The sequence below is a fragment of the Halopelagius fulvigenes genome (genome assembly GCF_055398025.1).
This window is the reverse complement of record NZ_AP043846.1, coordinates 716,808-771,460: the sequence shown is the minus strand read 5'-3', so window position 1 is coordinate 771,460 and position 54,653 is coordinate 716,808. Positions and strand designations below refer to the sequence as shown.

The 54,653-nt window shown below is 66.8% G+C and carries 60 protein-coding genes and 1 tRNA gene (2 of these 61 cut by a window edge); 33 read left to right on the top strand and 28 right to left on the bottom strand.

What is annotated here, in order from left to right:
- The 3 genes from ACZ522_RS08460 to ACZ522_RS08450 form a co-directional block, all read right to left on the bottom strand.
- Positions 1-35, bottom strand: partial view of a precorrin-2 dehydrogenase/sirohydrochlorin ferrochelatase family protein gene (locus ACZ522_RS08460; RefSeq protein WP_379692937.1) — the 5' end (the start) only. Its footprint begins 613 nt before the window's first position; 35 of the gene's 648 nt are visible here — the first part of the coding sequence; its start codon is at positions 33-35; the stop codon falls past the left edge of the window.
- Between the two features lie 25 nt (positions 36-60).
- Positions 61-1,131 (bottom strand): siroheme decarboxylase subunit beta, encoded by a 1,071-nt coding sequence (gene ahbB, locus ACZ522_RS08455; RefSeq protein ID WP_379692939.1) that lies wholly within the window; start codon positions 1,129-1,131, stop codon positions 61-63.
- 102 nt (positions 1,132-1,233) lie between these two features.
- Complete coding sequence (locus tag ACZ522_RS08450) at positions 1,234-1,632, bottom strand: DUF5778 family protein (protein ID WP_379692941.1); 399 nt, start codon at positions 1,630-1,632, stop codon at positions 1,234-1,236.
- Between the two features lie 136 nt (positions 1,633-1,768).
- Here ACZ522_RS08450 and uppS point away from each other — a divergent pair, with 136 nt between their 5' ends.
- Positions 1,769-2,698: a polyprenyl diphosphate synthase gene (gene uppS, locus ACZ522_RS08445; RefSeq protein ID WP_379692943.1), complete on the top strand. Its 930-nt coding sequence runs from the start codon at positions 1,769-1,771 to the stop codon at positions 2,696-2,698.
- Between the two features lie 145 nt (positions 2,699-2,843).
- Here uppS and ACZ522_RS08440 read toward each other — a convergent pair whose 3' ends face one another.
- Complete coding sequence (locus ACZ522_RS08440) at positions 2,844-3,452, bottom strand: undecaprenyl diphosphate synthase family protein (protein WP_379692945.1); 609 nt, start codon at positions 3,450-3,452, stop codon at positions 2,844-2,846.
- Positions 3,453-3,592: 140 nt separating this feature from the next.
- Here ACZ522_RS08440 and ACZ522_RS08435 point away from each other — a divergent pair, with 140 nt between their 5' ends.
- Both ACZ522_RS08435 and ACZ522_RS08430 read left to right on the top strand, forming a co-directional pair.
- Positions 3,593-4,900, top strand: coding sequence for a DUF92 domain-containing protein (locus tag ACZ522_RS08435; RefSeq protein ID WP_379692947.1), 1,308 nt, complete (start codon positions 3,593-3,595; stop codon positions 4,898-4,900).
- The gene (locus ACZ522_RS08430) at positions 4,900-5,358 is read left to right on the top strand and encodes a GNAT family N-acetyltransferase (protein WP_379692949.1); all 459 of its coding nucleotides are present in this window, start codon (positions 4,900-4,902) and stop codon (positions 5,356-5,358) included. The genes ACZ522_RS08435 and ACZ522_RS08430 overlap by 1 nt, the downstream gene beginning before the upstream one ends.
- A gap of 37 nt (positions 5,359-5,395) precedes the next feature.
- Here ACZ522_RS08430 and dnaG read toward each other — a convergent pair whose 3' ends face one another.
- Positions 5,396-7,012 (bottom strand): DNA primase DnaG, encoded by a 1,617-nt coding sequence (dnaG, locus tag ACZ522_RS08425; protein ID WP_379692951.1) that lies wholly within the window; start codon positions 7,010-7,012, stop codon positions 5,396-5,398.
- A gap of 179 nt (positions 7,013-7,191) precedes the next feature.
- Positions 7,192-7,920 carry a sugar phosphate isomerase/epimerase family protein gene (locus ACZ522_RS08420; RefSeq protein ID WP_379692953.1) on the bottom strand — a complete coding sequence of 243 codons (729 nt, stop codon included), beginning with the start codon at positions 7,918-7,920 and terminating at the stop codon, positions 7,192-7,194.
- A gap of 146 nt (positions 7,921-8,066) precedes the next feature.
- Here ACZ522_RS08420 and ACZ522_RS08415 point away from each other — a divergent pair, with 146 nt between their 5' ends.
- The 7 genes from ACZ522_RS08415 to ACZ522_RS08385 all read left to right on the top strand — a co-directional run bounded on the left by ACZ522_RS08415 (position 8,067) and on the right by ACZ522_RS08385 (position 13,465).
- Positions 8,067-8,291, top strand: coding sequence for a DUF3311 domain-containing protein (locus ACZ522_RS08415; protein ID WP_379692955.1), 225 nt, complete (start codon positions 8,067-8,069; stop codon positions 8,289-8,291).
- Position 8,292: 1 nt separating this feature from the next.
- Positions 8,293-9,795, top strand: a complete 1,503-nt coding sequence (locus tag ACZ522_RS08410; protein ID WP_379692958.1) for a sodium:solute symporter family protein — start codon at positions 8,293-8,295, stop codon at positions 9,793-9,795.
- 87 nt (positions 9,796-9,882) lie between these two features.
- Complete coding sequence (locus ACZ522_RS08405; protein ID WP_379692960.1) at positions 9,883-10,452, top strand: cysteine hydrolase family protein; 570 nt, start codon at positions 9,883-9,885, stop codon at positions 10,450-10,452.
- Between the two features lie 47 nt (positions 10,453-10,499).
- Positions 10,500-10,883 carry a hypothetical protein gene (locus tag ACZ522_RS08400; protein WP_379692962.1) on the top strand — a complete coding sequence of 128 codons (384 nt, stop codon included), beginning with the start codon at positions 10,500-10,502 and terminating at the stop codon, positions 10,881-10,883.
- Positions 10,884-11,069: 186 nt separating this feature from the next.
- Positions 11,070-11,690, top strand: a complete 621-nt coding sequence (locus ACZ522_RS08395; RefSeq protein WP_379692964.1) for a hypothetical protein — start codon at positions 11,070-11,072, stop codon at positions 11,688-11,690.
- A 203-nt stretch (positions 11,691-11,893) separates the two neighbouring features.
- The gene (locus ACZ522_RS08390) at positions 11,894-12,448 is read left to right on the top strand and encodes a hypothetical protein (protein WP_379692966.1); all 555 of its coding nucleotides are present in this window, start codon (positions 11,894-11,896) and stop codon (positions 12,446-12,448) included.
- 102 nt (positions 12,449-12,550) lie between these two features.
- Entirely contained in the window at positions 12,551-13,465 is a 915-nt protein-coding gene (locus ACZ522_RS08385; protein ID WP_379692968.1) for an HFX_2341 family transcriptional regulator, read from the top strand.
- 10 nt (positions 13,466-13,475) lie between these two features.
- On the opposite strand, the gene ACZ522_RS08380 is transcribed toward ACZ522_RS08385, so the two are convergent.
- Complete coding sequence (locus ACZ522_RS08380; RefSeq protein ID WP_379692970.1) at positions 13,476-14,582, bottom strand: hypothetical protein; 1,107 nt, start codon at positions 14,580-14,582, stop codon at positions 13,476-13,478.
- 75 nt (positions 14,583-14,657) lie between these two features.
- The gene (locus ACZ522_RS08375) at positions 14,658-15,434 is read right to left on the bottom strand and encodes a DUF1405 domain-containing protein (RefSeq protein WP_379692972.1); all 777 of its coding nucleotides are present in this window, start codon (positions 15,432-15,434) and stop codon (positions 14,658-14,660) included.
- A gap of 146 nt (positions 15,435-15,580) precedes the next feature.
- Between ACZ522_RS08375 and pdxS the strand changes: the two genes are divergently transcribed.
- Positions 15,581-16,489 (top strand): pyridoxal 5'-phosphate synthase lyase subunit PdxS, encoded by a 909-nt coding sequence (pdxS, locus tag ACZ522_RS08370; protein ID WP_379692974.1) that lies wholly within the window; start codon positions 15,581-15,583, stop codon positions 16,487-16,489.
- Positions 16,490-16,708: 219 nt separating this feature from the next.
- Here the strand turns inward: pdxS and ACZ522_RS08365 are convergent, their stop codons facing one another.
- Together ACZ522_RS08365 and ACZ522_RS08360 are read right to left on the bottom strand one after the other, a co-directional pair.
- Positions 16,709-16,909 carry an HVO_0649 family zinc finger protein gene (locus tag ACZ522_RS08365; RefSeq protein ID WP_379692976.1) on the bottom strand — a complete coding sequence of 67 codons (201 nt, stop codon included), beginning with the start codon at positions 16,907-16,909 and terminating at the stop codon, positions 16,709-16,711.
- A 284-nt stretch (positions 16,910-17,193) separates the two neighbouring features.
- Positions 17,194-18,069, bottom strand: a complete 876-nt coding sequence (locus ACZ522_RS08360) for a homoserine kinase (RefSeq protein ID WP_379692978.1) — start codon at positions 18,067-18,069, stop codon at positions 17,194-17,196.
- Positions 18,070-18,212: 143 nt separating this feature from the next.
- Between ACZ522_RS08360 and ACZ522_RS08355 the strand changes: the two genes are divergently transcribed.
- The 4 genes from ACZ522_RS08355 to ACZ522_RS08340 all read left to right on the top strand — a co-directional run bounded on the left by ACZ522_RS08355 (position 18,213) and on the right by ACZ522_RS08340 (position 22,294).
- Positions 18,213-19,610: an NAD(P)/FAD-dependent oxidoreductase gene (locus ACZ522_RS08355; protein WP_379692980.1), complete on the top strand. Its 1,398-nt coding sequence runs from the start codon at positions 18,213-18,215 to the stop codon at positions 19,608-19,610.
- A 100-nt stretch (positions 19,611-19,710) separates the two neighbouring features.
- A complete protein-coding gene (locus tag ACZ522_RS08350; protein ID WP_379692982.1) occupies positions 19,711-20,121 on the top strand; it encodes a hypothetical protein in 411 nt (136 codons plus the stop codon).
- Positions 20,122-20,240: 119 nt separating this feature from the next.
- Entirely contained in the window at positions 20,241-20,819 is a 579-nt protein-coding gene (locus ACZ522_RS08345) for a TetR/AcrR family transcriptional regulator (RefSeq protein WP_379694530.1), read from the top strand.
- 44 nt (positions 20,820-20,863) lie between these two features.
- The gene (locus ACZ522_RS08340) at positions 20,864-22,294 is read left to right on the top strand and encodes an MATE family efflux transporter (protein ID WP_379694533.1); all 1,431 of its coding nucleotides are present in this window, start codon (positions 20,864-20,866) and stop codon (positions 22,292-22,294) included.
- Between the two features lie 16 nt (positions 22,295-22,310).
- Here the strand turns inward: ACZ522_RS08340 and ACZ522_RS08335 are convergent, their stop codons facing one another.
- Positions 22,311-22,904 (bottom strand): DUF6149 family protein, encoded by a 594-nt coding sequence (locus ACZ522_RS08335; protein WP_379692984.1) that lies wholly within the window; start codon positions 22,902-22,904, stop codon positions 22,311-22,313.
- Between the two features lie 219 nt (positions 22,905-23,123).
- On the opposite strand from ACZ522_RS08335, the gene ACZ522_RS08330 reads away from it, so the two are divergent.
- The 4 genes from ACZ522_RS08330 to mptA all read left to right on the top strand — a co-directional run bounded on the left by ACZ522_RS08330 (position 23,124) and on the right by mptA (position 26,310).
- Positions 23,124-24,368 (top strand): NAD(P)/FAD-dependent oxidoreductase, encoded by a 1,245-nt coding sequence (locus ACZ522_RS08330; protein WP_379692986.1) that lies wholly within the window; start codon positions 23,124-23,126, stop codon positions 24,366-24,368.
- A gap of 178 nt (positions 24,369-24,546) precedes the next feature.
- On the top strand, positions 24,547-24,777 hold the full coding sequence (locus tag ACZ522_RS08325) for a DUF7979 domain-containing protein (RefSeq protein WP_379692988.1): 231 nt from the start codon (positions 24,547-24,549) through the stop codon (positions 24,775-24,777).
- A gap of 75 nt (positions 24,778-24,852) precedes the next feature.
- Entirely contained in the window at positions 24,853-25,269 is a 417-nt protein-coding gene (locus tag ACZ522_RS08320) for a DUF7124 domain-containing protein (protein ID WP_379692990.1), read from the top strand.
- A gap of 114 nt (positions 25,270-25,383) precedes the next feature.
- On the top strand, positions 25,384-26,310 hold the full coding sequence (gene mptA, locus ACZ522_RS08315; protein WP_379692992.1) for a GTP cyclohydrolase MptA: 927 nt from the start codon (positions 25,384-25,386) through the stop codon (positions 26,308-26,310).
- 62 nt (positions 26,311-26,372) lie between these two features.
- Here the strand turns inward: mptA and ACZ522_RS08310 are convergent, their stop codons facing one another.
- Entirely contained in the window at positions 26,373-27,197 is an 825-nt protein-coding gene (locus tag ACZ522_RS08310; protein ID WP_379692993.1) for a TrmB family transcriptional regulator, read from the bottom strand.
- Positions 27,198-27,314: 117 nt separating this feature from the next.
- Complete coding sequence (locus ACZ522_RS08305) at positions 27,315-28,955, bottom strand: DUF255 domain-containing protein (protein ID WP_379692995.1); 1,641 nt, start codon at positions 28,953-28,955, stop codon at positions 27,315-27,317.
- 99 nt (positions 28,956-29,054) lie between these two features.
- Between ACZ522_RS08305 and ACZ522_RS08300 the strand changes: the two genes are divergently transcribed.
- Positions 29,055-29,537, top strand: a complete 483-nt coding sequence (locus ACZ522_RS08300; protein WP_379692997.1) for an FxsA family protein — start codon at positions 29,055-29,057, stop codon at positions 29,535-29,537.
- 70 nt (positions 29,538-29,607) lie between these two features.
- Positions 29,608-29,681: transfer RNA gene (locus tag ACZ522_RS08295), tRNA-Ile, on the top strand.
- Between the two features lie 320 nt (positions 29,682-30,001).
- On the opposite strand, the gene ACZ522_RS08290 is transcribed toward ACZ522_RS08295, so the two are convergent.
- Entirely contained in the window at positions 30,002-30,463 is a 462-nt protein-coding gene (locus tag ACZ522_RS08290) for a response regulator (protein WP_379692999.1), read from the bottom strand.
- Positions 30,464-30,971: 508 nt separating this feature from the next.
- On the opposite strand from ACZ522_RS08290, the gene ACZ522_RS08285 reads away from it, so the two are divergent.
- A complete protein-coding gene (locus tag ACZ522_RS08285; protein ID WP_379693001.1) occupies positions 30,972-32,153 on the top strand; it encodes an endonuclease/exonuclease/phosphatase family protein in 1,182 nt (393 codons plus the stop codon).
- 23 nt (positions 32,154-32,176) lie between these two features.
- On the opposite strand, the gene ACZ522_RS08280 is transcribed toward ACZ522_RS08285, so the two are convergent.
- The gene (locus ACZ522_RS08280; RefSeq protein ID WP_379693003.1) at positions 32,177-33,469 is read right to left on the bottom strand and encodes an MFS transporter; all 1,293 of its coding nucleotides are present in this window, start codon (positions 33,467-33,469) and stop codon (positions 32,177-32,179) included.
- Positions 33,470-33,663: 194 nt separating this feature from the next.
- Between ACZ522_RS08280 and ACZ522_RS08275 the strand changes: the two genes are divergently transcribed.
- Complete coding sequence (locus ACZ522_RS08275; RefSeq protein WP_379693005.1) at positions 33,664-33,813, top strand: hypothetical protein; 150 nt, start codon at positions 33,664-33,666, stop codon at positions 33,811-33,813.
- Between the two features lie 85 nt (positions 33,814-33,898).
- Here ACZ522_RS08275 and ACZ522_RS08270 read toward each other — a convergent pair whose 3' ends face one another.
- Entirely contained in the window at positions 33,899-34,492 is a 594-nt protein-coding gene (locus ACZ522_RS08270; protein ID WP_379693007.1) for a flavin reductase family protein, read from the bottom strand.
- A gap of 178 nt (positions 34,493-34,670) precedes the next feature.
- Between ACZ522_RS08270 and ACZ522_RS08265 the strand changes: the two genes are divergently transcribed.
- The 3 genes from ACZ522_RS08265 (at position 34,671) to ACZ522_RS08255 (ending at position 36,870) form a co-directional block, all read left to right on the top strand.
- Complete coding sequence (locus tag ACZ522_RS08265) at positions 34,671-36,209, top strand: lamin tail domain-containing protein (RefSeq protein ID WP_379693009.1); 1,539 nt, start codon at positions 34,671-34,673, stop codon at positions 36,207-36,209.
- Positions 36,206-36,499 carry a DUF3006 domain-containing protein gene (locus ACZ522_RS08260; protein WP_379693011.1) on the top strand — a complete coding sequence of 98 codons (294 nt, stop codon included), beginning with the start codon at positions 36,206-36,208 and terminating at the stop codon, positions 36,497-36,499. Before ACZ522_RS08265 ends, ACZ522_RS08260 begins: the two co-directional genes overlap by 4 nt.
- Before the next feature lie 242 nt (positions 36,500-36,741).
- The gene (locus ACZ522_RS08255; protein WP_379693013.1) at positions 36,742-36,870 is read left to right on the top strand and encodes a hypothetical protein; all 129 of its coding nucleotides are present in this window, start codon (positions 36,742-36,744) and stop codon (positions 36,868-36,870) included.
- 126 nt (positions 36,871-36,996) lie between these two features.
- Here the strand turns inward: ACZ522_RS08255 and ACZ522_RS08250 are convergent, their stop codons facing one another.
- On the bottom strand, positions 36,997-37,548 hold the full coding sequence (locus ACZ522_RS08250; protein ID WP_464391803.1) for a hypothetical protein: 552 nt from the start codon (positions 37,546-37,548) through the stop codon (positions 36,997-36,999).
- 30 nt (positions 37,549-37,578) lie between these two features.
- Positions 37,579-37,764 (bottom strand): hypothetical protein, encoded by a 186-nt coding sequence (locus ACZ522_RS08245; protein ID WP_464391802.1) that lies wholly within the window; start codon positions 37,762-37,764, stop codon positions 37,579-37,581.
- A gap of 291 nt (positions 37,765-38,055) precedes the next feature.
- Here ACZ522_RS08245 and yciH point away from each other — a divergent pair, with 291 nt between their 5' ends.
- Positions 38,056-38,361, top strand: coding sequence for a stress response translation initiation inhibitor YciH (gene yciH / locus ACZ522_RS08240; protein WP_379693017.1), 306 nt, complete (start codon positions 38,056-38,058; stop codon positions 38,359-38,361).
- 105 nt (positions 38,362-38,466) lie between these two features.
- On the opposite strand, the gene ACZ522_RS08235 is transcribed toward yciH, so the two are convergent.
- From ACZ522_RS08235 to ACZ522_RS08225, 3 genes are all read right to left on the bottom strand, one after another.
- Positions 38,467-39,684 (bottom strand): GNAT family N-acetyltransferase, encoded by a 1,218-nt coding sequence (locus ACZ522_RS08235; RefSeq protein WP_379693019.1) that lies wholly within the window; start codon positions 39,682-39,684, stop codon positions 38,467-38,469.
- Positions 39,685-39,718: 34 nt separating this feature from the next.
- Positions 39,719-40,789: a CNNM domain-containing protein gene (locus ACZ522_RS08230; protein ID WP_379693021.1), complete on the bottom strand. Its 1,071-nt coding sequence runs from the start codon at positions 40,787-40,789 to the stop codon at positions 39,719-39,721.
- 64 nt (positions 40,790-40,853) lie between these two features.
- Complete coding sequence (locus ACZ522_RS08225) at positions 40,854-42,203, bottom strand: hemolysin family protein (RefSeq protein WP_379693023.1); 1,350 nt, start codon at positions 42,201-42,203, stop codon at positions 40,854-40,856.
- 367 nt (positions 42,204-42,570) lie between these two features.
- Here ACZ522_RS08225 and ACZ522_RS08220 point away from each other — a divergent pair, with 367 nt between their 5' ends.
- The 3 genes from ACZ522_RS08220 (at position 42,571) to ACZ522_RS08210 (ending at position 43,722) form a co-directional block, all read left to right on the top strand.
- Positions 42,571-42,780 (top strand): hypothetical protein, encoded by a 210-nt coding sequence (locus ACZ522_RS08220; RefSeq protein WP_379694536.1) that lies wholly within the window; start codon positions 42,571-42,573, stop codon positions 42,778-42,780.
- Positions 42,781-42,849: 69 nt separating this feature from the next.
- Entirely contained in the window at positions 42,850-43,101 is a 252-nt protein-coding gene (locus ACZ522_RS08215) for a hypothetical protein (protein ID WP_379693025.1), read from the top strand.
- 87 nt (positions 43,102-43,188) lie between these two features.
- On the top strand, positions 43,189-43,722 hold the full coding sequence (locus ACZ522_RS08210; protein ID WP_379693027.1) for a DUF5815 family protein: 534 nt from the start codon (positions 43,189-43,191) through the stop codon (positions 43,720-43,722).
- 7 nt (positions 43,723-43,729) lie between these two features.
- On the opposite strand, the gene ACZ522_RS08205 is transcribed toward ACZ522_RS08210, so the two are convergent.
- Complete coding sequence (locus tag ACZ522_RS08205) at positions 43,730-44,338, bottom strand: cupin domain-containing protein (protein WP_379693029.1); 609 nt, start codon at positions 44,336-44,338, stop codon at positions 43,730-43,732.
- A gap of 201 nt (positions 44,339-44,539) precedes the next feature.
- Between ACZ522_RS08205 and carB the strand changes: the two genes are divergently transcribed.
- Entirely contained in the window at positions 44,540-47,788 is a 3,249-nt protein-coding gene (gene carB / locus ACZ522_RS08200) for a carbamoyl-phosphate synthase large subunit (RefSeq protein WP_379693031.1), read from the top strand.
- An 84-nt stretch (positions 47,789-47,872) separates the two neighbouring features.
- On the opposite strand, the gene ACZ522_RS08195 is transcribed toward carB, so the two are convergent.
- Positions 47,873-48,697 carry an NAD(+)/NADH kinase gene (locus ACZ522_RS08195; RefSeq protein WP_379693033.1) on the bottom strand — a complete coding sequence of 275 codons (825 nt, stop codon included), beginning with the start codon at positions 48,695-48,697 and terminating at the stop codon, positions 47,873-47,875.
- A gap of 237 nt (positions 48,698-48,934) precedes the next feature.
- On the opposite strand from ACZ522_RS08195, the gene ACZ522_RS08190 reads away from it, so the two are divergent.
- The gene (locus tag ACZ522_RS08190; protein ID WP_379693035.1) at positions 48,935-50,023 is read left to right on the top strand and encodes a KaiC domain-containing protein; all 1,089 of its coding nucleotides are present in this window, start codon (positions 48,935-48,937) and stop codon (positions 50,021-50,023) included.
- Positions 50,024-50,126: 103 nt separating this feature from the next.
- On the opposite strand, the gene ACZ522_RS08185 is transcribed toward ACZ522_RS08190, so the two are convergent.
- The 4 genes from ACZ522_RS08185 to ACZ522_RS08170 form a co-directional block, all read right to left on the bottom strand.
- Positions 50,127-50,480: a hypothetical protein gene (locus ACZ522_RS08185; RefSeq protein ID WP_379693037.1), complete on the bottom strand. Its 354-nt coding sequence runs from the start codon at positions 50,478-50,480 to the stop codon at positions 50,127-50,129.
- A gap of 355 nt (positions 50,481-50,835) precedes the next feature.
- Positions 50,836-51,522, bottom strand: coding sequence for a nitroreductase family protein (locus tag ACZ522_RS08180; protein WP_379693039.1), 687 nt, complete (start codon positions 51,520-51,522; stop codon positions 50,836-50,838).
- A gap of 124 nt (positions 51,523-51,646) precedes the next feature.
- Positions 51,647-52,069, bottom strand: a complete 423-nt coding sequence (locus ACZ522_RS08175) for a universal stress protein (protein ID WP_379693041.1) — start codon at positions 52,067-52,069, stop codon at positions 51,647-51,649.
- Between the two features lie 85 nt (positions 52,070-52,154).
- Entirely contained in the window at positions 52,155-54,038 is a 1,884-nt protein-coding gene (locus ACZ522_RS08170) for an ATP-binding protein (RefSeq protein WP_379693043.1), read from the bottom strand.
- A 148-nt stretch (positions 54,039-54,186) separates the two neighbouring features.
- Between ACZ522_RS08170 and ACZ522_RS08165 the strand changes: the two genes are divergently transcribed.
- On the top strand, positions 54,187-54,528 hold the full coding sequence (locus ACZ522_RS08165) for a DUF7113 family protein (protein WP_379693045.1): 342 nt from the start codon (positions 54,187-54,189) through the stop codon (positions 54,526-54,528).
- A 4-nt stretch (positions 54,529-54,532) separates the two neighbouring features.
- Here the strand turns inward: ACZ522_RS08165 and ACZ522_RS08160 are convergent, their stop codons facing one another.
- Positions 54,533-54,653, bottom strand: partial view of a DNA double-strand break repair nuclease NurA gene (locus ACZ522_RS08160; protein WP_379693047.1) — the 3' end only. It continues 1,136 nt past the right edge of the window; the window shows 121 of its 1,257 coding nt (coding positions 1,137-1,257); its start codon lies off the right edge, out of view; its stop codon occupies positions 54,533-54,535.

Below are 54,653 nucleotides of genomic sequence, written 5' to 3'. Positions count from 1 at the left end.
GTCTCGCCCGCGAAGTCGTGGTACAGCGGTATCACTCGTTTTCTCCCTCCGTGTGCCGTCTCACTCGGTGTTCGCCTCCGCGCGTTCGTCCATCCGGATGCCCGTCTTCTTCAGGATGCGCGTCGAGAACAGGGTGTCCCAGTCGTCGTCGCCCACGTCCCAGTACGTCTCCATCTCCTCGCGCACCCGTTCGATTCGCGCCTCGCTCTCCTCCTCGCTCCGACCGTGGGTCATCGCGAAGAAGTTGTACGGCCAGACGCCCTCGTGGCGGGGCCGCCGGTAGCAGTGGGTCACGAAGTCGAGGCCGGCGACGGCGGGGCCGACCTCTTCGACCACCTCGTCCGGGACGTTCCAGACGGTCATGCCGTTCTCCGTGTAGCCGAGGGCGTAGTGGTTGGGGATGACGCCGACGCGCCGAACTTTCCCCTCCCTCTCGAACCGCTTTATCGTCCGGACGACCCACTCCGTCTCCGCGCCGATGGCCTCGGCCACGTCGGCGTACGGCGTCTCCGTGACGGGGAGGCCGCCCTGAATCTCCAACACCAAGTCGCGTTCCGCGGGCGTCAGCGTCCGCCGCGACTCGGGGTCCACCTCGGGGCCGAGGTGCGAGAGGTCCACGTCGCCGTCGGGGACGGGGCCGTCGAGCATGAACTTCGCCTCCACGCGGAATTCGCGCTTCTTCGGCAGGTTGTACGTCGGTTGCCCCGTCTCCGCCTCTATCTCGGCGAGAACCTCCTCGACGCGCGCCTCGTCGGCGACGCTCACGACGAACCAGACGTTGAGGTGCGGGTGTTCGCGTTCGTAGTTGTGCGCGACTTCGCGGTGGGCGTTGACGTTCTCGACCACCTCGTCGAACCGGTCCTCGGGGGCGTGCATGGCGACGAGCGTCGCCGTCCCGCCTATCTCCTCGGCGTTGACGAGTGCGCCGAACCGGGTGAGGACGCCCGACTCGTCGAGGTGCCGGACGCGTTCGAGAAGTTCTTCGGCGGTCACCTCGACGCCGCGTTCGCGGAGTGCCGCGGCGGCCGGTTCGAACGGGCGTTCGACCACGGGGAACCCCCCTTGGAACGCGTTGACGATGGCTCGGTCGAGTCCCGTCAGGTCCTCGACGTCGGCGTCGGCCCTACTCATTACGTCTGTTTCGGTAGTCCGGATGGATAAGCGTCTCGAAGCAGGTGACGTTTCGGGGGGTCTAACGGCCGGTTCAGCCCGGTCAACCGTGTACGTCCGGTCTCAGGGGACGGGCATCACGCGTTCGACGTGGGCCAGTTCTTCGAGTTCCTCGACGACGGCGTCGTGGTCGGCGGTGGCCTCGTAGTAGAATACGATGTCGAACGTCCCGTTCCGGAGTAACTGCTGGCACTCCCAGACGAACTCCTCGTCGTCCAGCGCCAGGCCTTGGAACTGGTTGGAGGCGAAGTCCGTGTCGTCGTTGCCGGCGTAGATGTACGTCTCTCCCTTCCCGGCGTGCGCCGCGATGACTTCGTTCGCGTCGACGGTCAGTTCCTGCATCTCCAAGTCCTCCTGCCCGCCGAGGTCGGTGTGGACGATGGCGCCCACGAGTTCGATATCGCCCGGTTCGAGGAGCGCCATCGTGCGCTTGTAGAGGTCGTCGTCTACGACGTCGGTCATGGGCGAAACTCGTCGTCCCGGGATAAACGGGTGGCGGTTTCCGCCAACCCCGACGGTCGCCCCGGGACGTGTCCCCGTGCAAACAGTTCACGGCAACGAAAAGACACATACCTCTTGCGGCGGATGTACGTCGTATATGTTGCAGTGGGCTCGTCGGCGGTTCGCCAGCGCGTACGAGCAGATGCTCCGGCGAGAGGTCGGGGACGGTCCCGACCACGTCGCCATCATCCAAGACGGGAACCGACGGTACGCGCGGAAGAGCGGAGACGACGTGTCCGACGGCCACAGGAAGGGCGCGAAGACGACCGAACAGGTCCTCAACTGGTGCGACGAGCTCGGCGTCGAGGAACTCACGCTGTACACCTTCTCGACGGAGAACTTCGACCGCCCCGAGGACCAACTCGAAGCGCTCTTCGACCTCATCGAGTCGAAACTGTACGAGTTCGCGGACGCCGACCGGGTCCACGACGGCGAGGTCCGAATCTCCGCCATCGGTGAGGTGGACCTCCTCCCGGACAGAATGCAGGAGGCCGTCGAGTACGCCGAGAGTCGAACCAACCAGTACGACGGCTTCCGGTTGAACATCGCTCTCGCGTACGGCGGGCGCGCGGAACTCCTTGGGGCGGCCCGCGACGTTGCCCGCGCCGTCGAACGCGGCGACCTCTCGTCCGACGACATCGGCATCGAGGAGATAGACGAACGGTTGTACCGCCAACCCGCCCGCGACGTGGACCTCATCATCCGCACCGGGGGCGACGAGCGCACCTCGAACTTCCTCCCGTGGCATGCCAACGGCAACGAGGCGGCCGTCTACTTCTGTGCGCCCTACTGGCCGGAGTTCTCGAAGGCCGACTTCCTCCGCGGCCTCCGGACGTACGAGTCCCGCGAGATGTCGTGGCAGCGCACCCGGTCGGAACGCGCGGTGGCCCTCGTCCGCGCCGTTGCCGAGACGGAACTCGCCGAGGCGCGCACCGTCGCGGGCCGCCTCCGGGAGCAGTTGTCCTCCGCGGGGGCGCAACAGGTCACCGCGGAGTTGGAGCGTCAGGGCGAGGAAGTCGCGGACTGACGGCGTAACCCGTCGGGAGGCGAGCGAAGCGAACGGACCGACGGAGTTCGACCTAACGGCCGAATTTCTGTTGCTCGCATCCCTCGCAACAGCGTTCGGCCTACCGGCCGAACCGCCGCTGGACTTTGGTCCGGCGTGATTCGGTTTAGCGACCAAATCTCCGCTGTCGGTTCTGGTAATCCAGCACCGCCCGCAGGTAGTCCCGCTTCCTGAAGTCCCGCCAGTTCACGTCGGTGAAGTACAGCTCCGAGTAGACGGACTGCCATATCATGAAGTCCGAGAGCCGTTCCGCGCCGGTCTTCAGCACCAGGTCGGGTTCGTCGGGGAAGACGAGTCGCTCCTCGACGTGTTCCTCGTCCACGTCGTCGGGCGAGAGCCTCCCCGCTTCGACTTCCGCGGCGATGGAGCGGACGGCCTCGGCGAACTCGTGTTTGCCGCCGAGGCCGATGCTCACCTGCACGGGCGTATCGACGCGTTCCGTGTCGCCCGGCCCACGGACGGCGAGCGTTCGCGGACTCTGCACCTCGGTGAGTTCCCGTTCGAGCGTCGGCACGACGGCTTCGTCGAGGACGCTCACCGAGACGGTGACCTGTTCTGCGCCGTACTCGAACGCCCAGTCGAGGAACTCCTCTAACGTGTCGTACGCGCCCTGCTCCAACAGGTCGCGTTCGGTGATGACCACCGCGACGTGCTCCGGGGGGTCGGACTCGTGTCGTCTGTGGCGGAGGGCGAGGTACCGGTCGTACAGTCCCACGCCGCATGCTCCGTGGCGGCGCGAGTAAATCCCACCGATTCGGGCGAACCGTCGCCCCGGCCGCCCGGCCGCGCCGGAACCGTCAGACGGAGACGGGCAATGTCGGGAGCGTTAAGTGCGAGTCTGAGATATCGAACGGTGTGCATTCGACGCTTCGGCGAGCGGGTGGGTTCGCCGTGGTGGGGACGCTGGCTCTGGCGGCGCCGGCGCTGAACGGTGCGGCGTTCGCACCGTTCGCGGCCGTCGCACTGTTCGCCGCGTTCGTCATCACCGACGGTCCGCTGTTCGAGCTGTTCGCCCGACCCGGAGACCGACAGGACGGCCGGCTGAACGGCCTCGCGGGGTTCGCGCTCGCCGCGGCCGGACTGGCTATCTTCGCCACCGTGATGGACCTCCCGGTGGACCTGTTCGTCGCCGCCGTCGTCGTCCTCGCCTACGGCAACCTCGGCGCGGAGCTGGTCGCCGAGACGTCGGACGACCCGTTCCTCGGCACCGCCGGCTTCGTCTTCGGCGGCTTCCTCGCGGGCGTCCTCGCGCAGGCCGCCGTCGCGTCGTACGTCGGCGCGGAGGTTCTCCTCCCGCGCTTCGCCTTCCTCGCGGCGGCCGCCGCCCTCGTCGCGGCGCTGGTCCGCGAAGTCCTCTTCGAGCAGGACGACCCGCTCGTGATGCTCTCTGCGGGACTCCTGCTGTGGCTGTTCGACTTCCTCGCCGACTCCGTCGCGCCGGTCGAAATCACCCTCGCCCTGGTCGTCACCGTCTTCTTCGGCTACGTCTCGTACGCGCTGGGGACGGCGTCCGTCCCGGGGATGCTGACGGGCGTCCTCCTCGGGCTTCTCACCATCGTCTTCGGCGGGTTCGGCTGGTTCGCCGTCCTCATCTCCTTCTTCGCCATCGGCGGCCTCTCGGCGAAGTTCAAGTACGACGCGAAGAAGGACCGCGGCGTCGCCGAGGACAACGACGGGGCGCGCGGCACCGGCAACGTCCTCGGCAACGCCGCCGTCGCCCTCGTCGCCGTCGTCCTGTTCGCCGCGAGTCCGTGGCTTCCCGTCGGCGCGAGCGTCTTCCAGTACGCCTTCGCCGGGTCGCTGGCGGCGGCGATGAGCGACACGCTCTCCTCGGAAATCGGCGGGCTGTACGACAACCCCCGCCTCATCACGACGTTCGAAACCGTCGCGCCCGGCACCGACGGCGGCGTGACGTGGCAGGGCGAACTCGCCGGCGTCGCCGGCGCGGGCATCGTCGCCGCCTTCGCCTACGTCGTCTTCTCGGACGTGGCGCTCGCGGGCGCGTCGGTCGTCCTCCTCGGCGGCGTCGTCGGCATGACCGTCGATAGCCTCCTCGGCGCGACGGTGGAGGGCGACCGCATCGGCAACGAGGCGGTGAACTTCGCGGCCACCGTCGTCGGCGCACTCGTCAGCACCGTCGTCGCCCTCGCCGCACTCGTCTGATGCCCGTCCGACCGGCCCGCCCGTCCGACCGGTCCGCGCTCTCCTCCCTCCAGTCGCACCTCGCGGAACCGTCGCCGTCGCTCCTCGACGCCTCGGTGGCGTCGGGCGACGAGGGCGGTGCGGTCCCGGCGGGCGGCGTCGGAACGCTCCTCGTCTCCGCCGACGGCGACGGAACGGCGGACCGGCCGGCGGGCTACCTTCTCGCGGTCGATTCCGACGGCGAGGGCCACGTCGCGGAGGTGGTCGTCGCCCCCGCCCGCCGCCGCGAGGGGCGCGCGTCTGACCTCCTGACGGCGTACCTCCGACAGCGACCGCCCGGTACGCGGGTCACCGTCACCGTCGCGCCCGACAACGGGGCGGCCCGGTCGCTCTACGAGGCGCACGGGTTCGAAGTCGCCGGGCGGCGTCGGGACTTCTTCGAGTCGGGCGACGCACTCGTCTACGAGCGAACCGTCTGAGAGAACTCATCGGGCGCGGCGAGGGCGGCGGACGCCCTCACTCGGCGGCGGCCAACAGGTCCGACGCGGCGAGGACCCGGACGCCGACCGGTCGCTTCACGAACTCGCCGGTGGACGCGGCGACGGCGTGACTGACGCCGCGTTGCGCGACCACATCGAGGACGCGTTGCGAGAGTTCGTCGTCGAGGACGACCGCGTACGGCGCGGATTCGGCGCTCTCGACCGCGTCGAACGCGTCTCCGGCGGGCGCTTCCGCGACAGTCCGCAACTCGTCGTCGAGGAGGCGGACCGTCCCGGTCGAATCGCCGACGACCGCCCGGACGTGGTCGCGCAGGGACGGCGGGTGCGACTTCTTGGCGTCTTCGACCGCCGCGTCCCCCTCGTCGGCCGGCGAGTCGGGGGACGATTCGGACGCGCCGGCGGCCGCGTCGGCGGTCGTCGCCACGCCGTTCGTCGCGGTTCCGGCCCCCGCGTCGGCGGCCGCATCCGTCGTCACCGCTTCGACGGGCGCGGAGTCCGCAGTCCCGCCCCCGATATCGGCGGGCGGGGCGTCACGCGCGGTGGTCGCCACCACGGCGGCGGACTCGCCCGTCTCCGCGTCGGCGACGTTCACCGCCACGTCCGGCGTCTCGCCGCCGCCCTCCGGGGGCGTCCCGCCCTCCGAGGGGGGTTCGGCGGGCGCGTCGTCGGCGTCGTCGGATGTCGATTCCTCGTCTCGCTCGTCTCCGTCGGACCCCATCTCGGGGGTGGGAGTCGCCGACTCAGTCGTCGGCGACCCCTGCCGAGGGTCCGTCCCCCCACCTCCGGCGTCCGCCGCGGAGTCGGTCGCGGCGTCCCGGAAGTTCCCGTCGTCGGGGAGCATCTCGAACGCGATCTTGTTCCGGAGAACGGACATCAACTCGTGGCGGGGTAAGTCCTCGACGGACGTGCCCTCGGGGGCGAACGCGACGTAGTCCACGTCGCCCACCTGCGACAGTTCCCGCAGGATGAGCTCGCCGCCCCTGTCGCCGTCGAGGAAGGCGGTGACCGTCCGGTCCTGCGTCAGCTCCGCCACGTCGGCGGGGACGTTCGTCCCCTCGACGGCGACGGCGTTCTTGATGCCGTACTTTAGGAGGGTCAAGACGTCCGCGCGGCCCTCGACGACGATTATCGCGTCCGAATCGACGACGCGCGGTCCGGCGGGGAGGCCCTCGTACTCGGTGATGTCCTCGACGCGGACGCTCTCTCTGACCTCCTCCAGAATCTCCGTGGAGGTCATCACGGTGTCGTCGAACGACTCCGCGAGGAGCTCCTTGGCGCGTTCGACGACTTCCCGTCGCTTCGCCTCGCGGACGTCCTCGATGTCCGTGATTCTGGCGTCGGCTTGGCAGGGGCCGACGCGCGTGATGGTTTCGAGCGATGCGGCGAGGATGGCCGTCTCGACCTTGTCGAGACTGGTCGCTATCGTGACTCGCCCGAACGACTGGCCGTTCTCGCTCTCTATCTGTACGTCTATCCGACCGACTTTCGACGACTGCTGCAGGTCGCGGAGGTCGAGTTCGTCTCCCAGCAGACCCTCGGTCTGCCCGAAGATGGCGCCGACGACGTCCGAACGTTCGACGACGCCGTCGGCGGTGATGGCGGCGTGAATGAGATATTTTGCTGTATCGTCCATTGATGAACCCCCCTTTCGAGGTTTGATGATGTGAATGACGTCATGGGAAGCCCGATGACACCCTTATATTTCGTTCGCTGTCGGCAAATAACTATCGTACCGGCGACGCGATTCGAGAGTCGTTGATGCGTCGCCGGCGGTCGGTTCCGACGGCGGGCGCGAAGTCGTCGGTTCGGGCGTTACAGTCCTCGCTCCGCCAACCACGACGCCGCGCGTTCGAGCGATTCCAGGGGGTCGTCGGGGTCGTCGTGTTCGAAGACGACCCACTCGACGGACGCCTCCCGCGCGGCGTCGAGAACGGCGTCGAGGGGGGCGTCGCCCTCTCCGAGGTCAACGGGCCGGCCGCCGCGCGGCGCGTCCGCGTCCGTGACCACGTCCTTCAGGTGGAGCACGTCGATTCGGTCGGCGTGCCGTTCCACGAGCGAAGCGGGGTCCGCGCCGGCGGCGTGGGCCCACCCCGCGTCGAGTTCGAGTGCCACGTCGGCGTCGGCGACGACGCGTTCGAGGGCGTACTCCCCCTCCACCTCGACGAACTCGTGTTCGTGGTTGTGGTAGCCGAGGCCGAGAACGTCCCCGGCGACGGCGTCGAGGCGGGCGGCGGTTTCGTCGGCGGCGTCGGCGTCCGCGAAGTGCTCGGGGTCGAGGTAGGGGACGACGAGCGAATCGGTCCCCAACGCGCCGTACGTCTCGACGGCGGCCGCGGGGTCCGATTCGAGGGCTTCGATGCCGACGTGGGCGGACGGGGCGGCGATACCGGTGTCCGAAAGCGCGTCGGCGACCGCGCTCTCGTCGTCGCCGAGGCCGGCGAACTCCACGCCGTCGAACCCCGCCTCGGCGACGCGGCGAACGGTTTCCGGGAGCGGGGCGTCCAGCGAACGAAGGGTGTACAGTTGGACGGCGGTCTGCATGTCGGTCCAGTCGCCCGACTCGCGTTTATACCCCGTGGGAGTCGGTGTCCCCCCGACTCGCCCTTTCGAAGAATATTTCTCTTCGGTTAGCGCAATCGAATCTCGAACGATAACATTTAGGTCGAGAGGGTAACAAGTCGGTTCCAATGACGGGGTTGAAGACGGATTACCTCTGGTACGGGGTGTTCGCCCTGTTGGTCGTGTTCGCCGTCCCGTGGTTCATGTGGCGCGACGCGACGACGTGGGCCGGACTTCCGCTGTGGTTGTGGTGGCACATCGGCTGGATGCTCGTCGCGTCGGCGGCGTTCTACGCGTTCTCGCTCGGCGCGTGGGACAGGCTGATGGCGACGGAGACGGGGGAGGTGCGCTGAGATGGCGGGGACGGACCTGCCGGTCCAACTCGGCGTCGTCGGCGCCTACCTCGTCGTCTCCGTCGCCGTGGGCGCACTCGCGTACCGCTTGACGAGTCGCGACGCGGAGGACTACTACCTCGCCAGTCGGTCGCTCGGCACCGTCGTCCTCCTGTTCACGACGTTCGCGACGCTGCTGTCGGCGTTCACGTTCTTCGGCGGGCCGAACCTCGCGTACGCCGCCGGGCCGGAGTGGATTCTCGTGATGGGGCTGATGGACGGCGTTCTCTTCGCCATCCTCTGGTACCTCGTCGGCTACCGCCAGTGGCTCATCGGCCGCAACCGGGGGTACGTGACCCTCGGCGAGATGCTCGGGGACCGCTTCGGGTCGAAGCGCCTCCGCGCACTCGTCGCCGGCGTCAGCCTCTTTTGGCTGTTCCCGTACGTGATGCTCCAGCAGATGGGCGCGGGCGAGGCCATCGTCGGCCTGACGAACGGCGCAGTTCCCTACTGGGCGGGCGCGGCGCTCATCACCCTGTTCATGATCGTGTACGTCGTCCTCGCGGGCCTCCGAGGCGTCGCGTGGACGGACACCTTACAGGGCGTCTTCATGCTCTCTATCGTCTGGGCGGCCGTCGTCTGGGTCGTCTCTGCGGCGGGCGGCCTCGGGAGCATCTCGGCGTCGATGGCGTCCGCGAAGCCGGAGTTCCTCGCACTCGGCGGCGGCCTCTACTCGCCGCAGTGGATGATTTCCAGCGCCGTCACCATCGCCTTCGGCGTGACCATGTTCCCGCAGATAAACCAGCGGTTCTTCGTGGCGAAGGACGCCCGCGTGCTGAAGCGGTCGTTCGCGCTCTGGCCGATACTCGTCCTCCTCCTTTTCGTCCCGGCGTTCCTGCTCGGGTCGTGGGCGGCCGGGTTGGGCGTCTCCGTCCCCGAGGGCGCGAACGTCGTCCCCGTCCTCCTGAACGAGTACACGCCCGCGTGGTTCGCAGCCCTCGTCGTCGCCGGCGCGATGGCGGCGATGATGTCGTCGTCGGACTCGATGCTCCTCTCCGGGTCGTCGTACCTCACCCGCGACCTGTACCGCCCGTTCGTCGCCCCGGACGCGACGGACGACAGGGAGGCGTGGGTGGCCCGCGGCGGCGTCGTCGCGTTCGCCCTGCTGACGTTCGTCGCCAGCCTCTTTCGACCGGGGACGCTCGTCGAGGTGGGCGACACGGCGTTCGGCGGGTTCGCCCAACTCGCGTTCCCGGTGATAGTCGCGCTCTACTGGTCGAACACGACGCGAGCGGGGATGTTCGCCGGCGTCCTCGGCGGACAGGCGTTCTACCTCGCGCACGTCTTCCTCCCCGAGGTGACCGTCGCCGGGGCGACGGTGCTGGGCGCGACGTACTTCGCGTGGGACTACGCCCTCTGGGGGATGCTCCTCTCTTTAGTCCTCACCGTCTCCGTCTCCGCGCTGACGACGGCCGCCGTGGACGAGGACGCGGACCGCTTCTCCGTGGGTCTGCGGGCGGACTGAGACCGACCGCGAGCGCTCTCTCCCCTCTCCCGTCGTGGGGTCCCGCCGTTCCCGAACGTTAAACTGCGCCTGCGCCGACCCACCGACATGAACGAGTCCGTCGCGCGGGAGTACGGCGACGCCGTTCTCGTCCTCGTGGACTTCCAATCGGGATTCGACGACCCCCGGTGGGGCGAGAGGAACAACCCCGACGCGGAGAGAAATACCGGGCGACTCCTCGACGCGTGGCGCGCCCGAGACGCGCCGCGCGTCCACGTCCGGCACGACTCGACGGAGGCGGACTCGCCGCTTCGGCGCGACGCCGACGGCTTCGCGTGGAAGTCCGAGACGGCACCCGACCCCGACGAACCGGTGTTCACGAAGCGGGTCAACAGCGCGTTCGTCGGCACCGGCCTCGAATCGTGGCTCCGCGAACGGGGGTTCGACCGCCTCGTCGTCGCCGGACTCACGACCGACCACTGCGTCTCGACGACGACTCGGATGGCCGAGAACCTCGGGTTCTCGCCGCTCGTCGTCTCCGACGCGACGGCGACGTTCGACCGCGCGGGGCCGGACGGCGAACGGTACGACGCGGAGACGACGCACCGAACCGCCCTCGCGCACCTCCGCGGGGAGTTCGCCGCCGTGGCGACGACCGACGAGATACTGGCCGAGTAGCGTCCCGCGTCGGCAGAGTCACCCCGCCGTACTCCCGACCAGCCGACATGAAGCGCCGCCTGTTCCTCGTCCCCGGCGTCGTCGTCCTCCTCGGTCTCGCCCTCTTCACCGTCGTGTTCGGTCCACCCGCCACGCCCTCCGCGGTAGCGTCGATGGCGTGCTTCGCCGTCGCGGGCGTCGTCGTCCTCCTCGCCGGACTCCGCGCGTCGGCCGCGGTTGGGCCCTCGCCCGTCCCGTGGTACGTCTTCGCGGGCGTCGGCGACGTGGCCCTCGCACTCGGACTGCTCGTAAACGGCGCGGCGACGGTCGCACACGGCGAGGACACCCTCGTGACCGCCATCACCGTCGTCGCCAGCGTCCCGGTTCTCCTGTTCATCGGCGTGGACTACCTCCGCGGCGGCGTCCACCTCGACGTCTCCGTCCTCGAGTAGGCGTCGAGCGATTCCGCCACCGCATTGACGGTGCCGACGGCCGAGGTCTGCCGCATGGTCCTCGGAGTCGGTCTCCTCGCGGCGGGGTTGGCCGCGGTGCACGTCGTCGCCGGACGGATTCGCTCGCTTTGAGTCATCCCCCGGAGCCAGTGGCTCTCCCTCGCCGGCGGCGTCTCCATCGCGTACGTGTTCGTCCACCTCCTCCCCGAGATCACGGCGCGACAGGCGGAGATGGCCGGCGGCGAGTCGGCCACCGGCGTAGCCGCGGCCGGCGGGGAACTCTCGCTCTTCATCGTCGCCCTCGCCGGGTTCGCCCTCTTCTACGCCCTCGAACGACTCGCCGCCCGGTCGCGCCGCGAGACGGACGGGGACGAGGTTCTCGGCGACGCGGAGACGCGAACCCCCGCGAGCGTCTTCTGGATACACCTCGGGTCGTTCTCGGCGTACAACGGCCTCGTCGGCTACCTCCTCCTCCACCGCGAGGAGACGGGCCTCCTGAACCTGCTCTTTTACTTCACGGCGATGGCGCTCCACTTCGTCGTGAACGACTACGGCCTGCACGAACACCACCGGGAGGCGTACACGCGCGTCGGGCGGTGGCTTCTCGCGGGGTCCGTCCTACTTGGGTTCCTCGTGGGCTCTCTCGTCGCCGTCCCCGAGGTTCTGCCCAGTCTCCTGCTGGCGTTCCTCGCGGGCGGCGTGATTCTGAACGTGATAAAGGAGGAACTCCCCGAGGAGCGACAGAGCCGCTTTTGGGCGTTCGCGGCGGGGTTGGTCGGCTACACGGCGGTTCTGTTGGCCGTGTGATTTTAGAATGTCTACTCGTGTTAATAGCAGATGAATATCCTGTGCTATCATTTAGATAGTGTATGGAGATCTCAACCGATGCAAATTATAAGTAAAATTAGTTCATGATGTAATTGATGAGAAAAGGATATCTAGCGGGAGTACCGATCTGCTTAGCAATTTTACTACTCTTTAATTTTTGCCTACTTCCGACTTTCTGGCAAATGGCTCCTAACGAGATTTGGACTACCGGTGCAACCCTTGAGGGTCTACTTTTAGATCTAATTGGTGCTTCTCTAGTCCTCTTTCCAGAGCTACCAGTGGTTAAAGGAGCGTTCGTTCCCACGAGACGGATAGACCAAATCAAAGAAGCACGTCATTCACTATTTGAGAATAGAAGGCTCCAGAGGGGTGATGAAGGATTCAGGGAGATCGTTCATATCTGCAGTCAAAGGGCAGATATAGAGGATATACCCGATCTAATAAGGGCAGTTCCATCTAACAGGTTTGGTAGTGGCGTCCAGTTTCTCATGGAAAAGCCGAATTGGTCTCCAGACGGAGACTATGGGAAGGATGATATAATTCCCCTTGACAAATATGATTCTGAAACAATAGAAACTAGACCAATGGTCGATCAGTGGATAACACAGTATCTAGGAGAATTAGAGGGGGAAGCTACACAGGTGGCATTCCTAATCGGCCTATCATTCCTCGTGATGGGGTTTAGTCTTCAACTCCTTGCTACCTCCTGCAGAAATGATATATTCTGTGGCCTGTAGGCTGTTTTACATATAATCATTTTGTCTGAGTGCCCCATTCTGTGATCGTCAACCGTCTCGTAGTCTGGTGGTTTTTATACTCGCCAGGCCCCCCTATCAGGTATGCAGACCCACATCGTCCCGGTCGGGTTTGACTACGACCGGCTCATCGCGCCTCTCATCCGCGACCAGTTGGACGTAGACCGGGTCATCCTGTTGGAGGGCGCGGTGGGGAGCGAGGCGAACGTCGAGTACTCCCGCCGCCTCTCGGGGAAACTGGAGAAGGACTTCAGGAACCTGCTGGGCGCGGAGACGGAACGCGTCGTACTGGACGACGTGTACGACTACGACGCCGCCTTCGAGCAGGCGTACGACCTCATCAACGCCGAGTTAGACGACAGCGACTCCGGCGAGGTGTGGGTGAACGTCAGCGCGATGCCCCGCCCCGTCTCCTTCGCGTTCGCCACCGCCGCCCACTCCATCATGGTCGAACGGCAGGAGGACAGAGACCGCATCCACACCTACTACACCGCCCCCGAGAAGTACTTAGAGAGCGAACTGGCCGAGGAACTCAGGGCGGGCCGCGACCTGCTGGACGACCTGTTGAGCGGCGAGGACGTCGCGGACGAGCGAATCAGAGAGCGGTTCGAGACGGCGTCGGACCTCCTCGAAGAGTTCGACGAACGCGGGACGACCATCGGCGCGAAGCAGATAGAGGGGAACCACATCGTCGAACTGCCGGTCGCCTCCTTCTCGAACGTCAAGCCGTTCGAGGAGGTCATCCTCTTCGCACTCGGCGAACACGGCGAGTTCGCCTCCGTCTCGGAACTCGCGGAACGACTCGCCCGCGACATGAACGAGGAGTACACCGACTCCTTCCGGTCGAAGGTCATCTACAACGTGGACCGCCTCGGACCCGGCGGGAAGGGCTACATCGAACAGGAGGAACGCGGGAAGTCCTACCGGACGAGACTCTCGCGCATCGGCGAACTGTGGGTCCGCGCCCACGCCGACTCCGAGGACGTGCTCGAAGGGTGAGTTCTCCCCCTCAGGACCACTTCAGCCCGATTTCGTTCTCCGGCGCGTCGAGGGGACTCGTGGGCAGTCCGTCGGGTATCTCGGGGTCGTTGTAGCCGCCGGGGGCCACGTCGTTCGGGCCGTCGGGGTAGAAGAGCGACGCCAGAAGTTGGATGTGCTGGCGTCCGACGCCGAGTTCGAACTGGCCGCCGCCGTAGAGCGTTATCTCCTCCTCTCGGGCGTACTCGATGGTCTCGAACAGGGACTTGACCGTTCCGAACCGCGAGGGCTTGACGTTCAGCCACGACGGTTCGAAGGGGAGGTCCTCGATGGATTCGACGCCCGTCACGGGGGCGTCCCACGAGACGCGCCCCTCCTCGCCCTCGAACAGCGACCGGGTGTCGTCGGTGATGCCCGGATCCTCCACGACGGCCTCGGGGAACCCCGAGAGCACGATTCTGTACAGTTGCGGGTCGGGTTCTTGCTGTACGTCGGTGCCGGCGTAGTGGCCCTTCAGGTCGAGAATGCGGACGGCCGCCGTCGTGGCCAACGATTCGACGACGTTCTCGGACCACTCCGTCGTCGGGTCGAGTTTGAACTCCGTACCGGGGTACTCGCTCAGTATCGACTCGACGCGGGTGCGCGACGGCGGGTCGCCGAGGCTCGTGCTGACGACGAACCGAACCGGGTCGGGGTCGACGTCGAGAACGTCCGACAGCGAACGGTCGTTCTGCCGCAGTGCGAGGTCCAACCCCGCCGACTCCACGGCCCACCGGCGGTAGCGTTCGCTCGCCTCCCGTTCGGGACCGCCGGTTGGGAACAGGTCGGCGTCGTCGAGGGAGTCCGAGAACTCCGCGAACGACTCGTACTCGCCGACGATGTCGAAGGGGTCCTCGGGCGCGTCTTCGAGGGCGTCGTGGTCCTCAGTGTCGTAGGTCACGTCCTCGCCGCGGCCCTCCGCGCCGTCACCAGACTGCGTCTGGTGGGCTGACGAACGCCGTTCGTCAACGCCTCCGCGGAGGTGGAACGTGGTCGTCGTCCGGACGAAACCGCTCGACGTGTCACGGTCGCGGCGCGTTCGCGCCACCTCCTCGATTTCGAGGGGGAACTCCGCCACCGCGTCGAACAGGGTGCTCATCGCTCGTCGTTTGGTCCCGCGAGTCAAAAGTCTGTCACCGAAAGGGCTACTAGCGCCGCGTTCGACGCCGCCGGGTCAGTCCCGTTCGCGTTCGCGTTCCCGTTCCAGTTCTAATTCTACCTTCTTCACGCGCGTGCTCAGGGCGAAGAACGTCGCCACGATGGTGAGGACGACCGCGGCGGCGGCGGCGATGTGGAGAACCGTCGTCTCGCCGACGGGGGTGGCGTCGGGGAGGGGAAGCGACGTGTGGTGGGGTTCGCCGACGATGGGGACGAAGTAGTCCACCACGTCGTTGAAGCCGTACCAGACGACGGCGACGCCGACGGCCCGCACCGGGAAGTCGGAAACGCGGTGCAGGACGAACGCCTCGACGACCATCGCGAGGTGGCTGACGAACAGGAAGACGTACATCGGAAGCAGCGTCGTCTGGAGGAACGCGGCCGAGAACGCCCCGAGGACGAACGGCGTCCAAAGGCCGAGCTTCCAGCACCCGAAGAACGCGAGGGCGTTGAGGTACTCGTTCGGCCTGTCGAGCTTCCACGCGGCGAACGCGCCGGCGATGAACAGCGTCGCCATCGGACTGTCGGGGACGAACGGCCACATGACGAGGGGTTCGGCGGCGAACTGCCACGTTATTAGCGGGCCCGAGAGCGGAATCGGGTGGAAGCCGTAGTACCAGAAGCCGAAGGCGGTTCCGAGGAGGTTGACGGCGACGACGACCCACGCGAATCGGAGGCCGACGTTCTCCAACCACCGCGGAAGCGGTGCCAACCACCGCGGGAGTCCGTCAGGTTCGGGGAGTTCGTCGTCGTCACCGGAGACGAGTCTCCAGAGCCCGGAAAACGAAACCATGACTCACGGCACGGCCGGTCCGTTCAAATGGATGCCGGTTCATCCTCACGGTTCGCGTACCCGTCCATCCCGGGGCGTTCGGCCGCCGTTCGGGCGATTTGGCCGGACTGGTTGCCCTTAAGTGCGTTCGCCCGTAAGCACCGAGCATGGCCGAGGAGACTGATTTGGAGGAACTCCGCCGGGGAACTGACCTCGTCAAGCGCGGGTTCGCGCAGATGCAGAAAGGCGGCGTCATCATGGACGTCGTGAACGCCGAACAGGCACGGATAGCCGAGGAGGCCGGCGCGGTGGCCGTCATGGCGCTGGAGGCCGTCCCAGCCGACATCCGCAAGCGCGGCGGCGTATCGCGCATGGCGGACCCGCAGAAGGTCGAGGAGATAATCGACGCCGTCTCCATCCCGGTGATGGGGAAGGCCCGAATCGGCCACTACACCGAAGCGCAGATTCTGGAGGCCGTCGGCGTGGACATGATAGACGAGAGCGAGGTGCTCACGATGGCCGACGACCGTTACCACATCGACAAGCGCGAGTTCACCGCGCCGTTCGTCTGCGGCGCGCGCAACCTCGGCGAGGCCCTCCGCCGCATCAACGAAGGCGCGGCGATGATTCGGACGAAGGGCGAGGCCGGCACGGGCGACGTGAACCAGGCCGTCCACCACCAGCGCAACATCAAGGGCTCCATCCGCAAACTCGAAGGGATGAGCCACCAAGAGCGCGAGAAGTGGGCCCGCGAGAACGAAGCGCCCGCGGAACTCGTCCACGAGACGGCCGAGATGGGCCGCCTCCCGGTCGTCAACTTCGCGGCCGGCGGCATCGCCACGCCCGCCGACGCCGCCCTCATGATGTACCACGACTGCGACGGCATCTTCGTCGGATCGGGCATCTTCGGCGCGGAGGACCCCGAACGGATGGGCGAGGCCATCGTCGAGGCGGTCAACAACTGGGACGACCCCGAGACGCTCGCCTCCATCGCCTCCGGCATCGGCAAGGGCATGAAGGGCGAGGCCAACGCCGACATCCCCGAAGAAGAGCGACTGCAGGGTCGCGGCGTCTGAACGCTCTGCGTACCCTCTCCGTCGATACTCGCCGTCGGTTTTTCACCCCCGTCTCTCGTTCGTTCGCGTCGGTTTCGTCACCGACGGGTATCGACGCTTCGAAACGGTCGACGCGAACGAACCGGGTTCCACGCGGTCGCTGCGAGCAGCGTTCGACTCGTCACCGGTGACCGTTCGCCGATTCAGTCCGGCGAACGGTCGCGCCGCGCGAAAAATCCACTAGCGGCCGAGCGTGTAACTGGACTGGCGGACCTTCCCACACGACGGGCAGATGTGCTGATAGACGATTCGTCTGCCGTCGGTCTCCGAGAGCCACTCCCCCTCGTCGTCGTCGTATCCGCACTCGGGACACACCATATCTCTGTCGTAGCGGTTCTTCAAGCGTTCAAACGGCGTCGAACCGTTGTTACGGGATGCCATACCACACACTTGCATCCGACAACTGAAAAGTGATGGGGTGGGTTTGCGCGAGAACGAATAAGAGGGGCGGGATATTTACGATTCGATAATTACGATGGGTTCCGAACCGACGAAATCGGCGAACGCGTCCGCGGCCAACGGACGCGACACCTCCACCGCTCCTTCCGACTCGGCGTTCGATTCCCATCGACGGCCGTCCGTTTCCGGGGGACCAGATAGCCGGAGACGGGGCGCTGTGGGTCGAGAGACAGAAGGACGAGAGGGCGTGACCGGTGCGACGTGCGTCAGTGGAACGTCGCGCCGGCGCCGACTCTCGTCTGGTAGGCGCGCGCGTCCACGCCCACGTCCTCGAAGGCGTCGAGCATCGCGCTGGCGACGCGGGCGCGGTCGGCGCCGCCGCAGACGGCCAGAAGCGACGGCCCGGCACCCGAGACGGTGACGCCCGTCGCGCCGGCCGCCAAGGCGGCGTCACGAACGTCGTAGTAGCCGTTTATCAGCTCCGCGCGGGCGGGCGTGACGATGCGTTCGTCCATGCCCGCGCCGACGAGTTCGGGGTCGCTCCGGCACATCCCCACCGCCAGCGTCGCCGCCGACCCGACGGTGTGGACCACGTCGTCCATGTCGGCCCGGGAGGGGACGACGCGCCGTGCGTCGCGCGTCGAGACGGCTATCTCGGGCAGGCAGGCGACGAGCGGAATCTCGGCGTCCACCGCCGTCACCCCGCCGTGGCGGGCGACGGTGAACCCGCCCAAGAGCGCGGGCGCGACGTTGTCCGAGTGAGCCTCGCCGGAGACGACGGCTTCGCCCTCGGCGGCGATGGGGACGAGTTCCTGTCGGGAGTAGCCGCGGTCGTACAGTCCGTTGAGGGCGAGTGCCGCCGCCGCGGAACTCGCCGCCGAGGAGCCGAGTCCGGAGGAGGGGCGGACGCCCTTGTCGATGCGGATGTGCGCGGGGGCGTCGAGGGCATCCGCGACGGCCCCGACGACGTTCTTCCGGGGGTCCTCGGGGATGTACTGGCTCCCGACGCCCGTCACCTCTATCGTCGTCTCGTCGGCTTTCTCCACGCGGACCACGTCCGCCGGTCGGTCGAGGGCGACGCCGAACACGTCGAAGCCGCTCCCGAGATTCGCGCTCGTCGCGGGTGCCCTGACCGTGCGCATATGGGAGACGGCTTACCAGAGTGCGGATAAAAATGTAGCGAACGACGGGAGAAACGGTCCGCTCGATGTCACTCGATTTCCGTCCGACGCAGCGAGTGCGGACGAACGGAAGGGACTTTTCCCGCCGCCTCGTAGCCCGGTGCATGATTGGCGTCGTCGGCGGCGGCATCGCGGGACTCGCCGCGGCCTACCGACTGCGGAAGCGAGGCTACGAGGTTCAGGTGTTCGAGGCGTCCGACCAAGTCGGCGGCCTCGCGGCCGTCTACGAGACGCCGGGCGACGACATCGAGAAGTTCTACCACCACCTCTCGAAGTCCGAGGAGACCATCGTCGAACTCGCCGAGGAACTCGGCCTCGGCGACGACTTGGAGTGGCGCATCGGCAAGAACGCCTACTACGTGGACGGCGTCGTCCACCCCCTCGACACCGCGTGGCAGATCGCCGCCTACCCCCACATGAGCCTCTACGACAAGTTCAGGCTGGGGATGCTCACGCAGGGTATCGACGTCCGCGGTGGCGTCCCCGACTTCGACGCGTACGACGACCTGAGCGAGTACGAACACGTCGGCATCGAGGAGTTCGTCGTCGAACACACCACCCGCGGCGTCTACGAGAACTTCGTGGACCCCCTGCTCGACGGGAAGTTCGGCGACAGGAAGCACGACGTGTCGGCCGCGTGGTTCCTCGGCCGCGTCCGCTTCCGCGGCGAACGCGACCTGCTGCGCGGCGAGATTCTCGGCTACTTCGACGGCGGGTTCAGACCCCTCTTGGACGCCCTCGTCGAGGCCGTCGGCCGCGAGAACATCACCACCGACGCGCCGGTGACGGGCCTCTCGATGGGCGACGACGGGGTGGAGTCGTTGACCGTCGGGACGGGCGAGGCGGCGGAGACGCGCGAGGTGGACGACGTCGTCGTCGCCGCGATGCCGAACGTCCTCGAAGGACTCACCGGCTACGAGTGCGACATCGACTTCCAAGGCGCGGTCTGCGGCCTCGTGACCATGGAGGAGTCGCTGATGGACACCTACTGGCTGAACGTGGCCCACGACGCGCCGTTCGGCGCGCTCATCGAACACACGAACTTCGTCCCGAAGGAGCGATACGGCGGGCAACACCTCCTCTACGTCGCCGCCTACGTGCAGGACGAACAGGAGGACATCTGGCGGATGGACGACGAGGAACTCCGGCGGGTGTGGCTGAACGAGATCGCCGACATGTTCCCCGAGTTCGACCCCGCCTCGGTCACGGAGTTCCGCGTCGCCCGCAACCCCCGCGCCGCGCCGGTGTACGAGCGCGGCTACCTCGATCTGGTCGTCCCGTACGACCTGAGCGAGGAGGTCGGCGAGGGCGTCTACTACGCCGGGATGGCGAGCGAGGCGCAGTACCCCGAGCGAAGCCTCAACGGCGGCATCGTCGCGGGCTACGAGTGCGCCGACCGCATCGCCGAGAAACGCGCGCGCGACGGCGAGGGAGGCGGCGGATCGGTCGGCAGACGGAGTTCGGCGAGTTCGGCCGCCGCGGACGGCGGAAGCCGCGAGTAGTCTCGACGGCGTCACCCCGCCGTATCACCTTCGAGACGTGACATTCTGCGAGAACCGCCATAGAGCATACGCCCCTGTGGTCGGTACCTTCTAGGCACATATGAGTGACACCGAGAGTCGCGACAACGACGACGCCCCGGAGATACCCGTCGAGACGGGGAAAGCGACGATCGTCTACGAACACCCCGAGGAGGGGAAAAAGGAGGTAACCGTCTCGAACGAACAGGTCGTCTACGCGCAGGACCACTGGGCGTTCATGTCGGGGACCGACGAGGAGGGCAACGACCTGGTCCGACGCGTCCCCCGCGACCGAGTCCACTACGTCGAGCGGAACGTCCAGAAGTTCGAAGAGGAGGTCCGAACCGTCCGACACCGCGTCGAGTCCCTCGCCAACGAGGTCAGACAGAAGCTGCCGGTGAACGCGAGCGGCGGCGGCGGCGAGTCGGAACAGACGCAGAGCGAACCCCACCGAATCGAAGTCGAGGACGACGACGCGACGACGGAGCGGTAACGACGGGTGCCGCCTCGCGCGGGCGGAACCGAAACTGCTTTTCCCTTCCCTGACTGACTAGTCAGTTAGTGACCGAAGACAGAGACACTCCCGCGCCGCGAGACGTCCACGAGGAGGTTATGGAGGCCACCTACCGGGCGCTCTGCGCCAACGGGTTCGCCTCGCTGACGATGCGGGACATCGCCGACGAGGCCGGAAAGAGCACGTCGCTCCTCCACTACCACTACGACACGAAGCGGAATCTGCTGGTCTCGTTCCTCGCGCACCTGTTGGCCGGGTTCGAAGAGAAGTTCGAGGAGACGGAAGGCGAGAGTCCGGACGACCGGTTGCGGAGCCTCGTCGAACGACTCCTCCCCGACGACGACGGCGAGGAGTACGCGCGGTTCGGGCGCGCCCTGATGGAACTCCGGATGCGCGCCCCCCACGAGGAAGCCTACCGCGAGCAGTTGCAGACGAACATGCGCACCCTCCGCGACCGGTTCGCGGACGTCATCCGCGAGGGCGTCGAGGCGGGCGTCTTCCGCGAGGTGGACCCCGACAGGACCGCGCGCCTGCTTCTGTACTCCCTCGACGGGGCGCGGAGTTTCCACGTGACCCTCGGCGACGACGACGCGCCGGCGGAAACCGCGGCGGCCCTCGATGAGTTCGTCCTCTCGTCGCTTCTGGTCGACGGGGACGCGGAGCGTGACGCCGAGTGAGTCACCGCGACGTGAACCTGACGGACGGCGACCTCGTGAAGCCGATGCTGGTGCTCTCGCTCCCCATCGTGCTCTCGCAGTTGATGCAGGTGGCGTACAACCTCGCGGACACCTTCTGGGTCGGTCGCATCGGCTCCGAGGCGGTGTCCGCGCTCTCGTTCTCGTGGCCCCTCGTCTTCCTCATGATCTCGTTCGGCGGCGGGTTCACCGTCGCCGGGACGGTGCTCGTCGCCCAGAACAAGGGCGCGGGCAACCACGACGAGGTGAACCACGTCGCCGCCCAGACCCTCGGGTTCGTCATCCTGCTGTCGGCGGGGTTCGCCGCCCTCGGCTACCTACTGACGCCGACGCTCCTGCCCCTCATCGGGACGACGCCGGGCACGACGGTACACGAACTCTCCGTGGAGTACACGCGGACCATCTTCCTCGGCGTCGCCTTCATGTTCGGATTCTTCATGTTTCAGGCGCTGCTGCGCGGGTGGGGCGACACCAAGACGCCGATGTACCTGATGGCGTTCGGCGTCGTCGTCAACGTCGTCCTTGACCCGTTCCTCATCCTCGGGTTCGACGCGAACCCCGTGTTCGGCGTCCTCGGACTGGAGTCTCTCGGCGCGTCGCTGTTCGCCGCGACGGGGTTCGCCGGGTTCGGCGTGCAGGGTGCCGCCGTCGCGACGGTGTTCTCCCGCGCGTTGGGCGCGAGCGTCGGCTTCGCCCTCCTGTTCTCCGGGCGCGTCGGCATCGACATCTCGCCCGCTGACCTCCTGCCCGAACGGGAGACGGTCGAGAAGATAGTCCGCATCGGCGCGCCGTCGAGCGTCGAGCAGTCCACCCGCGCCCTCGGCGTCACGGTGCTCACCGCCCTCGTGGCGTACGCCGGCACCGCCGCCGCGGGCGTCGATACGGCGACCGTCGTCGCCGCGTTCGGCATCGGGAACCGCCTCAACTCGCTCGTGTTCCTCCCGGCCATCGGCCTCGCGCAGGGCACCTCGACCGTCGTGGGCCAGAACCTCGGGGCGGGACAGTCCGACCGCGCCGAACGCGCCGTCCACGTCTCCGCCGGCGTCATCGCCGCCGTCCTCGTGTTCGTCTCCGCGGCGGCGTACCTGTTCGCGGAACCCATCGTCGCGGCGTTCATCCCCGGCGAGGAGGCGGTCATCGCCATCGGCGCGGACTACCTCCGCATCATCGGCCCGACGTTCCTCTTCCTCGGGGTGTTCAACGTGGTCAACGGCGGCTTCCGCGGAAGCGGTTCGACCCGCACGGCGATGGCGTTCTCGCTCGTCTCGCTTTGGGTGCTCCGCCTCCCCGTCTCGTACGTGCTCGTCGAGTTCCTCTCGATGGGCCCGACGGGCGTCTGGTACGGCATCGCCGTCTCGAACGTCGCGGCGGCGGTGCTGGCGGCGGCGTGGTTCACGCGCGGCACGTGGAAAAGCAGCGTCGTCGAACGCGGCGCGCACGCCCCGGCCGACGACTGAACCGAGAAGCGGGGCGTCAGGCCGTCTCTTCGTCCCCGTCGCGCACGCCGGGCGCGGCGCTCACGTCCACGTCCTCGGGTTCCTCCCGCCCGCCGACGTGCACCTCGCCGGACTCGTCTTCGACGTACACGTCGTCGGCGAATCCGCCCTCGGCGTGGGGGTGTTCGGGGTTTTCGAGCCTCTCGGGCGTCGAGGGCGCGTCGGGAATCTCCCGGGTGCGGAAGTCGCCGAGGGGGTCCGCGATGTCGATATCGTACCGCTCGAAGAAGTCGCGGTAGCGTTCGTAGTGGTCCTCCAGTTCGTCCGCGGGGAACTCCATCATCTCGGTCCAGCCGTGGTTGTAGAAGTCGAAGTTCGACTGGATGTGGGTTATCTCGCGGGCCTCCGCCTCGGTGTACCCCTCTTCGAGGGCGCGGACGTACGTGTCGAACGTGCAGTCGAAGAACGCCTCCATCCGCGGTTCGCGTTCCTCGCGGTGTTCCGGGTCCGCCTTCTCGCCGAAGATTCTGACGTGCATGTTCACGAGTTTCTCCGTCGCGATGTCGCCGACGACGGGCATCGTCAGCGCCTTCTTCGCGGCGAAGTGGCGGACGTTCTGGCGTATCTTCATCGTTGTCGGGGGTTAGGACCGGGAACTCTTCAAGCCAACGTGTGCGCACTCGTCCGCGCGACGTATCGAGACGCGGAGTCGGACCCCGCCGCGCGGCCGGCAGGGAACCGACGAGCGGTCGCCGGCCGGCCTCTCGGGCGACGAGCGCCGCCCGTTCGGTAGTGCACGGATATGAACGGATAGCAACCCACATTAACCCCGGCCTCAAATCATCCGAATATGACCCAGTCGTACGTGATTATTGGCGACGGGATTGCGGGGAGTTCCGCCGCAGAGACCCTCCGGGAGGAGGAACCCGACGCCGACATCATCGTCATCACGGACGAGGGCGAGGCCCTGTACAATCGGATTCTCATCAAAGAGTTCGCGAAGGGCAAGTTGCCCGAGGCACCGATCTCCATCCACGAAGAGGAGTGGTACGAAGAGCGCGACATCGACCTCCGACTCAACACGCTCGTGGTGGACGTCGACCCCGACGCCCACACCGTCACGACCCACGAGGGCGAGGAGATTTCGTACGACAAGCTCCTCTACTCGACGGGCGGGACGCCGACGCAGCTTCCGGTCGATAACTCCGACGCCGAGGGTATTCACCACTTCTGGACGTTCCAAGACGCCCGGAGTATCCGCGAGCACATCCAACGTGCGGACAACTCCGTCGTCGTCGGCGCGGGTCTGCTCGGCATCGACCTCGCGGCCATCACCGCCGCGAACGACGTCGAGGGCAAGTACCTGATGCGCGGGAACGCGTGGTGGCGCTACGCCCTCTCGGAGGGGGGCGCGGAGATAATCCACGACGCCCTCCGCGAGCGAAACGTCGAACCCGTCTTCGAGTCCGGCGTGGACCACTTCGAAGTCGACGACGACGGCCACGTCACCGCCGCCGTCGACCCCAACGGCGACCGCTACGACGCCGACTTCGTCGGCATCGCCATCGGCCTCGACTTCAACACCGAGATTCTGCAGGAGACCGACGTGGAGTGCGACAACGGCGTCGTCGTCGACGAGTACATGCAGACGAGCGACGAGGACATCTACGCCGCGGGCGACATCACGCAGTTCCACGACGTCATCCTCGGCGACCGCGCGCAGAACGGCGCGTGGGGCTCCGCGAAGGAGCAGGGCACCATCGCCGCCAAGAACATGGTGAACCCGCAGTCCGAGGAGTTCCGCTGGGTCTCCTCGTACTCCATCACCCACTTCGACTTCCCGTTCCTCTCGTTCGGTCACCCGACCATCGGCGACGACGAGGCCGAGGCGAAGTACTCCGACGACGAGTGGCGGCGTCTCGCCTTCAAGGACGGCAAAATCGTCGGCGGCGTCCTCATCGGCGACCTCTCGCCGCAGAGCAAGTACAAGAAGCTCATGCGCGAGGAACGCGTCGTCGCCGACCAGAAGGACGTCCTCATGCAACAGCAGTTCGATCTCGACGAACTCGAACTCGAAGAGGCCCCGGCGGAGTAACTCCGCCCTCGCCCGTCGACTCTCTACCGCTCTCTCTTAGCGGCCTCGCTCTCGTCCTCCTTCTCCCTTCCTCGCTCCCGTTCACCCTCGCTCCTTCCCCATCCCGTCGCCGAATCTCTCGCTTCGACCGTCCGCACTTCCGCAACATTTATCTCCGATGCATGTTCATTGATACCATATGTCACAGACGGCGCGAGACGGAGCGTCCGACGGCAGCGCAGACCGTTCGGACGTGGTCGCTATCGCTCCCGAGAGCATCGAGGCGGACGCGCGGGTGCGGGACTTCGACCAACTGTCGGAGTCCGCGCAGCGAGCGTTCGTCTCCGGGGACGCCGCCGACGTCGCGGCGGCGTCGGACCTCGAACGCGGCGACGTGGTCCGGTACACCGAGTACTACCGCGTGGTGTGAGCGCGCCGTTCGCTCCGACCGGCGGACGTCGGAGCAACCGAAGGCGTTTTGCGACAGACGCGAGGAGGAGTACGTATGGATGGTGGCGGCAGCACGGACATGACGCTCGCGTTCGAGTTGGAGGCGTTGAAATCGCTCGCGGACCCGAACGCCGTCTTCAACGACGCCCGTCAGTGGACCGAGTACGTCGGCGTCGTCAGCGAGAAACCCACGTACGTGGTGACCAACTTCACGCGAAAGCACCGCATCCGGCAGGACTTCTTCTCCGGGCCCCGCGGGGTCGAGGAGAGTCTGGAGAACGTCAAACAGCAGTTCGACACCGACCGGCACGTCTTCGTCGGCACCTCCGAGGAGGACGAAGCCGTCGCCGAGGACGCCGGGTGGGAGTACCTCCCGCTTTCGCAGGCCGCGGAGGCCGCGGAGTGGGCCCTCGCGAGCGAGTCGCCCGAACCGGACCCCTTCGAGTCCGACGGGCGCGACGACTGGCCCTGAGTCGGCCCGCCCGTCACCGATACCGGCGATATCGGCGACCTCACCGCCGTTCTTTCGGTACTCTCCGTCCCTGAAGCGAAAGCACTAATCGCGGCGCGTCCTTCCGTCCACTCAATGAGTCACCAGTTGCCTGACGTGCAGGCAAGCCGCCCCGACGTGACCGTGGGGCTGAGTCAGGTCGGCGTCACGGGGGTAGACAAACTCGTCAAAATCGCCCGCGACGACAAGCGTCCGCTCGTTCTGATGGCCGAGTTCGAGGTGTTCGTGGACCTCCCGAGCGGTCGGAAGGGAATCGACATGAGCCGGAACATGCAGGTCATAGACGAGACGCTCGAAGCCGCCGTCTCCGAACCCGCCTACCGCGTCGAGGACATGTGCGGCGACGCCGCGGAGCGACTGCTCGCGAAGCACGAGTACACCTCCACCGCCGAAGTCCGCATGACAGCCGAACTCGTCCTCCGGGAGGACACCCCCGCGAGCGGACTCGCCACGCAGGGGACGGCGACCATCATCGCCAGCGCCGTCGCCACCGACGACGGCACCCGCGAGGAGATCGGCGCGGAAGTGACCGGGATGACGGTCTGTCCCTGTTCGCAGGGCATGTCCGCCTCCCGCGCGCGCGACGTGTTGCAGGACTTGGCGGTCGACGACGACACCATAGAGGAGTTCCTCGAACGGGTGCCCCAACCGGGTCACTCCCAACGCGGGCACGCGACGCTCACCGTCGAGACGGAGGGGTCGCCCGACGTGGACTTGATGGACCTCATCGACATCGCCCGCGACTCGATGTCCGCGCGCATCTACAACCTCGCAAAGCGCCCGGACGAGGATCACATGACGTACGAGGCGCACGCGAACGCGAAGTTCGTCGAGGACTGCGTCCGATCGATGGCCGACCACGTGCTGGCGGACCTCGACCACTTGGACGACGACGCCGTCGTCCGCATGAAGCAGTCGAACGACGAGTCCATCCACCAGCACAACGCCCACGCGGAGCGAGAAGTGACGCTCCGACAGCTCCGATCCGAGATGGACCAGTAAGCGAGTTCGGCCCTTCTCTCACCCGCCGGTCGCCACCCTTCGGTTCCCGACCCGCCGGTCGGTCACTCGTCGGACGCGGCGACCGAGAGCGAGAGCGGTTCCGCCTCCTCCCACCGCGGATCGAACATCGACCGGATGTCCGCGCTGAAATCGGGGTCCTTCAGATCGATCATGGCGAACGCCTCGCCGGGGTCGAGCGGGTTCGGCACCTCGATGCACACCTCCACGTCGTCGATGAGGTTGAACGTGCCCGAGAGGTTCTGCGACGTTCGGACCGAGAAGCGCGGGTGGTCCGCGAGGCTGTCGAGGTAGCGTTCGCCCACGCTCTCGGGGAGGGACGCGACGAGGTCGGGCGACATCAGCACGGAGACGTCCACGCCCCGGTCGAGCGCCGTCGCCAACTCCTCCGTCACTAAGTCGCCGACCCGTCCGAGGTCGAACTGCGCGGAGAGCGTCCCCGCGACCATGACGAGCGATTCGTCGGCGGCGGCGAGTCGTTCCAAGAGGAGATCCACCGACTCGTCGGTGCCGACGGCGGCGGTCCAGAACTGCCCCTGTACGGGTTCGGCGGTCTCCAGTTCGTCGGCGAGTTCGTCCACGACGGCCTCGTACTGCTCGGCCTTCTCGTCGAGCTCTCGCTTCTTGCTCTCCAACAGGCGGTCTAACGCCATGTCCGGTTCGACGGCGACGTACTTCTTGGGCCGACTGGCGGCCTGACTCCGCACGAGACTGTGCTGTTCGAGGCTGTTCAGCACGTCGTAAATGCGGCCCATCGGCACGTCGCTGGCGCGGGACAACTCTTTCGCGGTTGTCGCGCCCGTCCGGAGGAGCGACCGATACGCCCGGGCTTCGTACTCGGACAGCCCGAGGTCCCGAAGATTGGCCATGTCTCCGTGTCATTTGCTACCGTTAAAAACGCATCGGAGGTTTACACCCGATCACCGTTGCCCGGCGTTTGTCCGACTCGGCCGCCGCCGCGGGGGAGTCGCCGTCCGGCGGCCGCCTCAGACGCCGCCGAGGTCCGAGACGGCGGCCATCAGTTCGTCCGGCGTCGTCGCCGACGCCTCCTCGTCGCCGAGTCGGACGACCGCTTCGCCCTCCGGCGCGTCCGCGTCGGGGAGCACCACCTTCTCGTGGTCGGCGACGCGCATCGCCGCCCTGTGGAGGTCCGACCCCGCGGGCGCGCCGACTTCGACGACGAGCGTCGAGTGCGTCAGTCGCGCGGCGACCGATCCGTAGCCGGCGACTTGGACGCCGATGCGGTCCCACGCGCCGCCGAACGCCGCGATAGCGTCGTGGGCGGCGTCCTCGTATCGGTCCTCGCCCGTCACCGCCGCGAGGTCGAGTAGCGCGTCGGCCATCTCGACGTTGCCGTCGAGGGGTCGAAGCGGCTTGTCGAGGAGTCCCACGTCCGTCACGGGGCCGTCGAGGAACGCGCCGCCCGGTTCCTGCAGTTCGTCGATGGCCACGTCGGCGACGCTCCGGGCGGTTTCGAGCGCATCCCGGTCGCCGACGACCTGTCGGGCGCGGACGAACGCGGAGACGGCGCGCGCGTGGTCCTCCAGCAGGTGCGACTCGCCCGACTCCTCGCTCGCGCGGTAGTGGGTGACGACGCCGTCCTCGACGAGCGACGACTCCACGTAGTCCAGCGCGCGGCGGGCGTAGTCCGTCGCCCTCTCGTCGTCGGTGTAGGCGGCGAACGTCAGCAACGCGTCCGCGGCGAGGGCGTTCGCGCCCGCGTACGCGGTGAGGTCGCGCCGCGGTCCGGTCTCCTCGCCGCGCGCCTCGGCGTCGTCGCCGTCGTAGTAGTCGGACCCCTCCGCGGGGCCGAGACTCCCGCCGAAGGCCGCGCCGTTCCAGAGGCTCTCGGCGAGGAAATCGAGCGTCCGACGGACCGGCCCGAGGAACTCCTCGTCGCCGGTGTAGAGGTAGCCGTTGGCGAAGGCACGACAGAGCGCCGCGTTCGAGTCGAGCAGTTTCTCGTGGTGCGGGTCGGTCCAGTCCGGCGCGTCGGCGTACCGGAAGAAGCCCCCCTCCACGTCGTCGAACAGCGACTCCCGAATCGCGCCGAGCGTCTCCAACCCCTGTTCGCGGGCGCGTTTCAGCGCGAACTCGATGGTGCGGGGCATCGGGAACTTCGCGCCGTCGCCCCACCCGGCGAAGCGGTGGTCGTACTTATCGTCGAGTTGCCCTGCGAGGTGTTCCTCGATTCGCGCCGTCACCTCGCCCGCGGGCGTCGGCTTCCCGGCGAGTGCGCGGGGGATGCGCCCCGCCTCCGACCCCTTCTCGGTCCAGAGGTCGCGGACCTTCTCGAGCACCTGCCGCATCCCGTCGGGGCCGAGGTACGTCGCTCCGGTCAGGAGGTCGCCGCTCGGCGTGAGAAACACCGTCGAGGGGAACCCGCCCATGTTGTACCGCTCTCGCACCCGCGGGTGGCGGTCCACGTCCACCCGGACGGGGACGAACCCGTCGTTGACGTTGGCGGCGATTCGCGGTTCCGCGTACGTCTCGACGTCCATCTCGTGACAGCCGTCGCACCACGTCGCGGTCAGAGACAGCAACACCGGCTTCTCGGCCGTCCGCGCCTCCTCGAACGCGTCGGGTCCCCACCTGCGCCACTCGACCCGCGTCTGGTCGTCTGCCATGTGTCGCTCTCGGGGAGCGCGTGGGGTAAGCCCTTCGAGGTACGGTGACGACTCCCGAACGTCACAAGGGCTTTGAACGGTGGCCGAAAATAACCCCCCATGCAGACGCGCTGGGTCATCGCGATTCTCCTCGCGATACCGCTGGCCGACACGTTGCTCCTCGTCCCCGTGGCCAACGCCATCGGGTTCGCCGCGACGGTACTGCTGGTCGTCCTCACCGGCCTCGTCGGCATGCTCCTCGTCCGCGCGGAGGGGCGGCACACGATTTCGAGGCTCCAACAGAAGGTGGCGACCGGCGGCCTGCCGACGAACGAACTGATGGACGGCGGCTTGCTCATCGCCGCGGGCGCGTTCCTCCTCACGCCGGGCATCGTCACGGACATCTTGGGCTTCATGCTGGCGCTTCCGCTGACGCGATACCCCATCCGCGAGGCGCTGAAGCGCTACGTGGTGAAGCCCTACATCGAGAAACAGACCGACGGGTTCGTCTCCGGCGGCGTCTGGACGGGCGGCTACCCCGACGACGACGTCATCGACTTAGACCCCGAGAGCTACGGCCGCCGCGACGACGACAATTCGTAACACGGCACGCTGTCGCCCCGAAAGGAAACCCTTAAACTCGACACCGGACAACGACTGAATGCGCTCACCTGGGCCAATAGCTCAGTCAGGTTGAGCGCTCGGCTGATAACCGGGAGGTCCGCGGTTCAAATCCGCGTTGGCCCACTCTCAACGCGCACGGTGCGTTGCCGTGCCGTTTCGCGGGCTGAAAACTCCCCAGCCACCTAACTTCGTTCGTAACTATCCTGAATAGAACCCTCTGTCTTCGGTGATTTGAATCGCAGAACGAACGCGGGGCACCGCAGTCGTGCGCTTTCGTTTGGCCGAGAATCGGTGAACCGATTACCTCCCGGTTATCAGCCGAGCACTCAACCAGACTGACAGACTCTGGCCCGTATTGAGCGCGACAGAACGGCGGCAGAGGAAAGCAGTTCTCGCACAACCGAAATTAGGAGATGGGAAAGTAGTAGGTGTAAAACGACCAATTACCGCCGAAGGATAATTAGTCTATTATCTTTAATGACTGCTAACCGAAACTGCTGGAGGGACCGAATTACTTTGACGAATTCACCGGGGTCAATCGGCTTTTTCAGAACTGCGTCCTCATCCGCGTCGTGGTCGAGGTCACGGGATTCGATTAGTTCTTCGCTTACTCCAGTCAACACGATAACGGGGACATGATTCAGTTCGGAGTGGTGTTTAATTTCGTGAAGCACATCTTCGCCGTCTCCTTTCGGCAGGTTCAGGTCGAGTAGTACAATGTCCGGTCGGGGAGCGTCCTCGTACTCTCCGCGTTGATAGATGAAGTCGAACGCCGCTTGGCCGTCGGCAACTGTGTGGAGTGCATTCGCTATATTGCCGTCCGAGAATGCTTCTTCTATGAGGCGAACGTCACCGAGGTTGTCTTCTACCAGCAGTATGACCGCCTCTGACGGCCCATTTTCCATAATGCGACAATATGCGTTGACGAATTTAAGCGTTCGGCGAGGTGTGTAATAAGCGTAGTTTCAGGTCTTCAGTATTAGTTGTCGCTGTTAATTGGTTAGTCAGTAAGCACCCTTGCCTATCAAACAGGAAGGTACCGTTTTCAATATCTGTTCACCGTCTAAGAGGGTAGGACTCCTTACAAGTTATCCAGATACCCTCTCCTCTGTTCAGCCTTGTCTTTCTCGGAGCGTCGGTCGTAGTGTGCTTCCAGTACGTCCAGCCCCACGTTCATCCTATCGCTCACAATCGTCTCGGGTACGTCCTTAGAGAGGAAGTGCGTGATTGCCCCTCGTCGGAGCGTGTGAGGACTGACGCTCGACGGACGCTTGCTCGCCGTATTGGGCTCTATTGCTTTGCAGGAATCCTGCTCTCTATTCGAGAAGCACGGAGCACGAGAGAAGTGTGTCGTCACCGCGGAAGCGTTCTCCTCGGATTATCTTTATGTATTGTCAAATTATCTGTGAGAGTATGACACAGTACGCCTCGCGGCGGAGTGTGCTGAAGGCCATCGGTGCACTCGGGACCGCTTCCGGCGCGATAGGTACCGTAAGCGGCCGCGGGAAACCGACTTCCGCGCGATACGCCACGTTCAACGTCGTCGATTTGGGCACGGAGCAGGTTCAGGAACCCGGCGACGCGCAGGCGGAGGCGGCCGCCCGCATCATCCAAGAGGTACGCCCGGACGTGCTCGTCCTCAACGAACTCGCGAACAACCTACAGGAGGGCGACCGGACGGGGCAAACCAACGTGGACGCCTTCGTCGAGAACTACCTCAGCGTCCCGCAACGAGACGATTTGGAGGGCATCGACTACCCGTACACCCTCCAACCCGAGAGCAACACCGGCGTCCTCCCGGCGGAGGAGTACGACTTCAACAAGGACGGGCGGGCGGGCAAACGCCCCGGCGACGCCTTCGGATTCGGGCGGTATCCCGGTCACTACGCGTTCGCCGTCGCGAGTCGGTACCCCTTCGACGAGGGGGCCGTCCGCACGTTTCGGGAGTTCCTGTGGGCGGACATGCCGGGGAACCTTATTCCGGTCGAGGGCGACGACGGCGTCCAGACGGACGACATCTACCTGACGGAGGCGGAGTTGGACGTGTACCGCCTCTCCTCGAAGACGCACGTGGACGTGCCGTTCGAAATCGACGGCGAGACCGTCCACGGCCTCTTCTCGCACCCGACGCCGCCGGTGTTCGACGGCGACAATAACTTCAACGGTCGGTGGAACCACGACGAGATACGCTTCTTCGCGGACTACGTCGCGGGCGCGGACTACATCTACGACGACGACGGAACGGAGGGCGGCCTCGACGCCGACGCCGCGTACGTCCTGATGGGCGATATGAACGCCGGAGTAGCGGGCGACCGACCGCTCGACCCGGCGAGGAAGTACTTCTTGGAGAACGACGACTTCCAGACCCACAAACTCCCCACGAGTCCGGGCGGCGCCCAACGGGGGAACCGCTACGCGACGGCCACCTTCGGCGGCGGGTCGAAGGTCGATTGGGTCCTGCCCTCGCCCGACCTCTCGCTCCGGTCGTCGTCGGTGGTCTGGCCGAGCACGGAGGCGACGAAGCGCGGACTCGGCGACGACGTGCGGACGGCGTCGGACCACCGGATGGTCTGGGCTGACATCGCCAGCGAGTGAGCCGCTAGCTCGTTCGACACCGCCTAGTCGTTTTCGCCGGCGTCGGTGAACGGGGCGAGGAGCGAGCGACGGGCGGCGACCGTCTCCTCGACCTGCGTCCAGACGAGGAAGAAGCCGAGGACCGCGAGGGCGGACCCGAAGGCGAAGGGGACGGCGAAGCCGAACGAGACGAGGAACCCCGAAGCGAGCGGGCCGAGGGCGATGCCGAACCCGAAGGCCATCGTCAGCACCGACAGCGTCCCTCCCGAGCGTCCTGCGGGCGCGAGGTCACCCGCGAGGGCGAGTGCGGGCGCGAAGACCATCGCCCCGGCGACGCCTTGGGCGAACCGCGCGCCGAACATCAGCCACGGGTCGAGGATGACGCCCTGAACGAACGTCGTCGGGACGAGAAGCGCCATCCCGAGGACGATGAACGGCTTGCGGCCGAAGAAGTCCGTCGCCCGGCCGACGGGGACTTGGAGGAGAATCTGCGCGAGGACGAACGCCGCGAACTGGAGGCCGAACATCGTCGCGCCCTGCGCGAGTCGCTCGTTGACTATCTCGCCGAGGGTCGCGAACAGGGCGATGCCGACGGCCATGAAGAAACTGGCGACGCCGAGCGTGAATACCGGGTCGAGCACGCCCCGACCCGACCGGTCGAAGACGGAGAGGTCGAGGGAGTCGCCGGCGTCGGTCGCGGGAACCTCCGGGTCGCGGACGAGCACCGAGACGAGGGCGAAACTCAGGGTGGCCGTCAGCGTCGCGATGTAGAAGGCGGCGTCGAAGCCGCTCATCGAGAGCGACGTCGCCCCGACGTCGAAGGCGTACGGGCCGGCGGAGACGACGGCACCGGCGGCGATCGGACCGACGCCGAACCCCACCAGCCGGAAGGTGTTGTACGTCCCCATGTTCCCGCCCCGGTTCGACTCCGACGCGAGGTCGTTGACGAGGGCGACGGTTGTCGGGATTATCAGCGCGCCCGCGACGCCTTGGACGACGCGGAGTCCGACGAGGTGCCAGTACGCGGAGGCGAACGAGTAGGAGAAGCTGGCGACGCCGATGAGCACCAGCCCGACGAGGACGAATATCTTCCGGCGACCGGCGCGGTCCGACAGCCGACCGGTGAACGGCTGCAACGGGCTGTTGACCAAGCCGAAGAGCGAGAGGATGATACCCGTAATCGCCACCTCCGGCAACCCGAGCGTCGCCCCGGAGACGTACTCGCTGCCGATGAAAAGCGGCAGGACGACGACCAGAAACGAGTTGCCGACCGACTCGGTCATCCGCGCCACGGCCAGCGCGAGCACCTGCGGGTCGACGCCGAGGCGGTCCGCCATCAGTCGTGACTCACCGCTTTCGAGACGGTCATTGGTCACTCGGAGGGCGTCGTCGGCCAATACTGTTGTGACCGCCGTCGGACGCTCGTGTCGCGGGAGCGGGTAGCCGTTTTCGCCTCCCGTACTGGCCGCGTCGCACAGACTCCACCTCGGCCGGGCACATCCCTTTTACTCCCGGACGGAGTATCGCCCGTGTGTCAGACCAGCAAGACCAACACGGTAGGCCGTTGTTCGCTTGCGGGAAGTGTTCGATAGTCTACGCGCGGTTCGACCCGCCGGGCGAGTGCCGCGTCTGCGGACACGACTCGTTCACCGAGGTACAGGTGCAAAGCCGGCCGTTCTGAGGTCGCCGCGCACCGTCGGCCGCGTTCGTCTTCCGCTCTCTGCCCTCTCCGCCCGACAGACGACGGGCGACCCCCGCGTTCGACGTTAGAACTGCCGTTCGAACTCCACGGGGTCGGACACCGTGTAGTACGGCCCGCCGAGGCGGCCGACGGTGTCCACCTTCGTCATGTCTCTCTTCCCGTCGGTCAGCACCTCGTCGGCGACGTGGACGTACCGCACCTCGCCGAGGACCATCAGTCGGTCGTGAACCTCCATCGAGTCGTACAGCGTACACTCCATCGTGACGACGGCGTCGGCGACGCGCGAGGGTTCGATCCGCCGGCAGTCGGCGCGTTCGACGCCCGCGAGGTCGAACTCGCTCTCCCCCGGCGGGAGGCGTTCAGACGTGCGATCCATCCGCTCTAACAGGGGTTCGGTGACGACGTTCACGGCGAACTCTCCGGTTTCGAGGGCGTTCCACGCGGTGTCCTTCAGGCCGCCGTTGTCCTCGTTCGGACTGGTGAACAGCACCACCGGTCGCTCCGACGAGACGTGGTTGTAGGAACTGAACGGCGCGAGGTTGTCCGCGCCGTCTTCGTCCGCTGTGCTTATCCACGCTATCGGCCGCGGGGTGACGGCGCTCTTTAACAGGCGCGCGTTCTCCCGGGGCGTCGCGTCCGCCACGTCGAACTCTGTCATCCACTACCACACCGCCGCCGCCCCGTCTGAAGCGTCGGGTCGCCGCCGCTCTCTCCGCGTTCCGACGGTTCCGGCGGTTTCGACGCGTCTCGGCACCGGAGTCGCAGTCCCTGCGGACGAGACTCCGAATCTGACGACGGGGCCGACATTCATCGCCGAGAGCCGTCGTGTGTACCGCATGACATCACCGAGAGCCGTGGTAACGTTCGTCGTCGTCCTCTCCCTCGTCGTCGCGGGGTGCGTCGGACAGGGAAGCACCGCGGCGGCCCCCGAGGACGCGGTGACGACGCCGTCCGCGGCGACGAACGCGCCGACGGACGCGCCGGCGGCGACGGACGGTTCGACGCCAAGTGCAACGCCGTCGTCGTCCGCGGCCGGCGGGAACGGGAGCCTCGAAGTCCACTTCATCAACGTCGGGCAGGGTTCGAGCGTCCTCGTCGTCTCGCCGTCGGGGGAGACGATGCTGATAGACTCCGGCGACTGGCGCGACGACGGTGAAGACGTGTTGCGGTACCTCGAACGGCAGAACGTCTCGCGCATCGACCACCTCGTCACCACGCACGCCGACGCCGACCACATCGGCGGGCACGCGGCGGTCATCGAGCACTACGAGACCGAAAAGGGCGGCGTGGGGGCGGTGTACGACCCCGGAATCCCCGCCGCGTCGGCGACGTACGAGCGCTACCTCGACGCGGTGGAACGGCACGACGTTCCGCTGTACGAGGTCGCCGCGAACGACACGATACCGTTCGCGGGGGTCAACGCCACGGTTCTCGCGCCGCCCGAGTCGCCGCTCGCCGAGGGCGACAGAAACGAGAACAGCGTCGTCCTCTCGATACGGAACGACTCGCGGTCGCCCGGGTTCCTCCTCCCCGGAGACGCCGAGAACGACGGCGAGGCGTACCTCACTCGGCAGTACGAGGAGCGACTGAACGCGACCGTACTGCAGGCCGGTCACCACGGCAGTCGGTCGAGTACGAGCGACGCGCTCCTCGACGAGAGTTCGCCGCGCGTCGCCGTCGTCTCCAGCGCCTACGACTCCCGGTACGGTCACCCGCACAACGAGACGCTCGGGAGACTCGCCTCGCGGTCGATTCCCACCTACTGGACAGCCACCCACGGGAACGTCGTCCTCGTGGAGGACGGCGACGAACTCGTCGTGAAGACGCAGCAGAACGCGACGACGAACCCCCTCGAACTGCGCTCGGCACCGCCGGTCGAACCCGGAACGGGGCCGAACGTCACGGAACGCAGTCGCCTCTCCCTCTCGACTGGGGGCGACGGAGACGGGACGACAACTCCCGCGGACACCGCGACGCCGACAGAATCTCCGACGCCGACGCCCACCGCGACGCCGACGCCCACTCCCGCACCGTCCGACTCGGCGTCGATTTCGCTCGCCGAGGTCAACGCCGACGCGGCCGGAGACGAGAACGAGAACCTCGACGACGAGTACGTCGTGTTCAGAAACACCGGCGACTCGGCGGCGGACCTCTCGGGGTGGACGGTCGAGGACGCGGCGGGTCACACCTACGCGTTCCCGGAGGGGTTCACCCTCGGCGCGGGCGAGAGCGTCACCCTCCGCACCGGAACCGACGAGGACACCGAAACCGACCTGTACTGGGGATCCCAACGCGCCGTTTGGAACAACGGCGGCGACACCGTCACGCTGAGAGACGAGTCGGGGGCCGTCGTCTTCGAGGAGGCGTACCCGTGACCGAACATATCTACACCGCCGTGTTGGACCGCTTCGAGGAGGAGAGCGCGGTCCTCCTCCTCGAACGAGAGGGGGAGGTCGTAGACGAGACGGTCGTCCCGCGGGCGATGCTGCCCGAGGCGGGCCGCCACCGAGACGCCGTCTTCGGCGTCTCCCTCGCCGACGAGGAGTCGATGGAGTTCAGATACGACCCCGACCGAACGCGGGAGCGACGCGACGCGGCGCAGTCTCGGTTCGACCGACTCTCCCGGCGATTGGGCGACGAGGAGTCGGACTCCGACGAGGGGTAACCGCGGTAGAGTACGACGGCGACCGGAAGGGGCGAAACCGTCCGTGCCGTCTGGACCAGCGAGAACGGCGAGACGTCGGCGACGCTGAGCGAGTCCGAGGCACTCGACGAGTCCTGACCCGATTCGCGGTCCGACTCGACGGTCCACCGACTCCCCGCCCTCGTTTCGCCCGCTCGACGGCACTATTTACTCGATTCCGTATCACAGTACTGTTATGTTGTCCGGCGGTATACGACTCTCCGGTGCCCGAAATAACCGTCTCGGAACCCCTGTACCGCCAACTCGTCTCCGCCTCCGACGGGGGGGACTTAGACGAGACGATGTGGAAGATGGTGGCTCGCTACAGTCGGGGTAACACGCCCGGCGACTGAGACGGCCCACTCCGCGCTGACGGTTCCTCCCTCCCGTTTTCGACCGCGTTCCGAATCTACCGGTAGCGTCGCCTCGGCGGGTAACTGCCGCCTCTCGCCTCGAAGTGTCGGATCTCGTCTCGTTCTCTATTTATAACGTATATCACGCGGTGAAGCCGAGACGCCGAATCTGACGACGTGGGTGACGTTCATCGGCGAGAACAATGGTGGATACAGTATGGCAGTCACGCGTTCCGTCGCAACGCTCGCCGTCGTACTCGCAGTCGTTCTTGCGGGATGCGCCGGCGATGGAGGAAGCGCGACTACACCCGACGACGTGATAGAGACGCCGGAACCGACCCCGAAGGGCGCGAACCCGTCCGCGAGTAGCGGAGGGACCGACTCGGGCGAGACGGCGACGCCGACGGACACGCCGACGCCGACGCCGACGGCTACGGACACCGCGACGCCGACGGACACGCCGACGCCGACGGCGGACGATTCCGACTCGTCGTCCGGGGACGACGCGGACGACGAGGACGATTCCGATTCGGCGTCGAGGGCGAACGATGACGACGACGAGGTTGCGACGGCCACAGAGACCCCCTCTCCGACGGCCACGCCGACGGCTACGGACACCGCGACGCCGACGGACACGCCGACGCCGACGGCTACGGACACGCCGACGCCGACAGTCACGAACACCTCGACGCCGACGGCTACGGTATCTCAAACACCGACGGCCACCCAGACATCATCACCGACGGCCACGGGAACCGCGACGCAGACGGCTACGAAGACCGCGATGCAGACGGCCACCGAAACCGCGACATCGACGGTTACGGCGACGCCGACGTCGACCGCCACCGAGACTTCGACGCCGACGGCCACGGGAACCGCGACGCAGACGGCCACTTCGTCCTCGACTGGGAAGGGGCGACGACGTCCGCGCTCTCGTCGCTACTGAAGCAGGTTTCTCTCGTCGTACCGCGGTAACCTCCCGCGGACCGAGGCGGACTGCCCGGACGCCGGCGATTCGCTCTCCCTTCTCGGCCGGCCGACGACTCCGATATCGACTCGTTCGCGCGCGAGGTTGGTAGTCCGTCCCACGACGTTCGTTCGAAAGTGAACATCACCGTCGATAGGGTTCGTACCCGCCGCGAACGTGGAGAACGGGTATATACGTCTCCGGCCCGTAGTGGGGGTGTGGCAGATAACGACGACCTCGGTTCGGTTTCCGGTCTTCCGGAGGAACTGGGCATCGACACCGACCTGCAGAAGTCGCAGCAGGAACTGACGGTCCGACTCGACACGCGCCGGTACGGGAAGGCGATGACCATCGTCTCGGGGTTCGACCTCTCCCGCGACGAGATGAAGGAGGTCGCGTCCACGCTGAAGCAGAAACTTGCCTGCGGCGGGACCGTCGAAGACGACGAGATAGAACTGCAGGGCGACCACACCAACCGCGTCCACGACATCCTGCACGACATGGGCTACCAGACGACCGACTGAACCCCCGCGGTCGGCCAAATCGAACCCTCGAACCGTTTTTCCGCGCGTCACCGCCTCGTCAGCGTCGCGTCCGCGACGAGAGCGTGTACGCCGCCCGTCGGCGTATCAGAACCGCTCGCGGAGGAACGTCCGTTCCCGCGGGAAGAGGCGTTCGAGCGTCTGCGCCGCCTCGCCTTCGACGGACGCGTCGCCCGCGCGAACCGCCTCCTCGACGGTGCGCGCGCCGACGAGAAGCTGCGAGAGCGCGCCGATTTCCACCTCGCCGTCCGTCTCGGCACCGCCTTCGACGCGCCGACAGGTCGCGTCCCCGTCCGCGACGTCGAGGCGGAAGGCGGCGTCGTTCCACTCGCACCGGTCGTCGCGCACGCCCAGCGTCACCGACCCCTCGGCGTCGTACGAGACGTCCGTCAGCGCCGACGCCACGTCCACGATGCGGACCATCGGCCCGGGGCGGATTTCCAGCGTCGCCGCGCGGGGGTCGGGGTACGCGTCGATAGGTCGGACCCACTCGGGGAGGCGGACGAACCGAACCTCCTCGACCTGCGAGTCGTGGTCGCGGCAGAACCGGTGGAGGTGCGCCTCCGCCTCTCCGTCCGCGGCCGCGAGTTCCCGGACGTTCAGTCTCCGGCCGTCGCCGTCCTCGCGTTCCTCGAACGCGTAGACGACGTACCCGCGGAGGCAGCCGGCGTCGTCCTCCCACCCGTAGACGAACGAGTCCGGTTCGTCCCCGCCGAAGACGGCGTGGCGCCACCACCCCTCGGTGCGCTTCACCGCGAGCGATTCCGTCGCCCACGACTCGTGGACGGCGCGCATCGCGTCGATGTCCTCGTCGGCGCGGAGGCGTCTGAACGACCCCGCGGGGTCGGACGCGACGGCCGACAACTGCTCGGGCGGCGCGGCGAGTCGGGCGTAGTTGTTCGCCGTCGCCCACCCGAACCGGCGATAGAAGGGGTACTCGAAGGGCCAAAGCGTCGAGAGGGAGACGCCGTCGTCGCGGTGGCGTTCGAGGAGGGCGTCGAGCATCCGCGCGACGACGCCGCGGCGGCGCGTCTCCGGCGGCGAGGCCACGGCCGCGAGACCCGGCATCCGGTGCCAGTCGCCGCGGACGCGGACGGTGAAGTCGTAGGTGCCGCAGACGGCGGTGAGGTCGGATACCTCGGGCGTCTCCCCCGGCGGCGTCTCATAGAACCCGAGGGGGGTGAACAGGTCAGGGTGGTCCTCCTCGTCGCGGTCCCAGCTCGGTCCGTCCGTCGGGCGGAACGCGTAGTTGATTCGCTCGGTGAAGGCGTCGAGGTGCGCGTCGGGGAGGGTACGGAGGTGCATACTCGCCCGTCTCCGCCCGGAGCAAAATGTCCGCCTATCGCGCCTCCTCGTCTCGGGCGTCCCGGTCGAGGGGGTCCTCCAACTCCCCCATCACCGTCTCGAAGGTGTCCGTCGCCGTGAGTAGGCCGACCGCTTCCCCGTCCGAGGCGACGAGCGCGAGTTCCTGACGCTCGTCTTGGAACCGGTCTATCGCGTCGCTGACCGTCACGTCCGGCGAGAGCGTCATCGGTGGGGCCGCGATGTCCTCGAACGTCGTCTCGCCGCGTTCGAGCTCCGAAATCACGTCGATGACCGCGGGGACGTAGACGATGCCGCGGAAGTCGGAGGGGTCGCTCCCCACGAGCGGATACCGGGTGTGCGGCGACTCCGCCAACCGGCGGAGGTTCTCCTCGACGGACGCCTCCGTCGAGAGGTAGACGACGTCCTCGGCGTCCACCATGACCCTATCGACGCGTTGGGTGCCCGCCGCAAGCGCGCCCAACACCTCCTCTTGGCGCTCTTCGGAGAGTTCCCCCCGTTCGAGGACGGAGTCGAGGCGTCGGTGCAACTGCGCTCGCGTCTCGATGACCTCCTCCTCGGTTTCGAGCCACGCCCCCGTCATCTCGACGCCGAACAGTCTCAGCGTCCACTTCGCGACGGTGTCGCCGACGGCCATGACCGGTCTGATGATCCACGCGAACCAGTACAGCGGCGTCGCCCCGTAGCGGCACACCGTCTTGGTCCGTTCGACGCCGAGGTACGTCGGCGTCTGCTCGCCGTGGGTGAGGTGGACGAGGTTGATGAGGGCGAACGCGAGGAGTCCGCCCGCCCCGACGCTCGCCAACACCGTGCCGCCGAAGAGCGGCTCGAACAGCGCCGCCAGCGCCGGTTCGGACACGATTCCGACGGCGATGCTGGAGGCGGTTATCCCCACCTGACAGCTCGTGAGGTATATCTCCAGATCGTCGGTCATCTCCCACGCCCGGCGGAGTCCCGGTTCGTCGAACTCCGACGCCGAGTACTGCCGGACGCGCGTGAGGGCGAACTCGACCGCGACGAAGAAGCCGTTCGCGAGGATGAGGAGAACGCCGGCGAGGAGCCGAACGCCGATTTCGAATGGCGTCATTCGTCTGACCGGTTCCGGCGTGCGGTGTTGGAAGCTTCGGCCGACCGACGGCGACCGGCGGCGCTTACTCCTCGGACTCCGGCGTCGGTTCGTCCGTCTCCGTTATCGTGATCTGGGAGATTCGCGTGTCCTCCACTTCGTTCACGCGGAGGGCGTAGCCGTCCACCTCCACCCTGTCGTCCACCTCGGGGACGCGTCCGAGGTGGCTGAGCACCAATCCGGCGATAGTCTCGAAGTCCTCGCTCTCGAAGTCCGAACCGACCTCCTCGTTCACCATCTCGATGGAGACGTTGCCGTCGGCGGCGTACGCGCCGTTTTCGAGCCTCGTCACCGTCGGTTCGAACTCCTCGGCGTCGAACTCGTCGCGTATCTCGCCGACGACCTCTTCGATGATGTCCTCGATGGTGACTATCCCCTCGAGTTCGCCCCACTCGTCGATTATGACGGCCATCTGAATCTCCTGCTTCCGGAAGGCGACCAGCAGCTCGTCGATGCGGTGGTCCTCGGGGACGACGAGTACCTCGCGGGCCATGTCCCCGGCCGTCGGCGCGGGGCGCGCGTCGTCCTCCGTCCGGGCCTCCGTCGCGCGGAGCACGTCTTTGATGTGGACGAAGCCGACCGCCTGTTCGCCGTTCTCGGCGTCCAACACGAGGTACCGCGTGAACTGCCCGTCGGCGACGAACGAGCGGAGTTCGTCCAGCGGCATCTCCGGCGGAACCGTCACCACGTCGGGGCGGGGGACCATGATCTCGCGGGCGACCGTATCGCCCAACTCGAAGATCCCCTCTATCATCTCGACCTCGTCGAGGTCTATGTGACCCACCTCCTCCGACTGAGAGAGGACGAGTAGAATCTCGTCTTCCGTGTGGGCCTCCTCGGACTCGGAGGCGGGCGAGACGCCGACGAGGCGCGTGAAGAAGTTCGCCGTGCCGTTGAACACGACGATGCCCGGCACGAAGATGTAGTAGAATATCTTCATCGGCAGGGCGACGAAGAACGCGATTTTCTCGGCCTCCTGGATGGCCATCGTCTTCGGCGCGAGTTCGCCGAAGACGACGTGCAGGAACGTGATGATGCCGAACCCGACGGCGAACGAGACCAGATGGACGGCCGATTCGGGCAGGAGAGGTCCTAGGAGGGGTTCGATGAGCGACGCCACGGCGGGTTCGCCTATCCACCCCAGCCCGAGCGAGGAGAGGGTGATGCCCAGTTGGGAGACGGCGAGGAACTCGTCTAAGTTCTCCACCGCATCGACGACGTACTTCGCCCCAGACTTCCCCTCCTCGGCGAGTGCGTCCACGCGCGTGGGACGGATTCGGACGAACGCGAACTCCGCGGCGACGAAGAAGCCGTTCATGAACACGAGGAAGAGCGCGAGGAGAATCTGGAGGCCGGAGACGACGACGTTTACCATCGGACTCCCCGCGCGTCGTTCGAACGAGGTTGTCTCTCCGGCGACCGAACTGCGTCGCCGTCGGTACGCTCGAACGTCGGTTCGCGTCCGCGTCGGAACGAGAGAGGCGCGGCCGCCCGAGAGGAGACGGAAGAATCGAGGGGCCGACCAGCGAAAGCAGCCATACCTACGTATATACTCCGGCGTCGCAAAACGATATCGACTCGCCGCACCGACGCGCGAAACCGAGCCTTTCAGGACGGTTCGGCTCCGACGGTGGGGTATGAGCGACGACGAAAGCGAGGCGCGTCCGTCCGGCGGTGTTGATGAGACGCGAAGCGCCTCGTCCGCCCGCCAGCCACCGTCCGGCGAGGACGGGGAATCCACCCTGTTCGCGTTCACGCGCAGCAAACTCCTCCTCGTGGCGATTCTGTTCGTCGGCATCGCCGGGTCGGGTATCGCGCGGCGCGTGCTCGGCGAACTCGGCTACAACGGGGTCGGACGCCTCGTCTTCCTACTCGGCTACGCGGGGATGGTCGTCGCCATCTGGTACGGGTGGATACGTCCGCTCGACATCACCGGCCCCGCGGAGGAGTGACGAGCCGAGACAGTTCGCCGGAGAGAACGGAACTTTAATACTCGATTCGCGCCGAATCTCCCGTAAAGGATGCTACCCCTACAGCTCATCGACAGCTTCCTGCTCGACTACAACGTCGGACAGGCGCTGTTGCTCGTCTTCATACTCGCGCTCGTGGGCTCGCTCCCGCTGAAATCGCAGAAGATAATCGCCATCAACGTCACCGCCTTCGGCGTCATCTTCCTCCTGACGCCGCAGTCGCTGGTGCCGACGCACTACCTCTATCTCGGCATCGCGCTGCTCGTCGTCGGCCCGATGCTGCTCACGACCGCGAACCGGTAACCGCGAAGGCGACTGCCGCATCCTGTTTTCCCCCGCGTCTCCCCCCGGAGCGCGACGTTTAAACGGCGAGGGCGACAACGACGGGATATGGCACAACCGCGCGTCCCCGGCGGCGGGGGCGAGGATCTGGACCTCCCCTGCGGGGAGACGAAGCGCGTCCGCAGTCTCGACCTCGGGATGCGAGAGTTCGACTGTTCCTGCGGGGAGCGACACGCCGTCGTGATGGACGTCCACCCCCCGGAGCGATTCCTCCCGGAGTTCCTCGTCGAGATTCTCCGCGAGGCCGTCGAGACGACGAGCGACGAGATGCCCGAGTTCGGCACGCCGCACCTCATGGGCATCGCCTTGGAGGAGTTCCCGCAGAAGGTCGTCTCTGAAGACGTGAGCGACGACGGCGAAGTCGGCGCGGGCATAATCTGGGTGACCGACTTCGACTCCCGCCGCCTCCACGAGATCCTCGTCGAACTCGTCGTCGAACTGATGGAACACGCCATCTCCCACGCCGACGACGAGAGCGCGATTTCGGAGTTCGAAGCGCAGATGCTCGACTTCGACGTCGCCGAGTTCGTCGAGGAGTACCGCGCGCAGCGCGACCTCTCCGAGGACGACCTGTACGCCTGACTCTCCGTCACTCCGCTTTGCTCTCATCCGCTCCGAGATACCGCTCGTAGTCGCCGTAGCCGAGGGCCCGTCCGAGCGGTGCCAGAAGCGAGACGCCGAGTTTCTGAAGTCGCACCGGCAGGGCGGCGAGGTAGAGCAAGTCGTCGTAATCGTCCACCACGGCGGCGAGTCGGAGCGGGTTCACCGGCATCCCCGACGGCGTGCTCGCGCCGTCGCGCGCGAGGCCGTACGTCACCGCCATGAACTCCTCCGTCCGGAGCGCGGGCCGAACCTCGCCGACGATGTGTAGTTCGTCCGTTCCGGCGTTCCAGAACCGGTGTTTCTCTCCCCTCGGGACGGTCACCGACTCGCCCGGACCGAGGCGTTTCGTCCCGCCTTCGTGCCAGACGCCGAGCGTTCCCGCGACGACGGCCAACACCTCGTCCTGTTCGGGGTGGACGTGCCGCATCGGCCCGTGGGAGTTCGGCGGCGGAGCCAGCCACATCTCGAAGCGCGCGTACGCGCCGCCCGTCTCCGCCGCCCCTTCGAGGTACCGGACGCGCTTTCCGCTCGGCGGACAGTCGATGACCGCCCGCGCCTCGCCGTCCGGTTCGTCGTCCGCCGTCGTTCGAGACACACCTTCGACTCGTCACCGTCCGAGAAAGACGTTTCGACGTGTAGGTTTCGGTTTTCCCCCGAGAGGTGCGGAGCGACGGCGAGAGGACCGAGCGAACGCTCTCGGACGGTCGCTCGGCAAGTATTACGATATTCGTAATTCGGTTTCGCATCTCGTAGTTTTTCGCCGGGCTTATTACGATGTGAGGATTTGGAGAGCATGATGACCGACGAGGACACTTCGACCGACTCTCGGGCAGAGTCCGAGGACAGGACGATACTGCTCATCGGCAGCGGGCCGATTCAGATCGGACAGGCGGCCGAGTTCGACTACTCCGGCGCGCAGGCGTGCCGAGCGCTGCAGGAGGAGGGTGCGCGAGTCGTCCTCGTCAACTCGAACCCGGCGACGATAATGACCGACCCGGAGATGGCCGACCGGGTGTACATCGAACCGATCACGACGGAGGCCATCGCCGAGATCATCCGCAAGGAGAACCCCGACGGCGTCATCGCCGGCCTCGGCGGCCAGACGGGACTCAACGTCACCGCCGAACTCGCCGAGGAGGGCGTCTTAGAGGAGTACGACGTCGAAATCATGGGGACGCCGCTGGACACCATCTACGCCACGGAGGACCGCGACCTCTTCCGTCAGCGGATGGAGAACATCGGCCAACCCGTCCCCAGTTCGACGACCATCTCGCTCGAGGAAGACGAGTCGGTGTCGAACATCACCGACGAGGACCTCGCGGACCGCGTGGAGGCGGCCGTCGAGGAAGTCGGCGGCCTCCCCGTCATCGCCCGCACGACGTACACGCTCGGCGGGTCGGGGTCCGGCGTCGTCGACGACATGGACGAACTGAAAGAGCGCGTCCGCAAGGGCCTGCGCCTCTCGCGCAACAGCGAGGTGCTCATCACCGAGTCCATCTCGGGGTGGGTCGAACTGGAGTACGAGGTGATGCGGGACGCCGACGACTCCTGTATCATCATCTGCAACATGGAGAACATCGACCCGATGGGCATCCACACCGGCGAGTCCATCGTCGTCACGCCGTCGCAGGTGATACCCGACGAGGGCCACCAGGAGATGCGCGACGCGGCGCTCGAAGTTATCCGCGAACTCGGCATCCAAGGCGGCTGTAACATCCAGTTCGCGTGGCACGACGACGGCACCCCCGGCGGCGAGTACCGCGTCGTCGAGGTGAACCCGCGCGTCTCCCGGTCCTCGGCGCTGGCGTCGAAGGCGACGGGCTACCCCATCGCCCGCGTGACGGCGAAAGTCGCCCTCGGCAAGCGCCTCCACGAGATAGAGAACGAGATCACCGGCCAGACGACGGCCGCCTTCGAACCGGCCATCGACTACGTCGTCACGAAGATTCCGCGCTGGCCCAAGGACAAGTTCGCCGACGTCGACTTCGAGCTCTCGACGGCCATGAAGTCCACCGGCGAGGCGATGGCCATCGGGCGGACGTTCGAGGAGTCGATGATGAAGGCGCTCCGTTCGACGGAGTACGAACCCGCCGCCGACTGGGACGAGGTGTCCGACGAGGAGCTCGAAGCCCAGTACCTCGAACGCCCGACGCCGGACCGCACGTACGCCATCTTCGAGGCGTTCGAGCGCGGCTACTCCGTCGACGACGTGGTCGAACTGACCGGCATCAAGGAGTGGTACGTCGAGCGCTACAAGAACATCACCGACTCCGTGGTCGCCGCCCAGGAGGGCGACTTCACCGCCGCGGCGACGGCGGGGCACACGAACGCCCAAATCGCCGCCGCCACCGGCGCGGACGTCGGCACCGTCGAGACGGAGGTCCCCGGCCGCACCTACAAGCAGGTGGACACCTGCGCGGGCGAGTTCGCGGCGCAGACGCCGTACTACTACTCCTCGCGCAAACCGGAGTACTTCTCCGGTCCGTACGAGGGCGACGCCGCCGCGGGCGAACTCCGCGTGGACCGCGACGTTGAGAGCGTCGTCGTCGTCGGCGGCGGTCCGATCCGCATCGGACAGGGCGTCGAGTTCGACTACTGCTCGGTCCACGCCATCCGCGCCCTCCGCGAGATGGGCATCGACGCGCACGTGGTGAACAACAACCCCGAGACGGTTTCGACGGACTACGACACCTCCGACGGCCTGTTCTTCGAGCCCATCACGGCCGAGGAAGTCGCGGACGTGATAGAGGCGACGGACGCCGACGGCGTGATGGTGCAGTTCGGCGGCCAGACGTCAGTCAACATCGGCCACCCCCTCGAAGAGGAGATTCAGCGCCGCGGCCTCGACTGCGAGATTCTCGGCACCACCGTGGACGCGATGGACCTCGCGGAGGACCGCGACCGGTTCAACCGCCTGATGGACGACCTGGGCATCCTCCAACCGGAGGGTGGCTCCGCGACGAGCGAGGACGAAGCGCTCGAACTGGCGAACGACATCGGTTACCCGGTGCTCGTCCGCCCGAGCTACGTCCTCGGCGGCCGCGCGATGGACGTCGTCCACTCCGACGAGGAACTGAAGGAGTACATCGAGGAGGCGGTTCGCGTCTCCCCCGACAAGCCCATCCTCATCGACGAGTTCCTCGCCGACGCGGTGGAACTCGACGTGGACGCCGTCGCCGACGGCGACGACGTGCTCATCGGCGGTGTGATGGAACACGTCGAGAGCGCGGGCGTCCACTCCGGCGACTCCGCCTGCATGATTCCGCCGCGCTCGCTCGACGAGGAGACGATGGCCCGCGTCCGCGAGGTGACCGAGGACATCGCCGCCGCCCTCGACACGGTCGGCCTGATGAACGTCCAACTCGCCGTCAAACAGCGCGACGACGGCTCCTCGGACGTGTACGTCCTCGAAGCGAACCCGCGCTCCTCGCGCACCGTCCCGTTCGTCTCGAAGGCGACGGGCGTCCCCATCGCCAAACTCGCAGCGAAGGTCATGGCGGGCGAGTCGCTCGCGGACCTGAAGGCCCAAGAGCAGATTCCCGAGCAGTTCAGCGTCAAAGAGGTCGTCCTGCCGTTCGACCGCCTGCCGGGTTCGGACCCCCGCCTCGGCCCGGAGATGAAGTCCACGGGCGAGGTGATGGGAACCGCCCGCACCTTCGCGAAGGCGTACGACAAGGCCCAGGACGCCACCAGCAAGACCATCCCGACTGAGGGAACGGCCGTCGTGGACCTCGGAGCCGACGAGTTCCCCGGCGCGGACACCGAGGAAGGACAGACGCTCCGCGACGCCTACGCCGACCACTTCGAGTTAGCCGACTTCGAGGGCGAGGACCTCAAGCGGGCGCTCCGCGAGGGCAAAGTCGACCTCGTGGTCTCGCGCGACCGCGACGCGCTCGAAGTCTGCGTCGAGGAGGACGTGACGTACTTCTCCACGCACGCCTCCGCGAAGGCCGCGCTGGAAGCACTGGACGCGAAGGACGCTCCGCTCGACGTGGAAGCCATCTCCGACCGCCCGAAGCGGACGGCCCGCTGGGGCGGCGAGTAAGCGGTAACCGACGCGTCTCGTTTCGCACTGCTCCCGTTTTTCGATATTCGTAACGGAGTCGTCTCGGTCCGTACCGACGCCGTCTCAGTCGAGTTTTCCGAGCGCCTCGAAGAAGTCCGAGGTCGGTCCCGCCAGCCGAACGGGTTCGTCGGCGGCGGCGACGGTCACCTCCGTCGGCGGTTCGACCTCTCGGCGCGTCCGCCCGTCGCTGACGACCACCGCCCGTTCGGCGTCGGTGAGCGTGATGGTCACCTCCACGTCGGGCGCGACGACCAACGGCGGCATCCCGCTGTCGGGGACCATCTCGTTGACGACGAGGCCGTTGACGCTGGGGTGGACGAGCGGTCCGTCCTCGCTGAGGTTGTACGCGGTGCTTCCGGTGGGGGTGGCCACGAGGACGCCGTCGGCGTGACCGCCGGTGTAGAGCGACCCGTCCACCCGGACTTCGACGCCGACGCCGCCGCCGTGCCCCCGACGCGCGCCCGTGACGGTGACTTCGTTCATCGCCGGATCTTCCGTCCATCCGTCGCCGGAGGCGGCGATTCGCGGCACCTCGCGGGCGACGATGTCGCCGTCCTCCCCGAACGCCGCGACTTCGTCCATCACCGCGTCGACGGCGTTCTCCGGGCCGACGGCGTTCAGAAAGCCGACTTCGCCGAGGTTCACGCCGAGGATGGGCGTCCGGCCGGCCCCCCGCGCGGCGTAGAGGAACGTCCCGTCGCCCCCGATGCTGACGACGAGGTCCGTCGCGTCGAACTCCTCCGCCGGCGTCCCCGAGACGTCGAGCGTCGCCGCCGTCTCCGTGTCCACGCGCACCTCGACGCCGGACTCGCGGAGGCGCCCGCGGAGTTCGTCGGCGAGGTACGCCGCCCGGCTGTTGCCACGCTGTGCGAGGATACCGACCTTCATGTTCGTGCAGGCGGCTTTGCGTCCCCCCGGGAAAAACACACCGTCCGGCGGCGACCGGACTCCCGTCCGCGGACGGCGCGAGACGGTGTCCCGCGGCCCGTCGGGGTTCCTTCGGCAGTGAGGCGCGGTACGTTCAGCCACGGGCAACATTCATGCACTCCGACTTCCTCCTTCCGACGACTGCGATGGACGTGACCCGTACGCCGCGCGGCCGCACCCGTCGAGGGAGTGGGAGACGTGGGTGACGACGATGACGACTGGTTCGAACGCGCTCTCCGGGACGACGACGCCGACGACTCGGAGGCGGCCGACGACGCCCCGGACGCCGAATCGAGCGACGCCGACGGGGGCGACTCGGTCACCGACGGGACCGACGCCCGAGACGCCGACGCCGACGCCGACTGGGACGACTTCGCGTCGGCGTTGGAGAACGCGCCCGGACCGAACGGCGCGGAGTCCGGTTCCGGTTCGGACCCCTTCGGCGGGGAGTTCGGCGGGCCGGTCCGCGACCGTTCCGGCGGGTTCGGGGCCGACGACGGCGGCGCGCCGTTCGGCGCGGGCGGCGACTTCGACGTCGCACCGCCGCAGGGCGGCCCCGAGGAGTTCGACGAGGAGAACTTCGAGTCGGAGATAGACCGCCTCGACATCGGCATCGACGGCCTCGACGAGATGATTCTCGGCGGCGTCCCCGTCAGGTCGCTGATGGTGGCGATAGGCTCCGCCGGGACGGGGAAGACGACGTTCGGCCTCCAGTTTCTGAACCACGCGCTCGAAGCGGGCGAAAGCGCGGCGTTCATCACCCTCGAAGAGAGCAGAGAGCGCATCCTCGACACCGCCGAGGAGAAAGGCTGGCCGTTCCGGAGGTACGAGTCCGACGGACGCCTCGCCGTCGTCGATTTAGACCCCGTGGAGATGGCCAACAGCTTAGAGAGCATCCAGAGCGACCTCCCGAGACTCGTCGAGGAGTTCGGCGCGGACCGCCTCGTCCTCGACTCCGTGTCGCTCTTGGAGATGATGTACGACCGCCCCTCGACGCGCCGCACCCGCGTGTTCAACTTCGCCCGGTCGCTCAAGGAGGCGGGCGTGACGACGATGCTCACCTCCGAGGCCAGCGACGACAACCCGTACGTCTCGCGGCACGGCATCGTCGAATACCTCGCTGACGCCGTCTTCGTGCTCCAGTACGTCCGTCCAAACGACTTCCGCGAGACGCGTCTGGCCATCGAGATTCAGAAGATACGGGACGCGAACCACTCCCGGGAGACGAAACCGTACGAACTCACGAACGAGGGGATCAGCGTCTACGGCCGCGCGAACATCTTCTGACGCGTCACCAGCGACGCTCGCGTCTCGCGGCCATCGCAGAATCCCGTGAAGGAAGGAGATCCCACCCAGAAACGATACTCGAACTCAGTCCGAGAGCGCCGACTTAGACTCCTTCGGTGGTCGTTTCGTTGCCGAGAGCGCCGCCTTCGGTGGTCGTGTTCGTCTCGTTACCGAGAGCGCCGCCTTCGGTGGTCGTGTTCGTCTCGTTACCGAGAGCACCGCCTTCGGTGGTCGTCTCGTTACCCATGGCGCCGCCTTCGGTCGTGGTCTCTTCGCCAGCGCCACCTCCGGTCGTGGTTTCTTCGCCGCCGCCACCGCCGGAACAACCGGCGAGTGCCAGCGTCAGCGCAGTGCCTCCTGCGGCGACGAACGCCCGACGACCGAGTGCGTCTCGCGATTCTTGCTCCACACCCGATTGTGTGGTCTCTTCACAGTCCTGCAGCGTCTTGTCGGACATGGCACCCGATGTACATTCTGGCCAGGTATAATTCATTTGCCATCTGTGCCTGACATTCTGATATTATATTTACAATCTTTTTGGTCGAAAACTGACGTACGGAGGCGACTTGGTAACGGAATTAAATCTCCATCCTGCACTATCAAGATAAATTGCATGTATGTCAGAACTGAATCTAGTCAGTATCGTTAACGTGGATGATATTCACAAGGTTGGCGGCGAGTCCGTCCGCGGAGAACTCTCGCGGCGGGAGTCGAAGTCCGCGAATCGGGTGCGAGACGGTCCAGCCGGGGGAGGCGGGCCGGGGAAGAGTGGCTAAGGAGAAGACGGGGAGGGAACCGACGCGACGCCCGATTCAGTCGTCGGCGGACGCGGGCGTCTCCTCGGGCAGCTGCGTCGAATCGACGGGGTCGAACTCGTCGAAATGGACGATTTCGTCCACGGGGCGGCGGAACTTCCGTTCGTTCGCCACGTCGGCGGCGTCCTCGTCGGGGTAGCCCATCGTGACGAGCATCACGGGTTCGTACTGCTCGGCGTCGATGTCGAACTCCTCGACCAGCGCCTCGGCGTCGAACCCGCCCATGGGGCACGTGGCGACGCCCTCGTCCCACGCGGCGTTCATCAGCGCGGACACGGCGAGCGTCGTCGAGCGAACCGTCCAGATGCGGCGCTCCTCCTCCGGGAGGGCGGCCATCCCGTCGATGCTCTCCATGACGGCGTCTCGGGCCTTCTCGTTCGGGAGGTACCCCTTGTTCACCCAGTCGTCGAGGACGGCGTCGGCGTGCGCCGAGGGGTCCTTGTTGCCGAGGACGACGACGGCGACGGGCGCGTCGGTGACGTGCTCTTGGTCGTACGCCACGGACCGGAGGCGTTCGCGGTTCTCGTCCTCCGTGAGGACGAGGAACTCCCACGGCTGGAGGTTGTAACTCGACGGGGAGTGCCGGACGCGTCCGAAGATGCCCTCGATGGTCTCCTCGTCTAGCGCTTCGTCCGCGTACTGGTGAACCGAACGTCTGCTCTCGACGACTTCGCTGAACTCCATCACGTCTCGGTAGGGCCGACGAGTACAAGTACCGGCGGACACCGGCGCGGATGGCCGATTCTAGATCGTGTTCTCAGGCCTCGTACCGCCCGTGTAACCCGGTTACGCCGGTGACACCCACCCCTCACCGGACGATTGTGACGGGCACCGGCGACCGCCGGACGACGTACTCGGCGGTGCTGCCGAGGAGGATGCGCGAGATGCCCTCCCGCCCGTGACTCCCCATGACGATGTGATCGAACTCCCCGTCGCCGGCGACGCTCACGATGCTCTGGGCGGGACGACCGACCTCGGTTCGCGTCCGAACGTCGGCGTCGTCGTCGAACGCCGCCCGCGCCTTCGCTAACAGTTCCTCGGATTCCTCGCGCATCTCCTCGTACCACTCCTCGGACCCGCCTGGCAGGGCGCTCGGGCGCGGGTCCGTGGCGACGGGGTCGATGACGTGCAGAAGCGTCACCGTCGCGTCGTCCCACTCCGACGACGCGAAGTGAAGCGCTTCGACGGACTGCGGCGACCCATCGACGGGCAGGAGCAGGTGTTTCGACATACGAGAACGTACGGCACGGACGAGTAAAACTCCGCGCAACTGTCGGCTCGCGGATACGACTCGCCGGACTCCGAGGGGGCGGCCGTCACTCGCCGTGCCGCGTCACGCACGTCGAGAGGCCGAGCAGTTCGACCGGTTCGGAGTTGTCCGGCGAGTAGACGACCATCTGGCCCTTCTCCATGTACGGCACCTTCCCTTCGAGGTTCGGCGGGATGTTGACGCTCTTTATCGCGTCGTCGTCGCCGAGGTTCAACACGAGTTTCGTATTCACCTGCTTGAACACGGGTTCGGCGATGTCCTGGGGGTCTTGGGTGATGAGAAACAGGCCGAGTCGCTCCTTTCGGCCCTGTTTCGCCGCCTCCGTGAACTTCGAGACGACTTTGCGGGCTTGGACGGTGTCGGCGTCCGACAGGAAGTTGTGCGCCTCGTCCATCCCGAGGACGAGGGGCGTCTCCTTGATACGCCGGGAGTCGGGCGCGTTCGACAGTTTGTCGTCGATGAGCATGCTCGACACCGCGAGGACGAACATCTCCTTCGCGCGACTCGAAGAGAGGTGGTACGTCGGAATCACGGTCAACCCGCCCGGCCGGACGAGTTCGTGGTCCAACTCCGTGACGGGCCGGGCGGACTGGTCGAAGACGCCGTTCGGGACGCCGCGGACGCGGCGCTTGACCGCGTCGTACGTCGCCTCGTGGACGCGCCCCGCCTCGTGGAGTTCCTCCTTCAACGCCGGGTTATCGAGGAACGTCAGGAACTCGTCGTACGTGCCGTCGTCGCCGTGGTCGCGGAAGAACCGCCGCAGGAGTTCCCGCAACGCGGGGTACTGGTTCTCGTTGAGGCTACTGCCCGCGACCAACCACGGCCTCTCGCGCGCCATCGAGAACGGAATCGTGAACTCCAGTTGCTCCGCGCCGTGGTTCTCTCCGCCGTAGGGGACGCCGTCCTCCTTCGGTACGAGCGCCAGCGTGTCGTCGTGACCGCCGTGGGCGATGCCCTCGCGTTCGTACCGGCGGGCCGCGTCGTCGGACATTGACGGGTTGTCGTCGTGCATCTGGGCGTACTCGTCCTGCGGGTCGAACTGCACGACGGCCATCCGCGCGTTCCGCCCGTCGTCCATCCGGTACGTCCGGTCCGAATCAAGCAGTTGCCGCAGCAGGTTCTTCGAGGCGTGCGTCTTCCCCGACCCGGTGCCGCCCGCGACGAGGGTGTGCCGGAAGACGAGTGGGTCGCCGTCCGCGTAGTCGTCCTTCAGGCGGTAGTCGATGGTCGGCGGTTCCGCCGCGGTTCGAACCTTCTCGCCGCCGACGGAGAGGTGGCCGAGGAAGACGCCTTCCGAGGGGATGTTCAGCCCCGTCTTTATCTGCTCGGCGTCTTCGGCCTCCGCGACTATCGCGCGCGGTTTCGGCACGCGGTCCACCATCCGGCGCTTCATCTCCGCGCCGTCCCGAAAGAGGACGGCCACGGGGTCGAGCGTCGCCACGAACTTGTAGTCGCGTTCGTCGAAGTCGTCGCGCCGCATCGCGCGGCGGGCGTGTATCTCGGTGGCGTCGTCGGCTTGGAACTCTTGGGCGTACTCCAGCGAGCAGATGCGGCAGAACAGCAGTTCGTCGTCGGGGTACGGGACGAGGAGGTACTTCCCGAGGCGGACGTTCTCTCGGTTCCCCGTCGTGACGAACGCTCGAAGCGACGTGTCCTCGCCGTCCTCGGCCACGCGGAGTCCCTTCGAGACGGCTATCGCGCCGATGCCGCGGTCCGACCCCGTCGGTTCGACGTCCATCTCGTCGAACGAGAGGTCGTCCTCGCTCGACCCGTTCGGCGCGCCGGGTGCCCCCGCCGCGGACGCCCCCGCGCCCGAACCGGTCGGGGCCGGCGCGGCCGGTTCGTCCGACGCCGACTCGCCCGCGTCCGCCGAGTCGGACGACCCGTTCCCCCCGTTCATCTCCTCCTCGAAGTCGCCGAGGTCCACCATGACGTTCCACGACAGGGAGTCCCTCGACTAAAAACACCACCCATCGCCGTCCTCTCGCGCGCGGACCCCCGCGGGCCTCGTCGTCGCCTCCCGTGGGCCTCCTCCTCGCTCCACGCGCCTTTTCACCCTCGGGACCGTACCGTGGGCCATGCTCTTAGTTCGCGGTTACGGCGGCGGGACGACGCTGACGGGGACGATATACGAACGGGGCGAACGGGCCCCGTCGTTCAAGGGCGCGCCCGACGAGGACGCGCCGTACGTCTGGGTCTGCGACGAGTTCTACGAGGTAGAGAGCGGCGGCACGCAGACGGAAATCGGCGGCCGGACGCTGAACGTCGCGTTCGACGCGCCGATGCCGCGCGGGTTCGACACGCGGGAGCAGGCGCTGAACGCCGCGAGGGACCACGTGAAGACGCAGTTCGCCCGCGTCGGCGTCGCCGAGGACGACGTGAACATCGAAGTCGTCAAGACCGAACCGGACGCCGCCTGAGTCGCTACTCGTCTGGACCCCACCGAACGTCGTCGTACCGGCGCACCGCGTCGGACTCGAACTCGTCTTCTAACTTCCGCCGCAGGGCGGCCTTCTCGTGCGCGCTGATGCGCGCCAGTTCGTCG

Bases quoted from the DNA above. Each gene is read 5' to 3' on its own strand.
- ahbB (WP_379692939.1), bottom strand. From the start codon at position 1,131: ATGAGTAGGGCCGACGCCGACGTCGAGGACCTGACGGGACTCGACCGA.
- ACZ522_RS08450 (WP_379692941.1), bottom strand. From the start codon at position 1,632: ATGACCGACGTCGTAGACGACGACCTCTACAAGCGCACGATGGCGCTC.
- uppS (WP_379692943.1), top strand. From the start codon at position 1,769: ATGTTGCAGTGGGCTCGTCGGCGGTTCGCCAGCGCGTACGAGCAGATG.
- ACZ522_RS08430 (WP_379692949.1), top strand. From the start codon at position 4,900: ATGCCCGTCCGACCGGCCCGCCCGTCCGACCGGTCCGCGCTCTCCTCC.
- dnaG (WP_379692951.1), bottom strand. From the start codon at position 7,012: ATGGACGATACAGCAAAATATCTCATTCACGCCGCCATCACCGCCGAC.
- ACZ522_RS08420 (WP_379692953.1), bottom strand. From the start codon at position 7,920: ATGCAGACCGCCGTCCAACTGTACACCCTTCGTTCGCTGGACGCCCCG.
- ACZ522_RS08415 (WP_379692955.1), top strand. From the start codon at position 8,067: ATGACGGGGTTGAAGACGGATTACCTCTGGTACGGGGTGTTCGCCCTG.
- ACZ522_RS08410 (WP_379692958.1), top strand. From the start codon at position 8,293: ATGGCGGGGACGGACCTGCCGGTCCAACTCGGCGTCGTCGGCGCCTAC.
- ACZ522_RS08405 (WP_379692960.1), top strand. From the start codon at position 9,883: ATGAACGAGTCCGTCGCGCGGGAGTACGGCGACGCCGTTCTCGTCCTC.
- ACZ522_RS08400 (WP_379692962.1), top strand. From the start codon at position 10,500: ATGAAGCGCCGCCTGTTCCTCGTCCCCGGCGTCGTCGTCCTCCTCGGT.
- ACZ522_RS08390 (WP_379692966.1), top strand. From the start codon at position 11,894: ATGGCTCCTAACGAGATTTGGACTACCGGTGCAACCCTTGAGGGTCTA.
- ACZ522_RS08385 (WP_379692968.1), top strand. From the start codon at position 12,551: ATGCAGACCCACATCGTCCCGGTCGGGTTTGACTACGACCGGCTCATC.
- ACZ522_RS08380 (WP_379692970.1), bottom strand. From the start codon at position 14,582: ATGAGCACCCTGTTCGACGCGGTGGCGGAGTTCCCCCTCGAAATCGAG.
- ACZ522_RS08375 (WP_379692972.1), bottom strand. From the start codon at position 15,434: ATGGTTTCGTTTTCCGGGCTCTGGAGACTCGTCTCCGGTGACGACGAC.
- pdxS (WP_379692974.1), top strand. From the start codon at position 15,581: ATGGCCGAGGAGACTGATTTGGAGGAACTCCGCCGGGGAACTGACCTC.
- ACZ522_RS08365 (WP_379692976.1), bottom strand. From the start codon at position 16,909: ATGGCATCCCGTAACAACGGTTCGACGCCGTTTGAACGCTTGAAGAAC.
- ACZ522_RS08360 (WP_379692978.1), bottom strand. From the start codon at position 18,069: ATGCGCACGGTCAGGGCACCCGCGACGAGCGCGAATCTCGGGAGCGGC.
- ACZ522_RS08355 (WP_379692980.1), top strand. From the start codon at position 18,213: ATGATTGGCGTCGTCGGCGGCGGCATCGCGGGACTCGCCGCGGCCTAC.
- ACZ522_RS08350 (WP_379692982.1), top strand. From the start codon at position 19,711: ATGAGTGACACCGAGAGTCGCGACAACGACGACGCCCCGGAGATACCC.
- ACZ522_RS08345 (WP_379694530.1), top strand. From the start codon at position 20,241: ATGGAGGCCACCTACCGGGCGCTCTGCGCCAACGGGTTCGCCTCGCTG.
- ACZ522_RS08340 (WP_379694533.1), top strand. From the start codon at position 20,864: ATGCTGGTGCTCTCGCTCCCCATCGTGCTCTCGCAGTTGATGCAGGTG.
- ACZ522_RS08335 (WP_379692984.1), bottom strand. From the start codon at position 22,904: ATGAAGATACGCCAGAACGTCCGCCACTTCGCCGCGAAGAAGGCGCTG.
- ACZ522_RS08330 (WP_379692986.1), top strand. From the start codon at position 23,124: ATGACCCAGTCGTACGTGATTATTGGCGACGGGATTGCGGGGAGTTCC.
- ACZ522_RS08325 (WP_379692988.1), top strand. From the start codon at position 24,547: ATGTCACAGACGGCGCGAGACGGAGCGTCCGACGGCAGCGCAGACCGT.
- ACZ522_RS08320 (WP_379692990.1), top strand. From the start codon at position 24,853: ATGGATGGTGGCGGCAGCACGGACATGACGCTCGCGTTCGAGTTGGAG.
- mptA (WP_379692992.1), top strand. From the start codon at position 25,384: ATGAGTCACCAGTTGCCTGACGTGCAGGCAAGCCGCCCCGACGTGACC.
- ACZ522_RS08310 (WP_379692993.1), bottom strand. From the start codon at position 27,197: ATGGCCAATCTTCGGGACCTCGGGCTGTCCGAGTACGAAGCCCGGGCG.
- ACZ522_RS08305 (WP_379692995.1), bottom strand. From the start codon at position 28,955: ATGGCAGACGACCAGACGCGGGTCGAGTGGCGCAGGTGGGGACCCGAC.
- ACZ522_RS08300 (WP_379692997.1), top strand. From the start codon at position 29,055: ATGCAGACGCGCTGGGTCATCGCGATTCTCCTCGCGATACCGCTGGCC.
- ACZ522_RS08290 (WP_379692999.1), bottom strand. From the start codon at position 30,463: ATGGAAAATGGGCCGTCAGAGGCGGTCATACTGCTGGTAGAAGACAAC.
- ACZ522_RS08285 (WP_379693001.1), top strand. From the start codon at position 30,972: ATGACACAGTACGCCTCGCGGCGGAGTGTGCTGAAGGCCATCGGTGCA.
- ACZ522_RS08280 (WP_379693003.1), bottom strand. From the start codon at position 33,469: ATGGCGGACCGCCTCGGCGTCGACCCGCAGGTGCTCGCGCTGGCCGTG.
- ACZ522_RS08270 (WP_379693007.1), bottom strand. From the start codon at position 34,492: ATGACAGAGTTCGACGTGGCGGACGCGACGCCCCGGGAGAACGCGCGC.
- ACZ522_RS08265 (WP_379693009.1), top strand. From the start codon at position 34,671: ATGACATCACCGAGAGCCGTGGTAACGTTCGTCGTCGTCCTCTCCCTC.
- ACZ522_RS08235 (WP_379693019.1), bottom strand. From the start codon at position 39,684: ATGCACCTCCGTACCCTCCCCGACGCGCACCTCGACGCCTTCACCGAG.
- ACZ522_RS08230 (WP_379693021.1), bottom strand. From the start codon at position 40,789: ATGACGCCATTCGAAATCGGCGTTCGGCTCCTCGCCGGCGTTCTCCTC.
- ACZ522_RS08225 (WP_379693023.1), bottom strand. From the start codon at position 42,203: ATGGTAAACGTCGTCGTCTCCGGCCTCCAGATTCTCCTCGCGCTCTTC.
- ACZ522_RS08215 (WP_379693025.1), top strand. From the start codon at position 42,850: ATGCTACCCCTACAGCTCATCGACAGCTTCCTGCTCGACTACAACGTC.
- ACZ522_RS08210 (WP_379693027.1), top strand. From the start codon at position 43,189: ATGGCACAACCGCGCGTCCCCGGCGGCGGGGGCGAGGATCTGGACCTC.
- carB (WP_379693031.1), top strand. From the start codon at position 44,540: ATGACCGACGAGGACACTTCGACCGACTCTCGGGCAGAGTCCGAGGAC.
- ACZ522_RS08195 (WP_379693033.1), bottom strand. From the start codon at position 48,697: ATGAAGGTCGGTATCCTCGCACAGCGTGGCAACAGCCGGGCGGCGTAC.
- ACZ522_RS08185 (WP_379693037.1), bottom strand. From the start codon at position 50,480: ATGTCCGACAAGACGCTGCAGGACTGTGAAGAGACCACACAATCGGGT.
- ACZ522_RS08180 (WP_379693039.1), bottom strand. From the start codon at position 51,522: ATGGAGTTCAGCGAAGTCGTCGAGAGCAGACGTTCGGTTCACCAGTAC.
- ACZ522_RS08175 (WP_379693041.1), bottom strand. From the start codon at position 52,069: ATGTCGAAACACCTGCTCCTGCCCGTCGATGGGTCGCCGCAGTCCGTC.
- ACZ522_RS08170 (WP_379693043.1), bottom strand. From the start codon at position 54,038: ATGGTGGACCTCGGCGACTTCGAGGAGGAGATGAACGGGGGGAACGGG.
- ACZ522_RS08165 (WP_379693045.1), top strand. From the start codon at position 54,187: ATGCTCTTAGTTCGCGGTTACGGCGGCGGGACGACGCTGACGGGGACG.